Origin of the sequence: Brevundimonas sp. (assembly GCF_035627475.1) — a bacterium.
GTDB lineage: Bacteria > Pseudomonadota > Alphaproteobacteria > Caulobacterales > Caulobacteraceae > Brevundimonas.
Genome location: NZ_DASPLR010000030.1, coordinates 111,715 through 155,358, shown reverse-complemented (window position 1 = coordinate 155,358; position 43,644 = coordinate 111,715). Strand labels below are relative to the sequence as shown.

44 protein-coding genes and 1 tRNA gene (1 of these 45 only partly in view) are annotated in these 43,644 nt (G+C 70.1%); 21 read left to right on the top strand and 24 right to left on the bottom strand.

Going from position 1 to position 43,644, the window contains the following annotated elements; all coding sequences use genetic code 11:
• The 4 genes from VEA62_RS08600 to VEA62_RS08585 all read left to right on the top strand — a co-directional run.
• A partial coding sequence (locus tag VEA62_RS08600; RefSeq protein WP_324820586.1) for an acyl-CoA dehydrogenase family protein occupies positions 1 to 420 on the top strand: 420 nt, incomplete at its 5' end.
• Positions 420 to 2,024 carry an AMP-binding protein gene (locus tag VEA62_RS08595; protein WP_324820584.1) on the top strand — a complete coding sequence of 535 codons (1,605 nt, stop codon included), beginning with the start codon at positions 420 to 422 and terminating at the stop codon, positions 2,022 to 2,024. The genes VEA62_RS08600 and VEA62_RS08595, both read left to right, overlap by 1 nt.
• Positions 2,021 to 2,440, top strand: coding sequence for a thioesterase family protein (locus tag VEA62_RS08590; RefSeq protein WP_324820582.1), 420 nt, complete (start codon positions 2,021 to 2,023; stop codon positions 2,438 to 2,440). The genes VEA62_RS08595 and VEA62_RS08590 overlap by 4 nt, the downstream gene beginning before the upstream one ends.
• Positions 2,437 to 2,826: a RidA family protein gene (locus tag VEA62_RS08585; protein WP_324820580.1), complete on the top strand. Its 390-nt coding sequence runs from the start codon at positions 2,437 to 2,439 to the stop codon at positions 2,824 to 2,826. Before VEA62_RS08590 ends, VEA62_RS08585 begins: the two co-directional genes overlap by 4 nt.
• 3 nt (positions 2,827 to 2,829) lie before the next feature.
• On the opposite strand, the gene VEA62_RS08580 is transcribed toward VEA62_RS08585, so the two are convergent.
• The 5 genes from VEA62_RS08580 to VEA62_RS08560 are packed head-to-tail and all read right to left on the bottom strand — an operon-like array spanning position 2,830 to position 9,002.
• Complete coding sequence (locus VEA62_RS08580; RefSeq protein WP_324820578.1) at positions 2,830 to 3,096, bottom strand: SemiSWEET family sugar transporter; 267 nt, start codon at positions 3,094 to 3,096, stop codon at positions 2,830 to 2,832.
• Positions 3,093 to 3,560: a low affinity iron permease family protein gene (locus tag VEA62_RS08575; protein ID WP_324820576.1), complete on the bottom strand. Its 468-nt coding sequence runs from the start codon at positions 3,558 to 3,560 to the stop codon at positions 3,093 to 3,095. The genes VEA62_RS08580 and VEA62_RS08575 overlap by 4 nt, the downstream gene beginning before the upstream one ends.
• 36 nt (positions 3,561 to 3,596) lie before the next feature.
• Positions 3,597 to 5,081: an amidase gene (locus VEA62_RS08570; RefSeq protein WP_324820574.1), complete on the bottom strand. Its 1,485-nt coding sequence runs from the start codon at positions 5,079 to 5,081 to the stop codon at positions 3,597 to 3,599.
• Between the two features lie 22 nt (positions 5,082 to 5,103).
• Complete coding sequence (locus VEA62_RS08565) at positions 5,104 to 6,729, bottom strand: amidase (RefSeq protein WP_324820572.1); 1,626 nt, start codon at positions 6,727 to 6,729, stop codon at positions 5,104 to 5,106.
• Positions 6,663 to 9,002 carry a S9 family peptidase gene (locus VEA62_RS08560; protein ID WP_324820570.1) on the bottom strand — a complete coding sequence of 780 codons (2,340 nt, stop codon included), beginning with the start codon at positions 9,000 to 9,002 and terminating at the stop codon, positions 6,663 to 6,665. The genes VEA62_RS08565 and VEA62_RS08560 overlap by 67 nt, the downstream gene beginning before the upstream one ends.
• A gap of 478 nt (positions 9,003 to 9,480) precedes the next feature.
• Here VEA62_RS08560 and VEA62_RS08555 point away from each other — a divergent pair, with 478 nt between their 5' ends.
• On the top strand, positions 9,481 to 10,296 hold the full coding sequence (locus VEA62_RS08555; protein ID WP_324820568.1) for a ferredoxin--NADP reductase: 816 nt from the start codon (positions 9,481 to 9,483) through the stop codon (positions 10,294 to 10,296).
• The gene (locus VEA62_RS08550; RefSeq protein WP_324820566.1) at positions 10,268 to 10,633 is read left to right on the top strand and encodes a chorismate mutase; all 366 of its coding nucleotides are present in this window, start codon (positions 10,268 to 10,270) and stop codon (positions 10,631 to 10,633) included. Before VEA62_RS08555 ends, VEA62_RS08550 begins: the two co-directional genes overlap by 29 nt.
• 214 nt (positions 10,634 to 10,847) lie before the next feature.
• Here the strand turns inward: VEA62_RS08550 and VEA62_RS08545 are convergent, their stop codons facing one another.
• Both VEA62_RS08545 and VEA62_RS08540 read right to left on the bottom strand, forming a co-directional pair.
• Complete coding sequence (locus VEA62_RS08545) at positions 10,848 to 11,198, bottom strand: Hpt domain-containing protein (protein ID WP_324820564.1); 351 nt, start codon at positions 11,196 to 11,198, stop codon at positions 10,848 to 10,850.
• Positions 11,198 to 12,649 (bottom strand): amino acid permease, encoded by a 1,452-nt coding sequence (locus VEA62_RS08540; protein WP_324820562.1) that lies wholly within the window; start codon positions 12,647 to 12,649, stop codon positions 11,198 to 11,200. The genes VEA62_RS08545 and VEA62_RS08540 overlap by 1 nt, the downstream gene beginning before the upstream one ends.
• A 202-nt stretch (positions 12,650 to 12,851) precedes the next feature.
• Between VEA62_RS08540 and VEA62_RS08535 the strand changes: the two genes are divergently transcribed.
• Positions 12,852 to 12,927 (top strand) — tRNA-Lys (locus VEA62_RS08535).
• A gap of 15 nt (positions 12,928 to 12,942) precedes the next feature.
• Here the strand turns inward: VEA62_RS08535 and VEA62_RS08530 are convergent.
• Together VEA62_RS08530 and VEA62_RS08525 are read right to left on the bottom strand one after the other, a co-directional pair.
• A complete protein-coding gene (locus tag VEA62_RS08530; RefSeq protein ID WP_324820559.1) occupies positions 12,943 to 14,016 on the bottom strand; it encodes a patatin-like phospholipase family protein in 1,074 nt (357 codons plus the stop codon).
• A gap of 131 nt (positions 14,017 to 14,147) precedes the next feature.
• Positions 14,148 to 14,282 carry a hypothetical protein gene (locus tag VEA62_RS08525; protein WP_324820557.1) on the bottom strand — a complete coding sequence of 45 codons (135 nt, stop codon included), beginning with the start codon at positions 14,280 to 14,282 and terminating at the stop codon, positions 14,148 to 14,150.
• Between the two features lie 229 nt (positions 14,283 to 14,511).
• On the opposite strand from VEA62_RS08525, the gene VEA62_RS08520 reads away from it, so the two are divergent.
• A complete protein-coding gene (locus VEA62_RS08520; RefSeq protein WP_324820555.1) occupies positions 14,512 to 15,417 on the top strand; it encodes a universal stress protein in 906 nt (301 codons plus the stop codon).
• Between the two features lie 26 nt (positions 15,418 to 15,443).
• Here VEA62_RS08520 and VEA62_RS08515 read toward each other — a convergent pair whose 3' ends face one another.
• The 8 genes from VEA62_RS08515 to VEA62_RS08480 form a co-directional block, all read right to left on the bottom strand.
• On the bottom strand, positions 15,444 to 16,658 hold the full coding sequence (locus VEA62_RS08515) for an efflux RND transporter periplasmic adaptor subunit (protein WP_324820554.1): 1,215 nt from the start codon (positions 16,656 to 16,658) through the stop codon (positions 15,444 to 15,446).
• 4 nt (positions 16,659 to 16,662) lie between these two features.
• Positions 16,663 to 17,670 carry an ABC transporter permease gene (locus VEA62_RS08510; protein WP_324820552.1) on the bottom strand — a complete coding sequence of 336 codons (1,008 nt, stop codon included), beginning with the start codon at positions 17,668 to 17,670 and terminating at the stop codon, positions 16,663 to 16,665.
• 63 nt (positions 17,671 to 17,733) lie between these two features.
• A complete protein-coding gene (locus VEA62_RS08505; RefSeq protein ID WP_324820596.1) occupies positions 17,734 to 19,038 on the bottom strand; it encodes an ABC transporter permease in 1,305 nt (434 codons plus the stop codon).
• Between the two features lie 5 nt (positions 19,039 to 19,043).
• On the bottom strand, positions 19,044 to 19,844 hold the full coding sequence (locus tag VEA62_RS08500) for an ABC transporter ATP-binding protein (RefSeq protein WP_324820551.1): 801 nt from the start codon (positions 19,842 to 19,844) through the stop codon (positions 19,044 to 19,046).
• 75 nt (positions 19,845 to 19,919) lie between these two features.
• Entirely contained in the window at positions 19,920 to 20,303 is a 384-nt protein-coding gene (locus VEA62_RS08495) for a DUF302 domain-containing protein (protein ID WP_324820549.1), read from the bottom strand.
• Positions 20,300 to 20,644 (bottom strand): metalloregulator ArsR/SmtB family transcription factor, encoded by a 345-nt coding sequence (locus VEA62_RS08490; protein WP_324820547.1) that lies wholly within the window; start codon positions 20,642 to 20,644, stop codon positions 20,300 to 20,302. The genes VEA62_RS08495 and VEA62_RS08490 overlap by 4 nt, the downstream gene beginning before the upstream one ends.
• Positions 20,641 to 23,871 (bottom strand): efflux RND transporter permease subunit, encoded by a 3,231-nt coding sequence (locus VEA62_RS08485; protein WP_324820545.1) that lies wholly within the window; start codon positions 23,869 to 23,871, stop codon positions 20,641 to 20,643. Before VEA62_RS08485 ends, VEA62_RS08490 begins: the two co-directional genes overlap by 4 nt.
• Positions 23,868 to 24,917 (bottom strand): efflux RND transporter periplasmic adaptor subunit, encoded by a 1,050-nt coding sequence (locus tag VEA62_RS08480; RefSeq protein WP_324820543.1) that lies wholly within the window; start codon positions 24,915 to 24,917, stop codon positions 23,868 to 23,870. The genes VEA62_RS08485 and VEA62_RS08480 overlap by 4 nt, the downstream gene beginning before the upstream one ends.
• Before the next feature lie 169 nt (positions 24,918 to 25,086).
• Between VEA62_RS08480 and VEA62_RS08475 the strand changes: the two genes are divergently transcribed.
• Positions 25,087 to 26,400: an NAD(P)/FAD-dependent oxidoreductase gene (locus tag VEA62_RS08475; RefSeq protein WP_324820541.1), complete on the top strand. Its 1,314-nt coding sequence runs from the start codon at positions 25,087 to 25,089 to the stop codon at positions 26,398 to 26,400.
• Entirely contained in the window at positions 26,397 to 26,600 is a 204-nt protein-coding gene (locus VEA62_RS08470; RefSeq protein ID WP_324820539.1) for a DUF2892 domain-containing protein, read from the top strand. Before VEA62_RS08475 ends, VEA62_RS08470 begins: the two co-directional genes overlap by 4 nt.
• A 19-nt stretch (positions 26,601 to 26,619) precedes the next feature.
• Here VEA62_RS08470 and ppsA read toward each other — a convergent pair whose 3' ends face one another.
• From ppsA to VEA62_RS08455, 3 genes are all read right to left on the bottom strand, one after another.
• Positions 26,620 to 29,088, bottom strand: a complete 2,469-nt coding sequence (ppsA, locus tag VEA62_RS08465) for a phosphoenolpyruvate synthase (protein ID WP_324820537.1) — start codon at positions 29,086 to 29,088, stop codon at positions 26,620 to 26,622.
• Positions 29,089 to 29,163: 75 nt separating this feature from the next.
• Positions 29,164 to 29,820, bottom strand: coding sequence for a phosphoribosyltransferase (locus tag VEA62_RS08460; protein WP_324820535.1), 657 nt, complete (start codon positions 29,818 to 29,820; stop codon positions 29,164 to 29,166).
• Positions 29,821 to 29,834: 14 nt separating this feature from the next.
• The gene (locus VEA62_RS08455) at positions 29,835 to 30,683 is read right to left on the bottom strand and encodes a universal stress protein (protein WP_324820533.1); all 849 of its coding nucleotides are present in this window, start codon (positions 30,681 to 30,683) and stop codon (positions 29,835 to 29,837) included.
• A 320-nt stretch (positions 30,684 to 31,003) separates the two neighbouring features.
• Here VEA62_RS08455 and VEA62_RS08450 point away from each other — a divergent pair, with 320 nt between their 5' ends.
• On the top strand, positions 31,004 to 32,002 hold the full coding sequence (locus tag VEA62_RS08450) for a zinc-dependent alcohol dehydrogenase family protein (RefSeq protein WP_324820531.1): 999 nt from the start codon (positions 31,004 to 31,006) through the stop codon (positions 32,000 to 32,002).
• Between the two features lie 157 nt (positions 32,003 to 32,159).
• Here the strand turns inward: VEA62_RS08450 and VEA62_RS08445 are convergent, their stop codons facing one another.
• Together VEA62_RS08445 and VEA62_RS08440 are read right to left on the bottom strand one after the other, a co-directional pair.
• Positions 32,160 to 32,600: a host attachment protein gene (locus VEA62_RS08445; RefSeq protein WP_324820529.1), complete on the bottom strand. Its 441-nt coding sequence runs from the start codon at positions 32,598 to 32,600 to the stop codon at positions 32,160 to 32,162.
• Between the two features lie 11 nt (positions 32,601 to 32,611).
• Entirely contained in the window at positions 32,612 to 33,076 is a 465-nt protein-coding gene (locus VEA62_RS08440; protein ID WP_324820526.1) for an Hsp20/alpha crystallin family protein, read from the bottom strand.
• Between the two features lie 71 nt (positions 33,077 to 33,147).
• Here VEA62_RS08440 and VEA62_RS08435 point away from each other — a divergent pair, with 71 nt between their 5' ends.
• From VEA62_RS08435 to VEA62_RS08395, 9 genes are all read left to right on the top strand, one after another.
• Positions 33,148 to 33,792 carry a hypothetical protein gene (locus VEA62_RS08435; protein WP_324820524.1) on the top strand — a complete coding sequence of 215 codons (645 nt, stop codon included), beginning with the start codon at positions 33,148 to 33,150 and terminating at the stop codon, positions 33,790 to 33,792.
• Positions 33,793 to 33,871: 79 nt separating this feature from the next.
• Entirely contained in the window at positions 33,872 to 34,363 is a 492-nt protein-coding gene (locus VEA62_RS08430; protein ID WP_324820522.1) for an NUDIX domain-containing protein, read from the top strand.
• Positions 34,364 to 34,441: 78 nt separating this feature from the next.
• Positions 34,442 to 36,937, top strand: a complete 2,496-nt coding sequence (locus VEA62_RS08425; RefSeq protein WP_324820520.1) for a cation-translocating P-type ATPase — start codon at positions 34,442 to 34,444, stop codon at positions 36,935 to 36,937.
• Between the two features lie 86 nt (positions 36,938 to 37,023).
• Positions 37,024 to 37,665: a helix-turn-helix domain-containing protein gene (locus tag VEA62_RS08420; protein WP_324820518.1), complete on the top strand. Its 642-nt coding sequence runs from the start codon at positions 37,024 to 37,026 to the stop codon at positions 37,663 to 37,665.
• Between the two features lie 98 nt (positions 37,666 to 37,763).
• Positions 37,764 to 39,200: a PAS domain S-box protein gene (locus VEA62_RS08415; RefSeq protein WP_324820516.1), complete on the top strand. Its 1,437-nt coding sequence runs from the start codon at positions 37,764 to 37,766 to the stop codon at positions 39,198 to 39,200.
• The gene (gene fixJ, locus VEA62_RS08410; RefSeq protein WP_324820514.1) at positions 39,193 to 39,792 is read left to right on the top strand and encodes a response regulator FixJ; all 600 of its coding nucleotides are present in this window, start codon (positions 39,193 to 39,195) and stop codon (positions 39,790 to 39,792) included. Before VEA62_RS08415 ends, fixJ begins: the two co-directional genes overlap by 8 nt.
• An 83-nt stretch (positions 39,793 to 39,875) precedes the next feature.
• Positions 39,876 to 40,265, top strand: a complete 390-nt coding sequence (locus tag VEA62_RS08405; RefSeq protein WP_324820512.1) for a response regulator — start codon at positions 39,876 to 39,878, stop codon at positions 40,263 to 40,265.
• 63 nt (positions 40,266 to 40,328) lie between these two features.
• The gene (locus tag VEA62_RS08400) at positions 40,329 to 40,892 is read left to right on the top strand and encodes a CC0125/CC1285 family lipoprotein (protein WP_324820510.1); all 564 of its coding nucleotides are present in this window, start codon (positions 40,329 to 40,331) and stop codon (positions 40,890 to 40,892) included.
• A gap of 4 nt (positions 40,893 to 40,896) precedes the next feature.
• Positions 40,897 to 41,664, top strand: coding sequence for a glucose 1-dehydrogenase (locus VEA62_RS08395; RefSeq protein WP_324820509.1), 768 nt, complete (start codon positions 40,897 to 40,899; stop codon positions 41,662 to 41,664).
• Here the strand turns inward: VEA62_RS08395 and VEA62_RS08390 are convergent.
• Positions 41,649 to 42,287 carry an NAD(P)H-dependent oxidoreductase gene (locus tag VEA62_RS08390; RefSeq protein ID WP_324820507.1) on the bottom strand — a complete coding sequence of 213 codons (639 nt, stop codon included), beginning with the start codon at positions 42,285 to 42,287 and terminating at the stop codon, positions 41,649 to 41,651. The genes VEA62_RS08395 and VEA62_RS08390 overlap by 16 nt on opposite strands.
• Positions 42,288 to 42,385: 98 nt before the next feature.
• Between VEA62_RS08390 and VEA62_RS08385 the strand changes: the two genes are divergently transcribed.
• On the top strand, positions 42,386 to 43,018 hold the full coding sequence (locus VEA62_RS08385; RefSeq protein ID WP_324820505.1) for a sensor histidine kinase: 633 nt from the start codon (positions 42,386 to 42,388) through the stop codon (positions 43,016 to 43,018).
• 38 nt (positions 43,019 to 43,056) lie between these two features.
• On the opposite strand, the gene VEA62_RS08380 is transcribed toward VEA62_RS08385, so the two are convergent.
• A protein-coding gene (locus VEA62_RS08380) for an MBL fold metallo-hydrolase (protein WP_324820503.1) crosses the window boundary here: on the bottom strand, positions 43,057 to 43,644 show its 3' end. Its footprint extends 993 nt past the window's final position; the window shows 588 of its 1,581 coding nt (coding positions 994-1,581); its start codon lies off the right edge, out of view — the gene reads right to left on this strand; the stop codon is at positions 43,057 to 43,059.

The following is a 43,644-nucleotide window of genomic DNA, read 5'->3' as shown; positions in this document are numbered from 1 at the left end:
GCCGCCGCCCTCGGCTTCTCCCGCCGCGCCTTCGACGAGGCCGCCGCCCGCGCCACCAGCCGCAACCTGTTCGGCGCCCCGATGAGCGACCTGCAGCTGGTGCAGGCCTCGCTGGCCGAGATGGCCCTGAAGATCGACGCCTCGGCCCTGCTGATCTACCGCGCCGCCTGGCTCAAGGATCGGGGAGCGCCGCGCGTCACCCGCGAGGCCGCCATGGCCAAACTCTACGCCACCGACGAGGCCCAGGCGGTGATCGACGCCGCCGTGCAGATCTTCGGCGGCCTTGGCGTCGTCTCCGGCAATCCGGTCGAGCGGCTCTACCGCGAAATCCGCGCCCTGCGCATCTACGAGGGCGCGTCCGAGGTGCAGAAGATCGTCATCGCCCGCCAGGCGCTGGGCGCGATGCAGGGAGGCCGCTGATGGGAGAGACGGCCCACATTGATCGCTTCGTCCTCGACAACCTGCCGCCGCCGGAGGAGCAGCCGGAATTCCTCTTCAACCGGGCCGAACTCAACTACCCCGACCGTCTCAACGCCGCCGCCGAACTGCTGCGCCGCGCCATCGCCGCCGCCGGCCCCGACGGCCGCGCCCTGATCGACCACGACCTCGAGCTCGGCTGGAGCCGCGTCGACCTCATCTCCAGCCGCATGGCCAAGGTGCTGGTCGAACAGATGGGTCTCGTCCCCGGCAACCGCGTCCTGCTGCACGGCCCCAACAGTTCGTGGACGGTGCTGGCGTGGTTCGCCATCCTCAAGGCCGGCGGCGTGGTCGTCGCCACCATGCCGATGCTCCGCGCCGCCGAACTCGCCACGGTGATCGACAAGGCCCGGATCAGCCACGCCCTCGTCTACGCCTCCCTCGCCGGGGCCGTGGCCGAGGCCCGGACGGCAACCCCGTTCCTGAAGACCGTCATGGATTCCGCGACCCTTCAGGCCAAAGCCCGCTCGCTGCCGCCGGGGGCCGGCTTCGAGCCTGTCGACACGGCCGCCGAGGATCCCGCCCTGATCGCCTTCACCTCGGGCACCACGGGCAAGCCAAAGGGCTGCGTCCACGGTCATCGCGACATCCTCGCCATGGCCGATACCTTCGCCCGGCACACGCTCGACCTGACGCCGCAGGACATCGTGGTCGGCACCCCGCCGGTCGCCTTCACCTTCGGCCTCGGCGGCCTGGTGGTCTTCCCCGCCAGCGCCGGCGCCGCCACCGCCTTCGCGCCCAGGCCCGGCTTCGACGCCCTCGCCGAGACTATCGAGCGCCACAAGGCGACCGCCATCTTCACCGCCCCGACCGGCTACCGCGCCCTGCTCAAGCTGGCGGACCAGCACGACCTGTCGTCCCTGCGCACCTGCGTCTCGGCCGGCGAGGCCCTGCCCGCCGCCACCTCCGACGCCTGGCACGAGGCGACGGGCGTGCGCATCGTCGACGGGATCGGCTCGACCGAGATGATCCACATCTTCATCTCCGCCTCCGGTCCGGACATCCGCCCCGGCTCCACCGGCAAGGTCGTGCCGGGCTATGAGGCGCGCATCATCGACGCCGACGGCAAGCCCCTGCCGCCCGGCGAGACCGGCCGCCTCGCCGTGCGTGGTCCCACCGGCTGTCGCTACCTCGACGACCCGCGCCAGGCCGCCTACGTCCAGGACGGCTGGAACCTGACCGGCGACGTCTACCGACTCGACGAGGACGGCTGGTTCTGGTTCGTCGCCCGGGCCGACGACATGATCATTTCGTCCGGCTACAACATCGGCGCGCCCGAGGTGGAGAACGCCCTGCTGCGCCATCCCGCCGTGGCCGAGGCCGCGGTCATCGGCGCGCCGGACGAGGAGCGCGGCCAGATCGTCAAGGCCTTCGTCGTCCTGAACGCCGGCCACGCAGCGTCCGACGCCCTGCGCTGCGAACTGCAGTCCCATGTGAAGGGCGTCATAGCCCCCTACAAATACCCCCGCGCCCTCGATTTCGTGGACGCCCTGCCCAAGACCCAGACCGGCAAGCTGCAGCGCTTCCGCCTCAAGGCCGGCGCATGAGCCAGGTCTTCACCACCGCCCGCAAGGTCCGCTTCGCCGACTGCGACGCCGCCGGCATCGTCTTCTTCCCGCGCTATTTCGAGATGCTGAACGGTGTCGTCGAGGACTGGTTCGCGGGCCCCCTCGCCGCCTCCTTCCGCGAACTGCACATCGAGCGCGGCGTCAGTGTCCCGACCGCCGCCGTCGAGGCCAGATTCATCGCCCCGTCCCGGCTCGAAGACGACCTGACCTTCTCCCTGACCGTGACCCGGCTCGGCGGCGCCTCCTGCCGCCTGCGCCATGTCATCGACTGCGCCGGCCAGCGCCGCTTCGAGGCGACCCAGACCATCGTCTACGTCGGCCGCTCGCTGAAGCCCGAGCCATGGCCCGACGCCCTGCGCGCCCGCATCGCCCCCTTCGTGGAGACGCAGCCATGAACCGCGTCCTGCTGCCCCAAGGCTGGCCCCGGCCAAAGGGCTATTCCAACGGCGTCGAGGCGACCGGCCGGATGGTCTTCGTCGCCGGCCAGATCGGCTGGGATGTCGAGGGCCGCTTCCCCGACGGATTCGCCGCCCAGTTCCGCCAGACGATCGACAACACTCTCGCCGTCCTCGCCGAAGCCGGCGCGGGGCCGGAGCACATCGTCCGCATGACCTGGTACGTCGTCGACAAGGCCGAATACCTCGGCTGCCTGCGCGACATCGGCGCGGTCTGGCGCGAGCGGATCGGCGCCCACTATCCGGCCATGGCCGTGGTCGAGGTCAGGGGCCTGATCGAGGACGCCGCCCGCCTCGAGATCGAGACCACCGCCGTCGTCGGCTGAGCCTCAGCGGTCGCGGAATTTCCACTTCATCGCCAGCACCCCGCCCGACATCGCCAGGGCGCAGGCATTGGCCACGATGATCGGCCAGGCGTCCGTCATCACCCCATAGCCCGTCCACAGCACGAAACAGGTCACCGTCAGCGAATAGGTCTTCAGCGACACGGCCGAGGCGTCGCGCGTCGTCCAGATCTTGATCATCTGCGGCGCGAAGCTGGTGATCGAGCACAGGGCCGCGGCCGAGCCCACGAGATTGGCGGCCAGATCGCTCAAGCCTTGGCCTTTCCGCGCCGCGTGACCGGGGCCGCGGCCTTCGGGCCTCGGCGGCGCTCTCTCTCGAGATCCTCCTCGCGCGTGGCCACCAGCGGACCACCCCGCTTGCGGATGCGCTCGGCGCGCGCCTCGACCTGGGCGAGGATCAGGTCCAGTTCCTTCTCGCTCAACCGCTCGATGCCGACGAACCGCTCGTCCGCCTTGCTCACCGCGTGCAGCAGTTCGTCCAGCTTGGCCTGGATCGCCGCGCCGTCCCGGTTCTGGGTGTTCTGGATCAGGAACACCATCAGGAAGGTGACGATGGTGGTGCCGGTATTGATCACCAGCTGCCAGTCCCCGCTGAACCGGAAGATCGGTCCGGTCACGGCCCAGACGATCACCACCAGCAGGCAGAGGAGGAAGGTCCAGGGCTTGCCCGCCAGCCGGGCCGTATGGTTGGCGAACCGCAGAAAGAGCTTTTCCATCAGCGACCTAATCCCCACTCCTGCTGAAGGTTGCCGCTAGCGAAGCGGGGCCAGCAGAGGCGCCACCGTCTCGGCGCCGTCGACCGTGGGCGCGAACGCCGGCGGCCGTATCGCATGGGTCAGCTGCTCGAAGGCATAACCCAGCGACAGCACCCTGGCGTCGTCCCACTTGCCGGCGATGAAGCTCATCCCGACCGGCAGGCCTTTGACGAAGCCCATCGGCACGGTCAGGTGGGGATAGCCGGCGATGGCGGGCATGGTCGACACCGCGCCGCCGTAGTGGTCGCCATTGACCACGTCGGTCGTCCAGGCCGGGCCGGTCGTCGGCCCCACGAGCGCGTCGAGATCGTGCTCCCCCATCAGCTTGTCGATGCCCTCGGCCCCGGCCAGCCGCAGCGAGGTGGCCCGCGCTTCGATATACTCGGCCTCGTCCAGCCCGCCCTTGGCCTGCGCCTGCAGGAACAGTTCCTGCCCGAACAGGGCCAGTTCGCGCGGTTCGGCCGCGTTGAAGGCGATCACGTCGGCCAGCGTCCGGGTCCGCACCTGATCCGGCCGCGTCGAGGCCAGATAGGCGTTCAGGTCGTGCTTCAGCTCGTACAGCAGCACGGTCAGCTCGGCCGAGCCCATCACGTCCTCGTCCGGCGCCTCGGTGAGGTCGACCAGCACCGCGCCGGCGTCGCGCAGCACCTGCAGGTTCTGTTCGAACACCGCCAGGGTCTCCGCCGTATAGCCGCCGGCGAAGCGCATCACCCCGATGCGCGCGCCGTTCAGCGAGCGGGCATCCAGCGCCGAGCGATAGTCGACCTTGCGCGCGTCCGCCTCGGCCGTGGCCGGGTCCAGCGGGTCGCTTCCGGCGATGACCGACAGCACGATGGCCGCGTCCTCGACCGTCCGGGTCATCGGCCCGGCCGTGTCCTGCGAATGGCTGATCGGCACGATGTGGGTCCGGCTGACCAGCCCCACGGTCGGCTTGAAGCCGACGATGCCGTTGATCGCCGCCGGGCAGGTGATCGAGCCGTCGGTCTCGGTGCCGATCGCCGCAGGCGCGATGCCCGCCGCCACCGCCGCCCCGCTGCCCGAGGACGAACCGCAGGCGTTGCGGTCCAGCGCGTGCGGATTGCGCGTCAGCCCGCCGACCGCGCTCCAGCCGCTGGTCGAATTCGACGAGCGGATATTGGCCCACTCCGACAGATTGGTCTTGCCGAGGATCACCGCCCCCGCCTCCCGCAGCCTGGCGACCAGCGGCGCGTCCCGCCCCGGCGCGTTGTCGATCAGCGCCATCGACCCGGCAGTCGTCGGCATGTCCTCCGTCTCGATATTGTCCTTGAGCAGGATGGGCATGCCGGCGATGCCGGAGCCCTCTTCCCAGCGCACCACCTGCTGGGGATCGGTCCAGACCAGCACGCTGTTGGTGGACGCCTCCTGCGGTGTCACGTGGCGTGCGCCATAGACCTCCTGGGCGGAGGCTGCTCCGGCGAGCAGCAGCGCGGCCGCCGTCGCGGCGATGATCATCTTGCCCATGTCATTGCTCCCCGTTCGTTGATTACAGATCCGGCGCCCGTCGCGCCCGCGTCCGCTGCTCGAAGGCATAGCCCAGAGACAGCACCTTCGCGTCGTCCCACTTGCCGGCGATGAAGCTGATCCCGACCGGCATGCCGCGGTCGAAGCCCATCGGCACGGTCAGGTGCGGATAGCCCGCCACCGCCGCCAGCCGGCTGGCCGAGCCCTGCGACCGGTCGTCGTCGTCCGGGTCGTTGGTCCAGGCCCGCGAGGTCGTCGGCGCCGTCAGCGCCACCACCCCGTGCTCCGCCATCATCCGGTCGATCCCCTCCGGCCCCGCCGCGCGGAACGAGCGCTCCCGCGCCTCGACATAGGCCGGGTCGGTCAGGCCGCCGGTCGCCTCGGCCCGTTCGAACAGGTCCTGTCCGAACAGCGCCATCTCGCGCGGCTCTGCGGCGTTGAAGGCGATGACGTCGGCCAGCGTCCGGGTCTTCACCTGCGCCGGATCGGTCGAGGCCAGGTACAGGTTCAGATCGTGCTTCAGCTCGGTCAGCAGCACGGTCAGTTCCCACGCGCCGATCGAGCGGAAGTCCGCCGGCGCCTCGGTGATCTCGACCAGCTCCGCCCCGGCGTCGCGCATCGCCCGCAGGTTCGCTTCGAACACCGCCTGGGTCTCGGCCGAATAGTTGGCCACGAGGAAGCGCAGCACCCCGATCCGCGCGCCGTTCAGGCTGTCAGCGTCCAGCTGTTGGGCGAAGTCGATGCGATCCAGGTCGTCGCTCGTCAGATGCTCGTCCGCCTCGGCGGTGGCCGGGTCCAGCGGATCGGTCCCGGCGATCACCGACAACACCTCGGCCGCCGTCCTCACGTCCCTCGTGATCGGCCCGGCCGTATCCTGCGAGTGGCTGATCGGCACGATATGGGTCCGGCTCACCAATCCGACGGTCGGCTTGAACCCCACCACCCCATTGACCGACGCCGGGCAGGTGATCGAGCCGTCGGTTTCGGTGCCGATCGCCACCTCGGCCAGGCCGACCGCGACCGCGACCGCGCTGCCCGCCGAGGAACCGCACGGGGTCCGCTCCGGATCGTACGGATTGCGGGTCTGCCCCCCGACCGCGCTCCAGCCGCTGATCGAGGCCGATGAACGGATGTTGGCCCATTCGGAGAGGTTGGCTTTCCCAAGCAGGATCGCCTGCGTGGCGCGCAAGCGGGCCACCAGGGGCGCATCGCGCCCGGGCGCGTTGTCGGCCAGCGCCAGTGAGCCGGCCGTAGTCGGCATGTCCGCCGTCTCGATATTGTCCTTCAGCAGGACCGTCACGCCGCTGACCTCGGACAGCGGCGCCTCTGGCGTCGCGACCAGCATGCCGCCGGGCATCATTGGCGCCAGAACCTCGGGCCGGTTCCAGCGGATCACGCTCCGCGTAGCCTCGTCGAAGGCTGCATACTGACGCATCACGTTCTCGACCGTGATGGGCGGCCGCAGCGGAATGGTGACCAGTTCCTCCCGGGTGACCTCGACCAGGGACTGCTCCGGTCTGTCGCCCGCGTCCTGGGCCGAGGTCGGGCCGGCCGCGAAAACGGCGAGCGCCGCCCCCGCGATCAGTCCTGCGCGGCGGGCGATCGCGACCCGATGGTCCGGTCGAAGAAGTCGAGATACGTCCGCCATTGCTGGAGTTGCCTTTCATTGCCGCGCACGCCGTGGCGCTGGCCGGGATAGAGCATCATCTCGAACGGCTGGCTGTTCTCCTGCAGCGCGTTGATGACCCGCGTCGAGTTCTCGAAGATCACGTTGTCGTCGGCCATGCCGTGCATCAGCAGCATCCGCCCCGTCATGTTCGGCAGGCGCGGAATGGCGTCCGAGGCGGCGTAGCCTTCCGGGTTCAGCTCCGGCGTCGACATGAACCGCTCGGTGTAGTGGGTGTCGTACAGGCTCCACTCCGTCGGCGGGGCGCCCACGGCCGCGGCGGCCAGGCCCATCTTCGGCTCGGTGATGGCCATCAGGCTCATGAAGCCGCCATAGGACCAGCCCATCATGGCGATGCGGTCGTCGTCGACAAAGGGCAATGATCTCAGATAGTCGGCCGCCAGAACCTGATCCTCGATCTCAGGTTGGCCCATCTTCAGATAGAGGGCCTGCTTGAACGCCGCCGAGCGGTCGCCCTCGCCCCGGTTGTCCAGCCGGAAGACGATGTAGCCCGCTTCAGTCAACAGTTGATTGCTGGGCGATTGCCAGCCCTTCTTGACCCCGCCGCCCGACGGTCCGCCATAGACCTGCATGATCACCGGATAGGTCTTCGAGGGGTCGAAGCCCGGCGGCGTGGTCATCTGCCAGACCAGCATCTCGCCGTGGCTTTCCAGGGTGCCGAAGGTCACCTCGCCGCGCCGCGACGCGTACGGCCAGTAGGGATGATCCTCGTCGAGCCGGTTCTCCTCGATCCAGCGGATGAAGGTCCCGTCGGCCCGGTACAGGCCCGACTGCGGCGGCGTGTTCAGGTCGGAATAGTTGCCGACGAAGGCCGTGCCCGTCCGGTTCATCGACGCCGACCACCAGCCGCCGTCCGGGGTCACCGGCGTGAACTGGCCCCGCTGCCCGTCCAGCGAGGCGCGCCACAGTCGCTGGGTCGTCGGGGTCTCGCCCTGAACGTCGCACATGGCGACCTGGCCGCCCGGCATCGGGCAGGCGCTGTGTCCGCCGGTGACCCCTTCGGGACGCTCGGCATAGGCGAAGGAGGCGGTGAAGAAGACCTCGCCGGTCTGCTGGTTGACCCCGTTCAGCGACTTCACCGCCCACGGGCCCCAGGTGATCGGCCGGATCATCCGGCCGTCGCGGTCGTAGAGGTAGAGGTGTTTCCAGCCGGTCTCTTCCGAGGCCCAGATGAAGCGGCCGTCCTCCAGCGCCTTGAAGTCGCTGTTCAGCGGCACCCAGGCGTCGGAGCGCTGGGTGACGATCACCCGCGACGCCCCCGTGGCGGGGTCGACGCTCAGCAGGTCCAGCGTCTTCTGGTCGCGCGACTGGCGCTGGACGTACAGCGTCTCGCCGTCCGCCGACCAGTTCACCCGCGCCAGATAGATGTCCTTGTTCTCACCCAGATCGACCTTGGTCCGCCGCCCGGTCTGGCGGTCGTGGACGTACAGCTCGACCACCGCATTGGGCCGCCCGGCGCGCGGATAGCGCTGCTCGATCACGGTCGCCCCGCCACCCGTGATGTCCAGCCGCGGGATGACGTCGACGGTCGACTCGTCGGTCCGCTGCAGCGCGATGTAGCGCTCGTTCGGGCTCCACCAGTAGCCGGTGTCGCGGTCCATCTCCTCCTGGGCGATGAACTCCGCCGTCGCCCAGGTGATCAGGCCCTCGCCGTCCGTGGTCACCGGCGTCTCGCGCCCGTTGGCCAGATCATGGACGACCAGGTCCTGGTCGCGCACCCACGAGACGAAATTGCCCTCCGGCGACACCTTGGCGTCGATCTCGTCGGCCTCGGTCTCGGTCAGGCGGCGCACCGACCCGCCCTCGCGTTCCGCCAGGAACACGTCGCCCTCCAGCGGCGCGAGGATGTAGCGGCCCTGTTCGTCCCAGGAATATTCGACCACGCCGCGCTGGCTGATGCGCATCCGCTCGCGCCGGGCCTTCTCCGCCTCCGACAGCTCGCCGGCGTCGGGGACCAGCGCCCGCGCGTCGATCAGTTTGAACGGCTCGCCCTCGCCCGTCGGCGCGGCCCACAGGTCCAGCACGTCGACGTCGTCCTCGCGCGAGCGCAGGAAGGCGACCAGCTCGCCGTCCGGAGACAGGCTGACGCCGCGGGCCACGGGCCCGGACAGGGATGGATTGGCGAACACCCGCTCGGGCGTCAGCACCGCCGGGTCCGGGGCTTGCGCCATCGCTGCGGTGAACGGCGCCTGGGCGGCGAAGAACAGGGTGGAGGCGAGAAGAATGTTGCGCATGGTCGGGACGCTAGAGGCGAATTCCGCCTTCGTCATCCCTCTTTGCTCGACCCGGTCCTCCCGGACCCTGCCAACCCGGCCAAACCCGGTCGAACCCTGTCATCCCGAACCCCTTTTCATCTTGTGCGCGACGTGATCCGCAAAGGGCCCCCGGCGCGTGGACGACGACCGCGCCGACCCGCCGTTTCATGGGCGGCTTGGCCCCCGGCCTGTGCTCCGGGCCGCTTCAGGCCCGCCATACCGTGGGATCGGGGCCTGCGACCGCTTTCGACGCCCCCATGCCCTACAGTATCTCCACGATGGTCTTTGACAGGCTGAACCGCCCGCCGTTCCGCACAGGATCCGCTGCCCCGGGGGTGTCGGGAGTGTCGGGATGACAGGGTTTCGCACATTTCCGGATGGCAGGGTTCCAGCGTCCGCCGCCCGCGCGACACCGCATCCCTTCCCCCTCCGCCCTCCGCCCCCTAATAAGCCCCCGATGACCGACGTCGCCGTCTCCGCCCCGCCCGCCAAAGCCTCGCCCTTCCACGAGCTGGAAGTGCTGTGGGTGCATCACTGGACCGACCAGCTGTTCAGCTTCCGCATCCGCCGCCCCGAGGATTTCCGCTTCCGCTCCGGCGAGTTCGTCATGCTCGGCCTGCCCGGCGAGGACGGCGGCAAGCCCATCCTGCGCGCCTATTCCATCGCCAGCCCCAGCTGGGACGAGGCGCTGGAGTTCCTGTCGATCAAGGTGCCCGATGGCCCCCTGACCTCGCGCCTGCAGAAGATCCGGCCCGGCGACACCGTCCTCATGGGCAAGAAGCCGACCGGCACCCTCGTGCTCGACGCCCTCACCGGCGGCGACCGCCTGTGGCTGATCGGCACCGGCACCGGCCTGGCGCCCTGGCTCAGCGTCGCGCGCGATCCGGAAACCTACAGCCGCTTCGGCCGCGTCATCGTCTGCCACACGGTGCGCAACGTCGCCGACCTCAGCTACCGCGACTTCTTCACCTCCGGCATCCATGACGACCCGCTGATCGGCGACGAGGCCCGGGCCCAGCTGACCTACTATCCGACCGTGACCCGCGAGCCGTTCGAAACGCCCGGCCGCATCACCGACCGCATCCGCTCCGGCGCCCTGTTCGCCGACCTCGGCCTGCCCCCCGGCTTCTCGCCTGAGACCGACCGGGTCATGCTGTGCGGCTCCATGGCCATGATCAAGGAAACGGCCGAACTGCTCGAAAGCTACGGCCTCAAGGAAGGCTCGAACGCCGAACCGGGCGACTATGTGCTGGAGCGCGCCTTTGTCGGTTGATGTGAAGGACGCCCCGACCGTGGTCGCCGTCGACGCCCGCGTCGCCCCCGAAGCCTGCCTGTCGATGGCCGAGGTCCGCCACGGCGTCGACGCCCTCGACCGCGCCCTCGTCGCCCTGCTGGCCGAGCGCCAGCGCTACATGGACGCCGCCGCCCGCATCAAGCCGGATCGCTCCGTGGTCCACGACGACGCCCGCATTGAGGACGTGGTGCGCAAGGTGCTCGCCGCCGCCGCTCCCGCCGGCCTCTCGCCCGCCATCGCCGAGCCGGTCTGGCGCACCCTGATCGACCGCTGCATCGCCCACGAGTTCGAGGCCTGGGACCGCACGCGGGGCTAACCCGATCGGCAGGAATTTATTCCTCGCCAGCCCTTGCGGCGCCCCTTGTCTACGGCCACCTCGGGGGGTGGTCTTTGACATCGTCAGCGCAGCAGGTGCGAGCCCCGCGACAGCCGTTTGGCGCGCTCGAGAACCGGGCCGTCGAAATTGCGCGTGAAATCAATCCCCGTGGCACTGTTGGCGCCCCGAATCGGGGAAACAGCGCCAAACCCGCTCAGCGAAGCGATCGCAGCATCAGCTCGTGGCGGTAGGCCGCCACATCGGCCAGCGCCGCGTCCAGTGCATCCCGCACCCGATCCAGCAGCGGCGGCGCCTCGGCCTTGTCCGCCGCCTCGGCCGCCGCGCAGGCCTCGGCGAGGATCCCGGCGCCGATCCCCGCCGCCGCGCCCCGGATGGTGTGCACCCCGTCGCGCCAGCCGTCCTCGCGCACGTCCAGCAGCGGCGACCACAGCGCCGCCTGCTGCGCGAACAGCCCCAGCACCTCCTCGCTGACGCCGTCGTCCCCGCCGGTCATCCGTTCCAGCACGGCGAAATCGACCACGCCCGACAGGTCCCGGCGGGCCATCAGCCCTCGGCCTCCTCGCCCTTGGCCAGCCGCGAATTCCACGCCGACCAGGCGAAATAGACCACCAGGCCGACGCCGTTCCAGATCAGGAACCACTGCTGGGTCGAGCCCCTCAGGCTGAAGAAGAAGACCACGCAGCCGATGATGGTGATCGCCCCCACCAGCGGCCACAGCGGCGCCTTGAACAGCCGCTTGCGGTTCGGCTCGCGGATGCGCAGCACGATCAGGCAGACCCCGACGGCCCCGAACGCCGCCAGCGTCCCGGCATTGGCCAGCGACGCCAGCTCGTCCAGCCGCATGACGCCGGCCAGGGCCGCCACCACGATGGCGGTGAAGATGGTCACCACCGCCGGCACCCCCCGCACCGAGACCTTGGCCAGCCTGCGCGGCAGAAGGCCGTCCCGGGCCATGCCGAGGAAGATCCGGCTCTGGCCGAACAGGAAGGCCAGCAGCACGGTCGGCAGGGCGACCACGGCCGACACCGCGATCCACTGCGCCGCCGTTCCCTGCCCCATTTCGCGCAGGATAAGGGCCAGCGGCTCCGGGCTCTCGGCGAAGCTGGCCACCGGCCGGGCTCCGATCGCGGCGGCGGCCACGATCAGATACAGGACCGTGCACACCACCATCGAGCCGACGATGCCGATGGCGAGGTCGCGCTCGGGCTTCTTGGTCTCCTCGGCCGCCGTCGAGATGGCGTCGAAGCCGTAGAAGGCGAAGAAGATGATCGCCGCCGCCGCCATCACCCCGGTCTGGACCACGGGCTGGCCGGTGATCTGCTCCATGAACGGCAGGCTCGGCGCGCCGAAGCCGTTGGGCATGAACGGCGTGAAGTTCGCCGCGTCGAAGGCCGGCAGGGCGATGGCCACGAAGGCGATCAGCGCCGCCACCTTGATGACCACCAGTATGGCGTTCAGCGTGGCGCTCTCGCGCGTGCCCAGCAGCAGCAGGCCGGTCACCACGGCGATGATGAACACCGCCGGCAGGTTGATCAGCCCGCCCTCGACATGCGGCCCCGCGGCCAGCATGGCCGGCAGTTCGACGCCCATGCCGGCGAGGAAGCCCGTCGCATAGCCGGCCCACCCCACCGCCACGGCCGACACGACCAGCGAATATTCGAGGATCAGACTCCAGCCGACGATCCAGGCGATCAGCTCGCCGAGCACGGCGTAGGAATAGGTGTAGGCGCTGCCCGCCGTCGGCATCATCGTCGCCAGTTCGGCGTAGGCCAGGGCCGCGCAGGCGCAGACCAGTCCGGCGAGGGCGAAGCTGATCATCACGGCCGGCCCGGCCAGGCCGGCGCCAACACCGATCAGCGTCAGGATGCCGGTGCCGACGATGGCGCCGACACCCAGGGCGACCAGATGCGGCCAGCTCAGCGTCTTCTTCAGGGCCGGCCCGCTGTGCGGCGCCACGAGCGCGTCGATCGAGCGCCGTCGATTCCAGAAGGCCATGAATCTCTCCCCCTCGCCGCGCTTCGGCGGCCGATTCCGGCGCTCAGCCTACGTCGTTCCGCGGCAAACCGGAATGCGCCTGAAATCCCTTGCGCGCCGGGGCAACAGTCTCTATGTCCGCCCCCTCTCGCCGGGGCCGGTCGCCAGACCGCCCGTCGGGACCGGCGCCGGCCCTCTCGGACCGCCGCCCGACGCATGGTCCGGGTGATTAGCTCAGTTGGTAGAGCAGCTGACTCTTAATCAGCGGGTCGTAGGTTCGAACCCTACATCACCCACCATCGTCTCCTCTGGGTTCAGGACCCGTCTCGCCACCCGCGCAGGAAACGCATCAGCGAAGGCGCCGGGCGGCTGGGGAACGCCCACGGGTTGGGGCCGCAGCCCCGCGCCAGGCCGGCGGCGAACATCTCGCGCATATTGGCCGTCTCGAAGCTGACGAGGTTGGCCGGGTCGGCGTCGCCGGGCATCGCGGCTATTCCCAGCGGCAGGTCCGCCCCCGCGCAGAAGGCCGCTGTCGTGCTGACCGCCTGCAGGTAGGAATACCGCAGCATGGTCTCGAAGCTCCGGATCAGGATGGCGGGGATGTTTCCCGGCGTGGCCCGCGGGGCGGCGTCCAGCACCGTGTTCACCAGCAGATGCACGCGCGCGCCGCGCAGCCGCTCTCCGATCCCTGACCAGCGCAACAGCACCTCCGGCAGCACGAACAGCGGCGCCGCCATGCCGCCATCGGCGTGCATCTCCTTGTAGGTCTCCCCATCGGACTCGCAGGTGATCAGCCGCGGCGGGACCATGCCGGGAAGGCTGGCGGAGGCCGCGAGCACGTCGCGGAACAGCGCAAGCGCCCGATCCGGGCGCCCGTTTGAGCCGAGGAGCGCGATCCGCCCCATGTCCCAGATGCACGCCCTCTGCCGGTCAAGGTCGGTGCTCGCCACAAACAGCCGCCGTCCCTGGACGTGCGCGGCGGCGACCGCCTCGAGGAGCTCGGCGTCGATGAAAGGGGTGATCAGTTCGTCCATGGCGCGGGCCCGGAACAGCCCGGCCTCCACGCCCGGCAAGGCCTTGCGGACGTCGAACAGGGCCGCGGCCCGCCCTCCGGTGTAGGCTTCGACGAGGCGATCGTCCCACGCGGATCCGAGGAAGGCGAACGGCGCGATCAGGGCCCCGGTGCTGACTCCGGTGACGAGTTGAAAGCCCGGGCGTCGACCCGTCCGGGTCAGACCCGCCAGGAGGCCTGCGCCGAACGCCCCGCCCGCCGCCCCGCCGGAGATGGCGAGGATGTCGAGTGGATTGCGGGCGTCTCGCGCCCGCAGCGGGCAGATGCGATCCGCCGCGGCGGGCCCCGTCAGGTCGGGCCGGGCGTCCAGCCTCACGCCCGCGAACCCGCAGGGGTCTCCGCTCTCGGCGGGAATCCACCGGCGGCGGGCAGTCCGGTCCCGCGCGCTTCGCTGGCCGGGCCCTGCGCCGCCCGAAGGCGTCGGCGTGGCGGGCTCCCGCTGTGAGCTCACCGCGCTTGCGGGCGTACGGTCTGACCGGCCAGGCGGACATGGCCGGGGATGGAGACGCCTCGAACGGGGATCAGGAACGTCAGAAGGAAGGCGACAACCGTCAGGGCGGCTTCGAGAGTCTCGTCGGACATGGGCGGCTCCTTGCACGCCCAGTATCCTGTCCCCGGCGGGACGGGGCATTGATCGAGGTCAAGCGACCCGCGGCGTCTCCCTCCGCGCGGCCGCGCCGCCCGCCGTTCTCGTGCCGGAGGCCGCGATGCCGGCGGCGGCGCCCCGGAGGGCCCACATCCGCTCCGCCTTGCGCTCGATCAATGTCAGGGGTCGCCGCATATCCCAGACTGGCAGCAGCCGGAGGTCGCCATGGTCAGTCCCATCCGCCAGATCGTCGTCTGTCTCGACGGCTCGCTCCAGGGCCGGGCGCTCGGCCGCCAGGCCGCCGCCCTCGCCCGCCGGCTCGACGCGGGGCTTATCGGCCTTTGGGGTCTGCATCGCCCTTCCCCGTCCGCGCCCGAGACCTTCGCCCGCGGCGCCGGAGCGATCCATGATGTCCTGGAGCATCAGGCGCTGCAGGAGCAGGATCTGCTCTCGGTCGCCCGCAGGGACTTCGACGCGATCGCCGGCCCCTTCGGCCTCAAGGCCGAGTTCCATCCCGCATGGGACGATGATCCCGACGCGGCGGCCTTGGCGGCGGTCGGCGATCTCGTCGTCATCGGCCATCCCCGCCTCCGGAGCCTGCCCGGAGGGCTGACGGCGGAGCGGCTCCTGCTGACGGGTTCCCGACCGGTGCTGCTCCTCCCGGCCGCCTGGACCGGGAACCTGGCCGGCCCGGTCCTGATCGGATGGAACGGCAGCCCCGCGGCGCGCCGGGCGGCGGAGGAGGCTCTGCCGTTGATGGCTGCCGAAGGGCTGGCGACCGTCGTCGTCGTCGATCGGGCGGCGTCGGACGAGGCCACCACCCAATTGACGCAGGCCCTCCGGGCCAGGGGCCTCCGCACCACGGTGAAGGCGGTGGATTCAGGCGGGGCCGGCGTGGCCGAGGCGATCCTCCGGACGGCGGACGAGGTCGGGGCCGGCCTCGTCGTTCTCGGCGGCTACAGCCGCTCGCCCACGGTGGAAAGGTGGTTCGGCGGCGTCACGCGATCCCTGCTGGCCACTGCGCCCCGTCCGCTCCTGCTGTCCCACCTCCCTGAAGAGGCCCGTCGCGCCGCCGCTGGTGACCGCGCGGCGGTCGGGACCGCCGCCCTTCCGGGCGCCTCGTTCAGGTGAGGTAGACCTACCGCCGTACGGCGGGCTCAGCGGTCACCCGGTCGAGGTCGAACGCGCGCGCCATCGGAGATCGTCTGGTTCGGGTGGAGCACCACCTGCTCGCCCGGTTCGAGGCCGGCACGGACCTCGGCCAGGTCGCCGTTGTTCTGTCCGATCTCCACCGGCTGCAGACGAGCCCGGCCTTCCACGACCTTGAACACCGCCCAGTGGCCCTGATCCCGGAAGAGGGCCGCCACCGGTACTCGAACGACGTCCTCCGCGCGCCACACCGTGACGGCGACCTCGACCCGGTAGCCATGCCCCACCGCCCACCATGCGGCGGGCGGGTCCACCGGATCGATGATCACATTGACCCGCTGCTCCTCCACGCCCAGGGCCGAGATCTTCAGGAAGCCGTAGGGTTCGACCTGCCTGACCCGGCCGCGGAGCGCCGGCTCCCCGCCCCAGGCGTCGATCACCGCCGGCGCGCCCACCTGAATCCGGGCGGCGTCGCTCGACAGCAGTTCGGCCACGACCTCGAGATCACTGGCGTCGCCGATCTCCATCACCGGCGCCCCTTGGGCGACGACGCTCTCGCTCTCCTGCAGGACCCGCAGGATACGACCCGCCACCGGAGCCCGGATCACCACCGCGCGGGCCGTCGCGCTCGTGCCCGACGGATCGGTCAGCCGCACCCGGGCGGCCTCGAGAGCCGCCTGCCGGACGTCAACTCCGGCGCGGGCGTTGCTGACGGCGGCGGCGGCGGTGCGGACATCGAGACGGGCCTGGTCCAGAGCGCTCCGCGACGCGATCGACGCGGCGAACAGGGTTTCGGTTCTGCCGGCCGTGGTACGCGCATGGGCGAGGCGGGCTTCCGCCCCATCGAGTTCGGCGCGCGCCAGGGCCAGGGCGGCTTCGGCCGAGCGAACCCCGGCCTGCAGCTCCTGGCGGGATCGTTCGTCCACCAGGGCCGGCGGGCCCGGCTGGATGGTGGCGATCACCGCCCCGGCCTCGACCCGTTCACCGGCCCGGTTGCCGACGCGCAGCAGCCGGCCGGAAACCGGCGCGGAGACCACATAGACGTCTCGCGCCCGCGTACGCGCCTCGTCGCGAACCGCCACCGTGAGCGGTCCGCGGCTGGTCTCGCCATAGTCCGCAAGGATCGGCCGCGGCCGGAAGGCAAAGATCAACAGCGCCGCCAGGGCCACGGCGGCGAAGGTCCAGAACACCGTCCGGAAGTTGAGGCCCAATCTCGTTTTCATGACGCTACTCACCGGTCTTCAAGGCTTCGGCCAGGTCAAGCCGGTCGATCTGCGCACGAACGAGCAGGCTGGCCGCCACCGTGATGGCGAGCACCAGCGCGCCGGCCGTGCCGAAGGTCGAGGGCGAAACGGCGAAGGGCAGCCGGAACAGGTCCGAACTCACGGCGCGCGCGAGATACCAGGCGAGACCGGCGCCGGCCGCCGCGCCCAGCGGGAGCGCGAGGAGGGTCAGCACGGCCACTTCGCCGAGCAGGATGTACGACACCTCGGCGCGCGAAAAGCCGAGCACCCGCAGCGATGCCAATTCGCGCTGCCGCTCGGCGAACGAAATGCGCACCGTATTGTAGACGACGCCGGAGGCGATCAGGCCGGCGAAGAGGAAGAAGGTGAGGATCGACCGGCCCAGGTTTTCGTCGAGCATGGCGGCCAGACGTTTGACCGCCTCGGCCTGCAGGCCGACTCCGGCGACCGACGGCGTCTCCTTGAGACGCGCATAGAGGCCTTCGGTGCGGTCGGAGTCGACTGTCATCCAGGCGCCGGACACCTGCCCCCCCTCGCCCAACGCCCGGTTCAGATCCTCGATCCGCATCCGCGCGCCCGACCCGACGTGGCTGGGGGCCACGGCCGAAACCGGCAGCGCCAGCGTGGGACGGCGCCCTTCCGTAACCAGGGCCTCCACGGTGTCCCCGGCCTCGACCCCGAGCTTGGCGGCCAGATCGCTGGACAGGACCAGGCCGCCCGGATGCGGGAAGACCGGCCGGTTGTTCGTGTCGACCATCCTCGAGAGGGTTCCGTCCAGCGGGGCCCCGGTGATCACCGCCCGCTCCTCGCGCGGTCCGTGGCGCAGCCGGACCGGGACGACGCGGAAAGGCTCGGCCGCCAACACTCCGTCCGCGCGGGCGAGGCTGAACAGCGCAGCCCGCGGACGGGCTTCGACCAGGCTCACCGACACATCGTGCGGATTCGACACGTTGAAGCTGGAGTCAATCATCACCTCGATCCCGTCCATCATCGAAAGGGTTCCGATCAGGAGGGCCCCTGAGGCCGCAATTCCGGCCACCGTCAGGCCCGCCCGTCAGGGCCAGCGGATGATCTGGCGCAGGATCATGCGGGACTGCTGGTCGACAAACCTGAGCCGCGTGATCCACGCGCCCGCGGCGCGAGAATAGTCGGGCGGGGGCGCAGGGGTCATCGCCTCCGCCGGACTCAGGACGGCGGCCCGCCGCACGGCCAGGGCGGCTCCGCCCATCACGGTCGTCATCGCGGCCCCGACGACGATGGCGTAGTCGGATGGATTGGCCTGGAACAGCAGGAAGGGGAAGCGATAGTATTCCATGTAGAGCTGGGCCATCGCCTGGCCGAGCCAGACTCCGGCCGCTCCTCCGATCAGCACGCCCGTCGCCGCGATGGCCGCCACGAGCTTGAGGTAGTGTCCGATGACGTCGCGGTCGCGGTAGCCGAAGGCCTTCAACAGCCCTATGCTGGCGCGCTGGACGGCGATCAGCCTTGAAACCACGACATTGACCAGGAAGGCCGCCACCAGCAGGAAGACCGGCGGCAACACCCGTCCCATGGTCGCCAGCTGGTCGATCTCGCTGGACACGAAGGCGTCCGAAATCTGGTCCGCGCGGCCGTAGGCGCCCGGCGCCCCGTAGGGTTCCAGAAGGCGATCAAGCGCCGCGATCACGGCCGGCTCCGAGGCGTCGCGCGAGAGGCGCACCACGGCCTCGTTGAAGGCGTCTTCCTGGTTGACTGCCTGGGCCAGGGCGCTGCGCCGCATCCAGAGAACGCCGAACAGCCGGTCGTCCGGAACAAACTGCCCTGGACCGATGGCGTAGACATGCTCCGGCGACAGGGCGACGCCGACGAGCTCCAGTCGGCGACGCCCGCCGCGGAGGGTGGCCGGGATCGAATCGCCGATCTGGAGCCTGTGGGCGTCGGCGAAGGCCTGCAGCACCACCGCCTCGTCCCGCCGTCCCGGAGCGGGCAGACGGCCCCGGACGAGGTGGAGCCGGTTGACCGCGGGCTCTCCCACGTCCGGCAACGACAGTATCTCGCCGGTGGCGGGCGCGCTCATCCCCTCCATGGCGAACAGCACCGGAACCCGGATGCGCGTCGCCGCGGCCTGGACTCCATCGATCGCCCGGATGTCGTCGACGAGGCGGGAGGGCGCACGCACCGTGGGCGCCCAGAGGTCCGCGAACAGGTAGCGCTCGTAATAGGCGCGGCGGGTTTCCTGCAGCGAACTCAGCATCCCTGCAGCAAGGAGGTGAACCGCGACGCCCCCCGCGACGACGAAGGCGATGGCGAGGGCCTGGGCCTTCATGCGCCAGAGATCCCGCACGAGCTTGCGGTCCAGCGCGCCCATCCAGGAAGGCATCCGGCTCACCAGGAGATTTCCCGAGGTTGCCGCCTGTCCACGTTCTCGCGCACTTCGCGCACCCGACGGTCGGCGAACAGCACGACGCGGTCGGCGATGGCGGCGATGGCCGCGTTATGGGTGATCAACAAGGTGGTGGCGCCCAGTGTGTCGTTGACGGTCTTCAGCGCCTCGAGCACGCGCACTCCGGTGGCTGAATCCAGGGCGCCGGTCGGCTCGTCGCAGAGCAGGACCGAGGGTTGCTTGGCCACGGCCCGCGCGATCGCCACCCGCTGCTGCTCGCCGCCGGACAGCTGGGCCGGAAAGTGATCCATGCGGTTCTCCAGGCCAACCATGGCGAGCGCCTCTTCCGGACTGAGCGGCGCCTGTGCGATCTCCGTGACGAGCGCCACGTTCTCGCGCGCGGTCAGGCTGGGCATCAGATTGTAGAACTGGAAGACGAAGCCGACGTGGCGGCGGCGGTATTCGGTCAACTGCCTCTGATCCGCCCGGCTGATGTCCTCTCCCCGGAACAGGACCTCGCCGCTTGTCGGCGTATCCAGCCCGCCAAGGATGTTGAGAAACGTCGACTTTCCGCTGCCGGAGGCGCCCAGCACGACCACCATCTCGCCCTCGGGCAGGTCGAGGTCCACGCCGCGCAGAGCCTGCACAGCCGCAGGACCGGACCCGTAGGCCTTGGTCACGGCCCGGGCGCGAAAGCACAAGCTGGTCGGCGCGGCCGACGGGCGCCCTGCAGCGGTCGTCAGGCCCGCCGCGCGACTTTGGCGTTTTTCGTCCCGCAAGGGCATGGGTCGGCGGTGATCCATCTGGGCCAGATCACACGGTGGCAGATCACGGAGCGCCGCCCCGTGATCTGGATCAAGGATGAGACGCCGCTGGTCTCAGACCTCGTCGACAGCCCCCCGCAGATGCTCGCCTACAGCGTGGGCGTGGCGCAGCAATTCCGGATTGTCGATGGCCGACATCGAGGCGGCCGGGTCTATCGCGAAGACCTCAACGCCGTCCTCCGTCTGCTGGACCACGACATTGCAGGGCAGCATGACGCCGACGTGCGGCTCCATCTGCAGGGCTTGGTGAGCCATGACCGGATTGCAGGCTCCAAGGATCCGGTAAGGACGGAAGTCGACATCGATCTTGGCCTTCAGCGTGGCCTTGACGTCGATCTCGGTGAGAACGCCAAAGCCGTGCTTCTGCAAGGCGGCGCGGGTGCGGTCGACGACGGCTTCGAAGTCGCCCTGGACGGTGCGGGCGTGGAAATAGGTCATGGGTTCGGCTCCCTGGGCTTGCCGCAGTAGATGTCGCAGAGCAGGGCGATGACCCGGGCGGCGGCCGGATCGGCGATGCCGTAATAGATGGTCTGGGCCTCGCGGCGCGGTGCGATGACCCCGGCGTCGCGCAGGCGCGCCAGATGCTGGGAGCAGGCCGATTGCGACAGGCCGACATAGCCGGCGAGTTCCCCCACCGCGCAGTCGCCTTCGCTGAGCCGGCACATCAGCATCAGCCGTTGCTCGTTGGCGAACAGCTGCATCAGCCGGGCGGCGGGCGCGGCGCTGGCCTCGAGTTCGGCCAGGGCGGCGGCGTTCGGCCTGGGGAGGGCTTCGGTCATGGCGTCTCTTGCACGGGCCCGGCCGCGGCCAGGGGACGGCCGTCGTCCTTCAACGCGATATAGATAGCCGGGATCACCAGCACCGTCAGAATTGTCGAGGAGATCAGCCCGAACAGCAGCGAGATCGCCAGGCCCTGGAAGATCGGGTCGAACAGGATCACCGCCGCCCCGATCATGGCCGCCAGCGCCGTCAGCAGGATCGGCTTGAAGCGGATCGCGCCAGCCTCCAGCAGAACCTCCCGCAGGGGCCGTCCCGGGGTTCGCGCATGTCGGATGAAGTCGACCAGCAGGATCGAATTCCGGACGATGATCCCCGCCAGGGCGATGAAGCCGATCATCGAGGTGGCGGTGAACGGGGCGCGGAACAGCATGTGGCCGATGACGATGCCGATCAGGGTCAGGGGGATGGGCGTCAGGATCACCAGCGGGATGCGGAAGTCCCTGAACTGGGCGACGACCAGCACATAGATGCCGAGCAAGGCCACGCCGAAGGCGGCGCCCATGTCGCGGAACGTCACCCAGGTGATCTCCCACTCGCCGTCCCACAGCACCGTGGGAACGGTCTCGTCCGTCGGTTGGCCGTTGAGGCGAATCTCGGGGCGCGGCAGGCGTTTCCAGTCGTGTTCCTTGGTAGCCGCGTCGATCGCGAGGATGCCATAGATCGGCGCCTCGAACTGGCCGGCCAGTTCGGCGGTGACCATCTCGGCGGCGCGGCCGTCGCGGCGATAGACGGGCCAGCCCGCCAACTCGCGGCGGGGCTCGACGACCTCGCCCAGCTCGACCAGCCGGCGACCGCCATCGATGGTCGTCACCGCCACCGGCATGACCGCCATCTGTTCGGTCCAGGTGCGGGCCGATTGAGGCAGGCGCACGGCGATCTCTATCGGGGTTCTCTCGTCGTCCCGGGCGGCGTAGCCGAGGACCTGCCCGCCCATGACGGCGGCGATGGAGTCCTGCACCTCGCGCTCGGACAGGCCGAACCGCTCGATCTTCTCGCGATCGGGGATCAGCCGCAGCACCGGGCGGCGGACGCCATAGCTGTTGTCCACGTCCACCACCGAGGGCTCGGCCCGGAACAGGGTCTCCAGCTCCGCGGCGACGGCGCGGCGGGTGGTGGCGTCGGGGCCGTAGACCTCGGCCAGCAGGGTGGCCAGCACCGGCGGCCCGGGCGGCGCCTCGACCACCTTGAGCGAGGCGCCCGCCGGCAGCGGCAGGTCGCCGAGTCGGCGGCGCAGATCGAGCGCGATGTCGTGGCTGCTGCGGTCCCGATGCGCCTTGTGCGCCAGTCTGACCGCCAGGTCGCCCTGCTCGGCGCCCGCACGGAGGAAGTAGTGGCGCACCAGGCCGTTGAAGTTGAACGGGGTCGCGGTCCCGGCGTAGCTCTCCAGCGACTCCACCTCGGCCAGGGATCCGGCCACCGCGGCCGCGCCGGCCAGGGTGCGTTCGGTGGTTTCGAGGCTGGTTCCCTCGGGCATGTCCAGCACCACCTGCAGCTCGGACTTGTTGTCGAAGGGCAGCAGCTTCACCGGCACGGCCCTGAAGCCGAACATCGACATGGCCAGCAGGGTGGCGAGGCCGACCGCGATCAGGAAGGTCCAGGCGCTGCGCCGCGAGCGGATCACCGGCGTCGCGAACCTGCGGTAGAGGCGGCCCAGCCAGACCTCGCCGTGCTCGTGACCGTGTCCGGCGGCCAGCGTTCTCCGGGCGAAGCGGATCATCAACCACGGCGCGATGACCACGGCGACGAAGAAGGAGAACACCATGGCCGCCGAAGCGTTGACCGGGATCGGCGCCATATAGGGGCCCATCAGACCCGAGACGAACAACATGGGCAGCAGGGCGGCGACCACGGTCAGGGTGGCGACAACGGTCGGATTGCCGACCTCGGCCACCGCCTCGACGGTGGCCTGGGCTCTGCTGCGGCCGTCGTCCATGGCCCAGTGCCGCGCGATGTTCTCGATCATCACGATGGCGTCGTCGACGAGGATGCCGATCGAGAAGATCAAGGCGAAAAGGCTCACCCGGTTGATCGTGTAGCCCATGAGGTTGGAGGCGAAGAGGGTCAGCAGGATCGTCGTCGGAATGACCACGGCCGTCACGCCCGCCTCGCGCCAGCCGATGGCGAAGCCGATCAGGATGACGATGGAGAGGGTGGCCAGGCCGAGGTGCATGAGCAGTTCGTTGGCCTTTTCGTTGGCCGTCTCGCCATAGTCACGGGTGACCACGACCTCGAGCCCTTCAGGGATCAGCGTGCCTTTCAGCGCCTCCACCCGCTGCATCACGGCATGAGAGACGACCACGGCGTTCGCGCCCTGGCGCTTGGCCACGGCCAGGCTGACGGCCGGCGTGCGGCTCCAGCCGTCCTCGGCGCGGGCGTAGTGGGCGACCCGGGCCTGGTCCTCGCGCGGTCCCTGGACGACGTTGGCCACGTCGCGAAGGTAGACCGGCTCGCCGGCGATCGAACGGACCGTCAGCAGGGAGGCGTCGTCCGGCGTCGCCAGCCGTTCGCCGGAGCGCAGGGTCAGGGCCCCGCCCTGCTCGCGAACGGACCCTGCCGGAAAGCTGCGGTTGGCCTGCGCGACGGTCTCGAGGATGGACGACAGGGCCACGCCCCGCCCGGCCATGCGGGCCGGATCGGGTTCGACCCGGATCTCGGAGGGGCGGCCGCCGACGATGAAGGTCAGGCCGACATCCTCGACCTTGCCGATCTCGGTTCTGAGGCGGGCGGCGACGTCGTAGAGGGCCTGGTCGTTCCAGCGCGCGGCCGCGCCGGCGCGAGGCGTCAGGGTCAGGACCACGGCGGGCACGTCATTGATGCCCCGGGTGACGATCTGCGGCTCTGACACCCCGGTGGGAATGGAGGCGTAGTTGGCGCGGACCTTCTCGTGGACCCGCACGGCGGCGTCGTCAGGGTCGGAGCCGACTTCAAACCGGGCGGTGACCATCACCTGGTCGTCCTGCACCTGGGTGTAGACGTGCTCGACGCCGTCGATGCTGCGCACGATGGCCTCCAGCGGCTTGGCCGCGAGTTCGGTGGCGTCGGCGGCGCTCAGGCCGGGCGCGGCGACCATGATGTCGACCATGGGCACGCTGATCTGCGGCTCCTCCTCACGGGGGATCGACAGCACGGCCATCAGGCCGACGGCGATCGCCGCCAGCAGCATCAGGGGGGTCAGGGGCGAGTTGAGGGTGGCGCGGGTCAGCCGCCCGGAAAGGCCAAGGTTCATCGGGCGCCCTCCGGCGCGCGGGCGCTGGCAGGGGCGAGGACGACGTCACCCGCCTTCAGGCCCGACAGCACCTCCACCCGGTCGCCCGCCACGGGCCCGCCCAGCTGGACCGGCGCCTCGCTGACCCTGCCGGCGCGGTCGACGGTGCGCACGAAGTCTATGCCGAACCGGGTGACGACGAAGCGGCGCGGCAAGACCAGGGCGCGACGTTGGCCGACGGGAACCTGAACGACCACGCGCTGCCCGACACGGTCGCTGGCCAGACCGTCGACGGCGACGTCGGCGGTGGTCCGCCCGGCGGTGGAGGCCGGATAGACCTGGGCGATCGCACCCCCGGTCACGCCGGGCAGGTCCTCGCCGGACAGGACGACGGTCTGGCCGACCCTCAGGTTCCGACCCTGGGCCTCGGGCAGTTCGAGCCGCAGGACCAGCGGTCCGGCGGTGATGGTGGCGACGGATTGTCCGGCGCTGACCACCGAGCCCGCCGGCACGTCCGCGGTGAGCACCCGGCCGGAGGTCGGGGCGAGTATCCGGCCCTGGGCCCCCGTCTCGGCGCTGGCCGAGCGCTGGGCGCGGGCGGCCCGGACCTGGGCGTCGGCGGCCCGGGACGCGGCGAGGGCCTGGTCGAGCCGGGCCTGGGCGTAGATGCCCTTGTCGAACAGGGTCCGGATTCGTGAGAGGTCGGCCCGGGCGCGCGCGGCCTCGGCTTCTGCGGCCGCGACCTGGGCGCCGTAGGCTGCGGTCTCGAGACCCACCCGGTTGTCAGTGACGACGCCGATGACCTGACCCTGCCGGACCATGTCCCCCTCGCGCACGTTCAACTGCGTCAGGGTGCCCGGAATGCGGGCCCGCGCCTCGCCGACGTCGCGGGAGGCGACGACGGCCGACGCCGGCTTGACGGCGTCGATGACGACCTCGGTCACGACCATACGCTCGCCCGTCGCGGGCGCTGTCGCGACGACCTCGGGCTCGCCGCCGCAGGCCGACAGGCCGCCGGCCAGCAGTGCGGCGGCGAAGACGGCGAACAGGGCCGTGGATTTCGTCATCGGACAGTCCTTATATGAGCTTGCGCTAATATTAGGCGATGCTAATATGTTTGCAAGCCTTGGAACTGTCCGCCGGACGGCGATCGCAAACCTTGACGCGGATCAAGGCGCGGCCAGTCGGACGGTGCACGATCAGGCGTCAAAGACCGGCTCGAGAAGGAGAGCGCGCATGGACCGGCCCACCATCGTCATACTCGGCGCAGGCCTCGGCGGCGCCATCGCCGCCTACGAAATTCGCGATACCGTAGGCGACCGTGCCCGGATCGTCGTGGTGTCGAAGGGCGACACCTTCCACTTCACCCCCTCCAACCCCTGGGTGGCGGTTCACTGGCGCAAGCGCGAGGCCATCGAGGTCAGCCTGCCCGAGGTCATGAAGCGCAAGGGCGTCGAGTTCATCAATGTCGGGGCCAGCCGCATCCGGCCCGCCGAAAAGGGGATCGACCTCGCCGATGGTCGGGCCCTGCACTACGACTATCTGGTCATCGCCACCGGCCCGGAACTGGCCTTCGACGAGATTCCCGGCCTCGGTCCGGACGGCCACACGGTCTCGGTCTGCCACGTGGATCACGCCGTGCATGCGGCCGACGCCTTCGACGCCTTCGTGAAGAACCCGGGTCCGATCGTGGTCGGCGCGGTGCAGGGCGCGTCCTGCTTCGGTCCCGCCTACGAATTCGCCATGATCCTCGACACCGAGCTCCGCCGCCGCAGGCTGCGTGACAAGGTGCCGATGACCTTCGTCACCTCCGAGCCCTACATCGGCCACCTCGGCCTCGACGGCGTCGGCGACACCAAGGGACTGCTGGAGAGCGAGATGCGCCAGCGCCACATCAAATGGATCACCAATGCGAAGGTGAAGAGCGTCGACGCCGGGATGATGCACATCGAGGAGGTCGGCGAGGACGGCGCGGTCAAGGCGAACCACGACCTGCCCTTCGCCTACTCCATGATGCTGCCGGCCTTCCGCGGGGTCGAGGCCGTGCGCGGGATCGAGGGACTGACCAATCCGCGCGGCTTTATCCTGGTCGACAAGCACCAGCGCAACCCGACCTGGCCCGACATCTTCGCGCTCGGCGTCTGCATCGCCATCCCGCCGACCGGTCCCACGCCCGTGCCCGTGGGCGTGCCCAAGACCGGCTTCATGATCGAGAGCATGGTCTCGGCCATCGCGGCCAATCTGAAGCAGATCCTCGACGGCAAGGAGCCGACTTTCGAGGCCAGCTGGAACGCCATCTGCCTGGCCGATTTCGGCGACGGCGGCGTGGCCTTCATGGCCCAGCCGCAGATCCCGCCGCGCAACATCAACTGGTCGGCCAGCGGCCGCTGGGTCCACACGGCCAAGGTCGCCTTCGAGGGCTATTTCCTGCACAAGGTCCGCAAGGGTCAGGCCGAGCCCCTCTACGAAAAGCTGGCCCTCGATCTGATCGGCGCCCACAAGCTGCGCCGCACCGCCCAGTCCGCCCCTGTCCAGGAGACCACGCCGTGAGCCTCGACCGCGCCGTCATGATGTTCGCCGGATTCATGGTCCTGGTCAGCCTTGCGCTGACCCATTGGGTTCATCCGGCCTGGGTCTGGCTGACGGTGTTCGTCGGCCTGAATCTGCTGCAGGCGTCGATCACCGGCTTCTGCCCCGCCGCCATGCTGTTCCGCCGGCTGGGCGTGCGTCCCGGGACCGCCTTCCGGTAGGTGAGCCGCCCCACGTTCATCAGGAGGGTGTTGCCGCACCCTCCGCCCGGGCCACCGCCTCGACTGTCCGGGGATAGCTCCCGGCATTGACGCTGATCGAGTCTATTCCCGCGTGCACGAGGGCGGCCGCGACCTCCGGATAGGTGGCCGGCGCCTCTCCGCAGATGCCGACGGGTCGGCCATTGCGTCTGGCCCCCGTCACCGCCTGCCGAAGCATCTCGAGAACCCCCGGATCGCGTTCGTCGAAGTCGAAGGCCACCTCCGCCGAATCCCGGTCGACGCCCAGGATGAGCTGGGTGAGGTCGTTGGAGCCGATGGAGAAACCATCGAACAGCCGCGCGAAGGCGTCGATCTGGATCACATTGTTGGGGATCTCACACATCATATAGACCTCGACGCCGACCGGGCCCTGACGCAGGCCGTGCGCCGCCAGCGCCTCCAGGACCCGACGCCCCTCCTCCACCCGTCGGCAGAACGGCGCCATCAGCCGGACATTCGTCAGACCCATGACGTCGCGCACCCGGGCCAACGCCTCGCACTCCAGCGCGAAGCCGTCTGCGTAGAGCGGATGGGCGTAGCGGGCGGCGCCCCTGAACCCCAGCATGGGATTCTCCTCGACCGGTTCGAAATCCGAACCGCCGATGAGCGAGGCGTACTCATTGGTCTTGAAATCGGAGAGTCGCACGATGACCGGTCGCGGATAGAAGGCGGCGGCGATGGAGCCGACGCCTTCCGCCAGTTGACGGACGAAGCGGCCCCTTGGCTCCTCGCCCTGGGCCCATCGGGCGATGGCGCGGCGTGCCCGCGCGGATCCGACCCGATCCGGATGGGCCGCGGCCATGGGATGGATCCCGATCAGCTCGCCGATGATGAACTCCATGCGCGCGAGACCGACGCCCGCCGCCGGCAAGGCCGCGGCCTGGAAGGCCATATCCGGCTGCGCCAGATTGAGCATGATCGCCGTCCGGGTGGCCGGCAGATCGGCAAGCCGCAACCGCTGCACGGCGTAGGGCAGCCGACCGGCGTAGACCGCGCCCTCCTCTCCCTTGGCGCAACTCACGGTGACCGCCTGCCCGGCCGGCAGACGGGTGGTCGCATCGCCGGCGCCGACCACGGCGGGAATGCCCAGCTCCCGGGCGACGATGGCGGCATGACAGGTCCGTCCCCCCTGGTCCGTGACGATGGCGGCGGCCGTTCTCATCGCGGGCAGCCAATCCGGACTGGTGGTTGCGGCGACGAGCACCTCGCCCGGTCGAAAGGCGGCCAGATCGGCCGCCGTGGCGACGGTTCTCACGGCTCCGGACGCCACACCCTGGCCGACGGCCTTGCCGGAGGCGAGGATCTGCGCGTCGCCCGGATCGAGCGTCCTGACCTCGTAGACCCCCGCTTCGCGGCGCGAGGCAACCGTCTCGGGCCGCGCCTGCAGGACATACAGGCGGCCGTCGGCGCCGTCCCGCGCCCATTCGATGTCCATCGGCGTCCATTGGCCCGCCCGGGTCGAATAGTGATCCTCGATGGCGATGGCGGCCCCGGCCAGCTCCAGCACCTCCGCGTCGCTGATACAGAACCGCTCCCGGTCCCGCCTCGGGACAGAGCGTTCCTGAAGATCGCCCGGGCCGGATGCGGTCGCGGGCCGGATCAGGCGTGTTTCCTTGCTGCCGAGCGATCTTTTCAGCACCGCCCTGTAACCGGCGCGCCAGGTCGGCTTGTGGACATAGAATTCGTCCGGCCCGACGCGTCCCTGGACGATGCCTTCGCCCAGCCCGTAGGCGCCGGTGATGAACACCACGTCCGGAAAGGCGGTCTCGGTGTCTATGGTGAAGGCGACCCCGCTGGCGCCCCGGTCGGCGTCGACCATCTCCATGACCGCCACCGACAGCGCCACCTTCAGGTGGTCGAATCCGTTCCGGGCGCGATAGACGATGGCCCGGTCAGTGAACAGCGAAGCGAAGCACCGCCGGCACGCCTCCACCACCGCGGCCTCTCCGGAGACATGCAGGAAGCTGTCGTGCTGTCCGGCGAAGCTGGCCTGAGGCAGGTCCTCGGCCGTGGCGGAGCTGCGCACGGCGACCCTCTGACGGGCCGTTCCAGCGCCCAGACGGCGGTAGGCCTTTCCGATCGCGCTCGCCAGCCGGGGATCGTCTGTCGCCTGATAGACGATGGCCCGCGCCTCGGCGCCCTTGGCCGCGACCTGGCTCACGTCGTCGATGTCGAGATCCGCGAACAGGCGCGCCAGTCTGCTCCAGGCCCCCGCCGAGGTCAGGGCGTCCCGGTACGCCGCCGCCGTCACCGCGAAGCCGTCCGGGGTGGTTACAGCCCCGCCCCGCAACAAGCGTCTCAGCTCGCCCAGGGAGGCAGTCTTGCCGCCGACAGCGGCGATGTCGCCCAGACCGACCGCGTCGAGCCCGAGCACATAGTCATCGCCGGCGTGCGTCCGGGCGGGGTTTTCAGGAAGGCCCGGCGGGGTCATGTCGCCTCCGTTGATCATCCATCGACGATGGTTCGGGGCGGAGGGCGCCGCCTTGACCCCGGTCAAGGCTCGCCGGAATCGCCCCGGCTCCGGTCAGGCGCGGGAGGCGTCGAGGCAGGCGATCACCTCGGCGTCGTCCACCTGATGGAAATCCCCATAGGCGTCGCCGACGGACCGGAAGGGCTCCGGCTCCAGCAGGCAGACCATGTCGTCCACCTCGTGACGGAGAGTCGCCGCGAGCGCCCGGGGCGCCACAGGGACCGCCAGCACGATGCGGCGTGCGCCCTGGGCGCGAAGTCCCCCGATGGCGGCCCGCGCCGTGGCGCCCGTAGCCAGACCGTCGTCCACCAGCACCGCGACGCGCCCCTCCGGATCGAGGCGCTCGTGATCCCTGAAATACAGGCGCCGGCGCCGCTCGATTTCAGCAAGCGCCGAGACGCGTTCGCCCTCGAGATAGCTCGCCGTCGCCCCCGTCATCCTCGCGACGTCCTCGTTGATGATCGTCCGCGGATGACGCCCGTCGATCACGGCCGCGAGCGCGACCTCCGGGTTTCGGGGTGCGCCAATCCTGCGCACCAGCGCCAGGTCCAGCGGGGCGCCCAGGGCGCGCGCCACCTCGAGGGCGACGGGCGCCCCGCCCCGGGGGATGGCATAGACGACGAGGTCGCCGTGGACGCGCTCCGCCAGGGCCTCGCCGAGGCGACGCCCCGCTTCGGCGCGATCGGAAAATCTTGTGAGAACGGCCAGCATGATCACCTCCTGGCTCAGTGGGACACGAGCATCGGGACGGGCGGATCGCCAACCAGGCTGCGGCTGACGCCGCCCAGCACCGTCTCTCGAAGGCGCGAGTGGCCGAACAGTCCCATCACCACGAGATCCGCCCGCAAGGTCTCCACCTGGGTGCGGAGGACATCCGCGGCGCTCGCATCCGCCTCCCGAACGACCACGACCTGGGCGGTGCAGCCATGCTCCTCGAAGTAGCGCTGAAGCTGGCTTTCGGGCCCGTCCGTTCCGGCAGGCGAGACGATGACCACGAAGACGGCCTCCGCCCCCTGCAGGAACGGCCATGCGTCCCGCACGGCGCGCGCCGCCTCCCGGCTTCCATTCCAGGCGACGACGATCCGGCGTCCGGGGACCGGGTCACGGGCGCTCTCCGGCAGAATGAGGGCCGGGCCGCCGGTCGCCAGCGCGAGGTCGGCCGCGGCGGAGCCGGTGGGCCCCACGGTCGGCAGGCGGCCGGACGGCAATACGGCCAGATCCGACCGGCGAGCGAGTTCCAGGACTCCCGCTCCGTCGTCGGAGGGGAGGACCAGCCAATTCGATCGGCAACCGGCCAAAGCTGCCGCCGCCTCGAACGCCAGTCGCGCCTCTTCACCCTGCTCATCCGTCCGGCGCTCATGGGCGGCGATTACTTCTGGCGGTATGGCCGGCGGAATGACCGGAGGCATGCCCCAGTAGACGGGCTCGTCCCAGGCCGAGACGGGGAGCGGCGGTCGAGGAAACACCCCGGTGAGGCAGGCGTCGAACCGCTCCGCCAGCGCCGCCCCGATCCGGGCGCGCTGGATGGCGGCGGGGCTCCCGTCAACCAGGGTCATGATGCTGCTATAGGTCATGGGTGGGCGTCCTTCTTCCAGGCCGTGCCGGGGATCGGAGGCGCGCCTGCAACGGTTCGCTGTCGCGATGCCTTTCGGGCGCGGGCTCAAGGGCGGCGACGGGGTCGCTGGCTGGGAAGGATGCCGCCAGTGCTGAATCGAGCGCCCGTTCGGTCTCGCCGGCGGCAGGTGTGGTCTCTGGAGACTGGCGCGGCATGGCGTCCTCCTTCGCAAGGCCATGAAGAACCCGGCCGCGGCGGCCCGCCTTGATCCGGATCAAGGCGAGGGCGTTGCAGAACGGCAGGTTCGAATAACGTCGAGGAGGTCGAACAATGCGGTGCATGGCGCTTCGGGACTCGCGCGGACTTCTCGTGGCCGAAACGCGTCCGGATCCGGAACCCGGCCCCGGCCAGGTTCGTCTGAGAGTTTCGGCCTGCGGCGTCTGCCGCACCGATCTGCATGTGGTGGACGGCGACCTCGCCGGTCATCGGCCGGCGATCGTCCCGGGCCACGAGATCGTGGGCGTGGTCGAGGCGATCGGCCCCGGCGTGAGCGGACGCCGGATCGGCGAACGTCTCGGCGCCGCCTGGCTGGCCTGGACCTGCGGCGAGTGCCGCTATTGCCGGGAAGGCCGGGAGAACCTGTGCGATCGCGCCGAATTCCACGGCTGGACGCGCGACGGCGGCTACGCCGACGTGGTTGTGGCGGACGATCGCTATTGCTTCTCCCTCCCGGCCACCCTCCCCGACGCGGAATGCGCGCCCTTGCTCTGCGCCGGCCTGATAGGCTTTCGAGCCTGGCGGATGGCCTGCGCGGGCCGCACGGTTGAAACGCTTGGCCTGTACGGTTTCGGCGCGGCCGCCCATCTGCTCGCCCAACTGGCCGTGTGGCATGGTCAGCAGGTCTATGCCTTCGTGCGGCAAGGGGGCGACGACGCCGCGGCGCTCGCCCTGGAGCTGGGTTGCGCCTGGGCCGGACCGTCGGGTCAGGCTCCGCCGGCCCCCCTCGACGCCGCCATCCTGTTCGCTCCGGTGGGCGAACTCGTCCCCGAAGCGCTCCGGGCCGTGCGCAAGGGCGGGGCCGTGATCTGTGGCGGCATCCACATGAGCGACATCCCCGCCATGCCCTACGAATGGCTGTGGGGCGAACGGGTCCTGGCGTCGGTGGCGAACCTGACCCGGCAGGACGCCTTGGACTATTTTCCGCTCGCCGAACGGGCCGGGGTGCGGCCCCGCGTGACCCTCTATCCGCAGGACCGCGCCAATGAGGCGCTCGACGATCTGCGGGCCGGGCGCTTCACCGGCGCGGCCGTGCTGCTGCCCGACACGCCCCGCGGCTGACGGGCCTCCGCATGGAGAGCGACGGCGGCCCCGATGCCTTGGGACCGCCCCCTGCCTCGGCGCTCGCTCCCGGACGCGAAGATTATCTCCGCCGACCATCGGAGCATGAGCCGCCGGCTCCCTGGGGCCATGACCACGACCAGAGGCGCCCGGACTCCTAGGCGCGCAGGCGGAGTTCGCGCAGGCTTGTGCGAAGCGACTCCGGATCCTGGGACACCCGGTCATGCGCCTCGGCGTGCGTCACCGTCACGCCCGCGTGCGCCATTGCCCGCCTCAGTTGGCCGAGGGCGCGCGGCGCCGCCATCAGAACCAGATCCCGATAGTCGCCCCGGCGCATCACCTGGGCCGCGCGGACGCCCACGAGATCGACGAAGTCAGCCTCGCGACGATCCTTCGGCGCCTCGCCGGTGGTGTGGGAGGCGGGACCGAGGCGGTCGTGAACCCGCCCGCTGAAGCCGGACGCGGTCGGTCGATGAAGCGACAGGTCGCCTAGCTGGGCCGTGATGTCGATCAAGGCTCCCCCGCGACGCCGCTCCTCGAACAACCGGGCCCGCCGCCCATCGGCGACCACGACCAGACTCGATCCCGTGAGGTCCATGGCGATCTCCTTCAGGCGCTCTTGACGGGAATGGCCCGCTTGCGGGCTGCGGCGCCGGCGTCCAGCGGCGCCGTAATGGTCAGCACGCCCTGCTTGAGCGACGCCTTGATCGCGTCGCTCTTCACGCCTGCCGGGAGGCGCACCGACCGCGAGAAGGCCCCATAGCGGCGCTCGACCATCCGGAACCCCTTGTCCTGGCTCTCGGCGGAAGATTTCTTTTCCCCGCTGACGGTCAGGACATCGTCCTCCAGGTCGATGTGCACGTCGCTTTCGGTCAGGCCGGGCAGTTCGACTGTCAATTCGACGCCTGCCTCTGTCTCTCTCATGTCCATGCGAGGCGAGAGACCGAACCTGTCGGACAGGTCGAAGCCGCTGAAGTCGGCGAGTACGCGGTCGAACTCGCGCTGTAGCGGGGCGAAGAAGGGAGCGACCCCGCGGGCCGGCGACGAGGCGGCTGGGGCGGATTGAGCGCTCATGGAAAGCTCCTGCGAATGGTGCGCGCCCGATTGGCGCCGGGCCAGAAATGCAGGGCGGCGCGATCCCCGCCTTGATCGACGTCAAGGCGGGCGTTCCGAAGGAGACGATGGTCGGGCGTCAGGAGGCGACGATGACGACGCACGCTTTGCCGCGGTGGTCCGACGGGATGTTGCGGGAGCTTGGCGGCCGGCCCCGGCCCCTCGTTCTGGCGGCGCTGGCCTTTGTGCTGGTAGGCGCGGTCGTGCTTGCGGCGCCGGATCCGGCCGGGGTCGTGCTCGGTGGAACGTCGGGGTGGATCCTGTGGTTCGCCGGCATGACCGTCCTGGCCTTCTGGCTGCTCCTGTTGCTGGGCGGCCAGCCACTCAAGGGCCTGCTGGTGGCCGGATCGGTCGCCGCGGCCTCGGGCGCCTTCCTCTTCTACAATCCCCGGACCGGAGCGGCGGCGGTAGGCATTCTGCTGATTTCGACGCTGGTGCTGGACGGCGGTCTGCAGCTGGCGCTGGCCCTGAAGCTCCGGCCGGCGGGCGTCTGGCGCTGGCTGTTCGCCCCGGCCCTGGCTTCGGGGATCGCGGCGATGCTCATGTCAGGCGGAATGCTCTCCGGGTCCGCCGCGGCCCTGGGTCCGCTGGTGGGGGCCGCCATGATCAGCAGCGGCCTCGCGCTGGCGCTCCTCGGCGGGAAAGATCTGTCGCAGGCCGCCGGCCGCTCCCGATGACGGGCCCGGAACCCGGCACGGACCGGCTTGCCCGGAATCAAATCCCGTCGCCCTCTATCGGCTCACACAGGGGGCATCGATGCCGATCGCGAGCGCAGGTCTTCTCGTCTATCGAGATGGGGCGGCAGGCGCCGAGGTCCTGCTGGCGCACCCCGGCGGACCGTGGTGGCGCGGCCGGGACACGGCGGCCTGGTCGATCCCGAAGGGTCTGCCCGACGCCGGGGAAACGCTCGAGGCTGCGGCGCTTCGAGAGTTTCGCGAGGAGACCGGACTGGAGCCCCCGCGCCCGCAGCTGGCCCTTCGGCCCGTCCGCACCCGCTCCGGCAAGGTCATCCACTGCTGGCTGGGCGAGGCGGATCTCGACCTGAGGGGCTTTCGCAGCTCTCCCTTCGAAATGGAGTGGCCACCCCGCTCAGGGCGGCGCATCCTCATGCCGGAAATCGACGCCCTGGGTTACTTTGGCGAGGCGGAGGCCCTGACGCGCATTCACCTCGGTCAGAGGCCCGTCCTGCGGGAGGCCTTCGATCGACTGTCCTCCCGGTCCGTCCCGCCGGCCGCCGGGTCGCCTTGACCCGCATCAAGGCGGAGACCGGGCGATCGGCGGACTGAAGACGATCGCCGCCCCAGGCGCGGTGCAGGCGGAGCGGCCATGAGTCCGGACACATCCTTCCACGGTCTCCAGGCGGCCGAGGCGGCGCGCCGGCTCGAGGAGGACGGACCCAATCTGCTGTCGGCGGACCGGACCCGGCCGATGGCCGCCATCGTCCTGTCGGCCCTGCGCGAACCCATGTTCCTGCTGCTCGCCGCGGCCTCCGCGCTCTATCTGGCGCTGGGCGACCGGGCGGAGGGCGTGCTCCTGGCCGCCGCCGGGCTTGTCACCATCGCCCTCGTGGCGGCGCAGGAAGTGCGGAGCGAAACCGCGCTCAGGGCTCTGCGGCGTCTCTCGGATCCCACGGTTCGCGTGGTCCGCGACGGTCGTGCCCAGGCGATCCCGGCCCGCGACCTGGTGCGCGGGGACGTGGTCCTTCTCGCCGAGGGTCAGCGGGTCCCTGCCGACGGCGTCCTGATCGGGCCGGAGATCCTGCAGATCGACGAGTCGGCCCTGACCGGAGAATCCGTTCCCGTGATCCGGAGCGGCGCGCGGGCCCGGTCGGACGACGCCCTGTCCGACCAGATCTTCGCCGGAACCCTCACGGTCGCGGGCCAGGGGGTCTTTCGCGTCAGCGCGACGGGAGCCGCCACCGCGCTGGGGCGGATCGGGGCCTCCCTGTCGGCGATCGGCCGGGACCGCACGCCGCTGCAGAAGTCGACCGGCCGCATCGTCGTCTGGATCGGCGCCCTGGCGCTGGTATTCGCTGTCGTCGTCGCCCTGGCCTACGGCGCGCTGCGGGGCCTGTGGATCGAAGGCGCCCTCGCCGGCATCACCATCGCCATCGCCCTGATTCCGGAAGAGTTCCCGGTGGTCCTCTCGGTGTTCCTCGCCCTCGGCGCCTGGCGGCTGGCGAGGCGACGGGTGCTGGTTCGGCGCGCCGCCGCCATCGAGGCGCTGGGCGGGGCCACCCTGCTCTGCGTCGACAAGACCGGCACCCTGACCGAAAACCGGATGGCTGTGGTCGCCCTCTGGTCGCCGGAGGCGGAGGGTCGGCCCGACGAGGACGATCTGGCCCCGGCCCTGCGGAGAGTGCTGGAGGTGGCGGTTCGCGCCAGCAGCCCCCAGCCGACCGACCCCATGGACGCGGCCCTGGTCGCGCTCGCGCCGCCCGCGACGGATCGGCCCGAGCAGGTGTGGCCGCTGGCGCCGCACCGGCTGGCCGTGGTCCAGACCTGGCGGATGGACGGCGCGAGGCTCACGGCCGCCAAGGGCTCGCCCGAAGCGGTGTTCGCCCTGTGCCGGATGAGCCCGGCCGGGATCGCCGCCGCCCGGCAGGCGCTGGAACGCCTCGCTTCAGACGGCCTGAGGGTGCTGGCGGTCGCCGAGGCGATCCACGACGCGCCGTCGCCCTCCCCGGAGGCGCTCGCCTTCAGCTTCACGGGACTCGTGGGATTTCTCGATCCTGTCGCCGCCGACGTGCCCGCGGCGCTGCAGACGGCCCGGACCGCGGGCATCGCCGTGGCCATGATCACCGGCGACTATCCGGCGACGGCGCTGAAGATCGCGGCCGATGCGGGCATCGACGTGGCGGACGGAATGATGACCGGGGCGGAGATCGCGGCCCTGGACGACCGCGCCCTCGCCGCCCGGGTGCGCACGGTGCGGGTCTTCGCCCGCGTTCAGCCGGGCCAGAAGCTCGCCCTGGTGCGCGCGTTCCAGGCCAATGGGGCGGTCGTCGCCATGACGGGGGACGGGGTAAACGACGCGCCGGCGCTGGAGGCCGCCGACATCGGCGTGGCAATGGGCGGGCGCGGTACGGACGTCGCCCGCGAGGCGGCCGACCTCGTGCTGCTCGACGACCGGTTCGGCTCCATCCTCGGCGCGGTGAGGCTGGGCCGGCGCATCTTCACCAACCTGCGCCGGGCGCTGGTGTATGTCACCGCCATCCATGTGCCGATCGCCGGCCTGGCCCTGCTGCCGATCCTTCTCGGCGCGCCGCCCTTTCTCTTCCCGATCCATGTCGTCCTGCTCGAGCTGGTTATCGACCCGGTCTGCTCCCTCGTCTTCGAGGCCGAGCCGAGCGAGCGGGACGCCATGCGACGGCCGCCCCGGCCGCGACACTCCGGGCTGTTCGGCCCACGTGAAATGCTGGCCGGCCTGGCGCAGGGGACGGTCATCCTCGCAGCCGTCCTCGCCCTCTACCTCGTTCTCCTGCCCGTGGCGGGAGAGGCCGCCGCGCGCGCCTCCGGCTATGTCGCCCTCGCTGTCGGCAACCTGGCCCTGGCAATGGCGATCGGCGCCTCCGCGGGGGTCGGGCTGTTCGATCCGCGGCGGCGCCTGTTCTGGACCATCGCCGCGGGGCTGGGCGTGGTTCTCCTCACAAGCCTCTACGTTCCACAGGCGGCCGCGGTGTTCCGCTTCGGCGCGCCGGACCTGCCGCTGCTGGCGCTGGCCATGGCGACCGGCCTCCTCGCAGGGGGGTGGAGCGGTGCGGTTCGAGCCCTGGTGCGAGGGTTCGGCCGGGGCGCCCGCGACCTACGTATCGACCCTTAGGGGCAGACGCTTACGGACCGCTCCCGAATAACCAGCATCCATCCGGTCGCCTATCCCTTCTCGTCACCAGACGAGGAGTTCCCGACATGACGCACACCCTGCTCAATGAGACCTTGGCCAGCGCCCATGCCGGCGCGGACGAGTGGGCTGGCGCCGCGCGCCTGACGTTCCGCCAGGGCGAAGAGATCTACGCCCAGGACGAGGATGCTGACCTGATCTACCGCCTCGTGCGCGGGGCCGTCCGCACCAGCCATCTGCTTTCGGACGGGCGCCGCCAGATCGGCGATTTCTACTATGAGGGCGACGTACTCGGCGTCGAGATCGGCGACACTCACCGGTTCTCGGCCGAAGCCCTTTCCGACTGCGAAGTTCTGGCCGTCCGCCGCTCCGGCTCCGCCGCCTACGACGCCGGCCGCCTCGACCGCATGATCTGGCAGGCCACCGCGGTCGAACTCGCCCGCGCCCAGTCCCACATGCTGCTGCTCGGGCGGGCCACCGCCTGCGAGAAGGTAGCGCGCTTCCTCCTCGACATCGCCGACCGCTTCCGGAGTGAACTCGTCGCCCTGCCGATGAGCCGCCAGGACATGGCCGACTATCTGGGGCTCACCATCGAGACGATCTCCCGCATGCTGGGTAGACTCCAGGCGGAGGGTCTCGTGGAATTCGTCGGCGCGCGGAAGTACCGCATCCGGCGCTTCGGCGCCCTCTCGGAGATGGCCGCCGCCTGATCCCGCGCGGGACGCGCTCGATCATGATAGGCTGGGTCGATGGCCGTCGCGATTCACGGTCGCCTTCCGAGGAGCCGGTGCAGGTTCGGTCCGCAATCATGCCCTCTCCGGATCGCCGGGCCGGCTATCTTGCCGCCGTCGGCGGTGCGGTTGTCGCGGCCGGAATCCGGATCGGTCTGAGTTCCAGCTTCGGCGACCGGACCTTCCTCATCCTCTATGTGCCGGTCGTTCTCGTCGCCGCCGCGCTCGGCGGGCTGGGCCCGGCCCTGGCGGCCACCGTATTCTGTCTTGGAGCCGCCGCGGCCATTCTCCAGAGCGCCCTCTGGACAAACCCCGCCAATCTCATCGATGCGTTCGGGTTCGCCCTCCTGGGACCCGCCATCGCCGTGACCGGCGAGCGCCTCTGGCGCCGGAGCCAGGAAGTCGCGAGTCGCCAGGCCCATCTGCAGTCGATTCTGGATACGGTTCCGGAGGCCATGATCGTCATCGATGCCGCGGGCATCATGCAGTCGTTCAGCGTCGCCGCCGAGCGGCTGTTCGGCTGGACGCCGCAAGAGGCGATCGGACGCAACGTCAGCATACTGATGCCCGAGCCCTACAGATCGGCGCACGACGGCTACATGGAACGCTATCTCGAGACCGGTGAACGGCGGATCATCGGCATCGGGCGCATCGTGGTTGGTCAGCGCAAGGATGGCTCGACATTTCCGATGGAACTGGCCGTCGGCGAGGCGGGCTCCGGCGCAAGCCGATACTTCACCGGCTTCGTCCGCGACCTGACCGAGCGCCGCGCCCAGGAGCGGCGGATGCAAGAGCTTCAGTCGGAACTCGTGCATGTCTCACGTCTGACCGCGATGGGAGAGATGGCCTCCTCGCTCGCCCATGAACTGAACCAGCCGCTTTCGGCGATCGCCAGTTACATGAAGGGATCGGTGACCCTGCTGGAGGCCGAGCGGCCCGACCTGTCCAGATTGAAGTCCGCTCTCGGCCAGGCCGGCGACCAGGCCATGAGGGCGGGCGACATCATCAAGCGCCTCAGGGAGTTCATCGCCCAGGGCGAGACCGAACATACCCTCGAGGATCCGGCGAGGCTGCTGGAAGAGGCCTGCGCCCTCGCACTGGTGGGGGTCAAGGACCAGGACATGAGGGTGGACCTGCGCCTGGACAGGGATATCGGCCGGGTGATCGTGGACAAGGTCCAGATTCAGCAGGTGGCCCTGAACCTGATCCGCAACGCCGTTGACGCCATGTCCGACGCGCCCCGCCGCCAGCTGGAAATTCGGCTTCGGGCCGATGACGCCGGATCCATCCGGGTCAGCGTCGCCGACACCGGACCCGGCGTGGGCCCGGCGGTTCGCGAGCGTCTCTTCCAGCCGTTCTTCACGACCAAGACGGCGGGCATGGGTGTCGGTCTGTCAATCTGTCGCACCATCATAGAGGCCCATGGTGGACGCATCTGGGCCGAGGATAATATAGGCGGCGGCGCGGTATTCACCTTCACCCTGCCCCGCGCCGAGGAGGACGGACGTGTCTGACCGGGTCCATGTCATCGACGACGACGAGGGTCTGCGCGACGCACTCGCCTTTCTGCTCGACGTGAACGGCGTGGAGGCCTGCTTCTATCCGTCCGCGAACGAATTTCTCGACGCACTGCCGGTCGCCGACGGCTGTATCCTGACCGACATTCGCATGCCGGGGCTGACCGGGCTGGAGCTGGTGCGCGAGCTCAAGCACCGCGGCGCGACATTCCCCGTCATCGTGATGACCGGCCATGGCGACGTTCCGCTGGCGGTGGAAGCCATGAAGGCGGGCGTCGTGGACTTCATCGAAAAGCCTTTCGACGATGCGCATCTGATCAGTGCGATCCGCACCGCCCTGACGAACCTTCGGAGCGTCGAGGAGCCCGACGTGGCCCGCAGGGCCGCAGAGGAGCGCCTCTCGCAGTTATCGCCGCGCGAACGGGATGTCCTCGTCGGCGTCGTCGAGGGCAAGCTCAACAAGCAGATCGCATTCGAACTGGAGATCAGTCCAAGGACGGTCGAAATCTATCGGGCGAACCTGATGAGCAAGACCAGGGCCCGCAACGTCGCCGAACTGATGCGGATCGCCCTCGCCGCCGGCCTCTGACTTGCCCCAGATCAAGGCGACGAACTCCTCGGGCGCCATGGTTAGGCGTCGGCTGTCTGCCGATCTCTTGAGCGGAGCCCCTCGTGTTGCCCCCCAATCCTGCAGGCTCGCCGGCGCTGCTGGTGGTCGATGACGACCCTGACGTACTGAAGGCCCTGTCCTTCATGATCGAGGCCCGCGGTTTTCTCGTCGAACGTTGCACGACCGCGCGGGAGGCCATTGTGCTCGCCGACGCGGGGCGCACCTTCGCCTGTCTGGTCATCGACCAGAAGCTGCCTGATCTCAACGGCGTCGATCTGCTTGCCGAACTGCGGAGTCGCGGGCTCGACGCTCCGGCCATCCTCATCACGACCGCGCCGTCGGCCGTGCTCAGACGTCGGGCCGCCGCGGCGGGCGCCCCGATCGTGGAAAAGCCGCTGCTCGATGAAACATTGTTCAACCAGATTCATTGCCTGCTGCACGGGGCCGATTGACATCGGTCAAGGCGGCGCAGGCGGGGCCGGCCGATACGGAGGGCCGAACCGGAGAACACCTTCATGTCCGCCACCGTCCGAACCGCTCCCTTCCTCGCCAGCCTGATGGCGGTCGCCATCCTCGGCGGCTGCGCCACGCCCACGCCCTATCATGCGGCGTCCCTGACGGACCCCGCCCACGCGGACGGCTATCGCGAACTGCAGGTCGAGCCGGAGCGCTGGCGCGTCGTGTTCGCGGGCAACAGCCTGACCTCCCGCGAGACGGTCGAGACCTACCTGCTGTACCGCGCCGCCGAACTCACCCTGCAGAACGGCTACGACTGGTTCCAGGCGGTGGAGCGCGACACCGAGGAACACGTCACCCTGGTGGTGCGCGAGCCGATCGGCGCCTGGGGTCCCGGCTGGGAGCCCCACTGGCGCTACGCCTATGGCGTCCGGGCGGGGTGGCAGTCGTGGGATCGCCACGGCCGCGGACCGGCCTTCGACGTCTCGCGCGTCACCGCCTACGAGGCCGTCGCCGAGGTCGTGATGCACCGCGGCGCCAAGCCGGCCGACGACGCCCGCGCCTTCGACGCCAGGGCGGTCAAGGCGTCGCTTGAGAATCGGATCATCCGTCCGGAGGACTGAAGCCATGAACCGTCTGTCCAACAAGGTCGCCGTGATCACCGGCGCCGCCGTCGGCCTCGGTCGCGCCACCGCCATCCGCATGGCCGAGGAAGGCGCATCCGTCGCGCTGCTGGACGTGCGCGACGCCGAGGGGCTCGAGCTCATCGAAATGCTCAGGGAACGGAACCTGCCCGTCGCCTACTGGCGCTGCGACGTTTCCAGCGAACGGGAGGTGCAGGCGGTGATCGCCGAGGTCATCGAGCATTTCGGGCGCATCGACATCCTGGTGAACAACGCCGGGGTGGCCGGGGTCAGCAAGCCCACCCACGAGATCACCGAGGCCGAGTGGGACCGGGTGCAGGGGATCAACGTCAAGGGCGTCTTCTTCTGCACCAAACACGTCATCCCGCACCTGAAGCGCGCCGGCGGCGGGTCGATCATCAACCTGTCGTCGATCTATGGACTGGTCGGCGGCCCCGATGTGCCCCCCTATCATGCCTCAAAGGGCGCGGTTCGCCTGATGACCAAGACCGACTCCCTGCTCTACGCGGCTGACAGGATCCGCGTGAATTCGATCCACCCCGGCTTCATCTGGACGCCCATGGTGGAGGGCCATCTGTCGGCGCAGGGCGATCTGGAGGAAGGCCGCAAGGCGACGGCCGCGCTGCACCCGCTGGGCCACATGGGCGAGGCCGACGATATCGCCTGGGGCGCCGTCTACCTGGCGTCGGACGAGGCGAAATTCGTCACCGGCTCCGAGCTCGTCATCGACGGCGGCTACACCGCCCGCTGATCAGGCTCGGGGCGGTAGGCGGCGACGATCCGGCGGGCGCGCTCGGCGACCTCCCGCTGGTGACGCTCGACCACATCCTTGCGCATCCCGCCGACGACGCCGCCGACGTTGTGGTGGCCGATGATCTCCAGCCCCGTCATCGCCGCGAAATGGGCGTCGAAATGCTGCTGCATGGACTCCCAGGCGCCGGAGCGCTCGACCCAGTCCTGGGGCGCGCCCGACGAGGTGAAGGTGATCATCTTGCGGCCGCCCAGCATCGGCTGGTTGCCGCCTTGCCGCCGGGCCGTGTAGCCGAAGTCCATCCCGAAGACCCGGTCGACGTAGCCCTTCATCATCGCCGGCGTGGCGTTGAACCACAGCGGATAGAAGAAGGCGAAGATGTCGGCGCCGGCGATCGCCTCGCGTTCCCGGGCCACGTCCGGCCCGACCGCCGCGCCCAGGTGATCCGGCATCTCGCCGGCCCGCAGCCTCGGATCGAACCGGAGCCGGTAAAGGTCGCGCTCCACGACGTCGGCGCCGGCGGCCCGCGCCGCCCCGGCGAAGGCGGTGGCCATGGCGACGGTGAAACTGCGCCGCCGCGGGTGGGCGACGAGAACGGCGATGCGGGGGGCTGAAGACTGCATGGTTCAATCGTCCCGGGTCACACCGCCCTATACCTTGATCTGGCTCAAGGCTCCCGGAATTTTCCCGGCCTAGCCTTGCCGGACTTCAGGAGAAGGCCATGACGCAAAATGACCTCAGCCCTCCACGCGCCGACGCCGCAGATGTGGTGCGCGCCGCGCATCACCAGATCGGCAACAGCCTGCAGTCCGTCGCGAGTCTCCTGAGGCTGGAGAGCCGGACCGCTCCGCCCGACGCGGCGACGGTGCTCAGCGAGGCCGGCCGCAGGGTCAGGGCGATCATGCACCTTCACCAGCGGCTGCAGGAGGGCGGCGGCGACCTTGTCAGGCTCGACGACCTGCTCGGCGACATTTGCCGCGATGTGGCCGAGCTGGACGCCGTCGACCGCAACGCCGAGATCCGGGTCGACATCGAGCCGCTCTACGCCGCCCCCGGCGCCGCCTCCGCCCTGGCGATGATCACCGCGGAGTGGGTCGGCAATGCGCTCGAGCATGGCCTGGCGAAGCGAGCGGGCGTGATTGAGGTGAAACTGGAACTGGCAGACGGCGGCGCCCGACTGACGGTCGCGGACACGGGCGTGGGAAGCTCGGGCGGCGATTGGCTTCCGGGTTTCGGCACGTCGCTCGTATCCCGCCTCGCCCAGCAACTCGGAGGCCGCATATCCCGATCGATCGATCAGGGGGGCTCACGCTTCGAGCTCACATTCCCCGGCGCCGGGAGCGCCCCCGCCTGAGCCTTGGGCTGCCTGTATCCCCTGCCCGGCCTGATCGCTCATCGGTCCATCCGCAGCGCCTCGCCGAGCCTTTCGATCAACCGGACCCGTTCCGCATCGCTGGACAGCGCCTGCAGTCTCTCGTTCAGGGCGACCAGCAGGGCGGCGCGGTCATTGTGCCAGTCGGGCCGGGTCGCCTGCCCCGGCGCCAGCCGCGCGCCGGCCCTGGGGAGCGGCTCCGCCGCCGTCCGGGTGAGGCGGTAGGTCTGGTCCAGCGTCGCCGTGAGCGGTCGATAGCCGGCGGCGGCCAGCCGGCCCGACAGGGTTGCGAGCGCCGTCGGTTCACCGTGATCGAGCAGCACGCTGCCGCCGACGGGGCTGCGCGCCGACAGCCAATCGACCAGGTCCGTCGCGTCGCCATGCCCCGAGTAGCAGTCCAGATTGCGGATGCGCGCCCCGACCCGGATATCCTCGCCCTGGATGCGGACGGCCGAACGCCCCTCCACCAGCAGGCGGCCGAGCGTGCCGGCCGCCTGGAACCCGGTCATCAGCACCGTCACCTCCTTGCGCCACAGCAGGCGCTTTAGGTGACGGCGGATGCGTCCGGCGTCGCACATGCCGCTGCCGGCCAGGATGACGTGCCATCC

Excerpts from the sequence above, each read along its gene's own strand:
- VEA62_RS08485 (WP_324820545.1), bottom strand. The coding sequence starts at position 23,871 with ATGAACCTTGGCCTTTCCGGGCGGCTGACCCGCGCCACCCTCAACTCG.
- VEA62_RS08395 (WP_324820509.1), top strand. The coding sequence starts at position 40,897 with ATGAACCGTCTGTCCAACAAGGTCGCCGTGATCACCGGCGCCGCCGTC.
- VEA62_RS08540 (WP_324820562.1), bottom strand. The coding sequence starts at position 12,649 with ATGGCCTTCTGGAATCGACGGCGCTCGATCGACGCGCTCGTGGCGCCG.
- VEA62_RS08550 (WP_324820566.1), top strand. The coding sequence starts at position 10,268 with ATGTGCTGGAGCGCGCCTTTGTCGGTTGATGTGAAGGACGCCCCGACC.
- VEA62_RS08555 (WP_324820568.1), top strand. The coding sequence starts at position 9,481 with ATGACCGACGTCGCCGTCTCCGCCCCGCCCGCCAAAGCCTCGCCCTTC.
- VEA62_RS08570 (WP_324820574.1), bottom strand. The coding sequence starts at position 5,081 with ATGGGCAAGATGATCATCGCCGCGACGGCGGCCGCGCTGCTGCTCGCC.
- VEA62_RS08505 (WP_324820596.1), bottom strand. The coding sequence starts at position 19,038 with ATGCCTTCCTGGATGGGCGCGCTGGACCGCAAGCTCGTGCGGGATCTC.
- VEA62_RS08480 (WP_324820543.1), bottom strand. The coding sequence starts at position 24,917 with ATGACGAAATCCACGGCCCTGTTCGCCGTCTTCGCCGCCGCACTGCTG.
- VEA62_RS08520 (WP_324820555.1), top strand. The coding sequence starts at position 14,512 with ATGGTCAGTCCCATCCGCCAGATCGTCGTCTGTCTCGACGGCTCGCTC.
- VEA62_RS08590 (WP_324820582.1), top strand. The coding sequence starts at position 2,021 with ATGAGCCAGGTCTTCACCACCGCCCGCAAGGTCCGCTTCGCCGACTGC.
- VEA62_RS08385 (WP_324820505.1), top strand. The coding sequence starts at position 42,386 with ATGACGCAAAATGACCTCAGCCCTCCACGCGCCGACGCCGCAGATGTG.
- VEA62_RS08445 (WP_324820529.1), bottom strand. The coding sequence starts at position 32,600 with ATGGACCTCACGGGATCGAGTCTGGTCGTGGTCGCCGATGGGCGGCGG.
- VEA62_RS08560 (WP_324820570.1), bottom strand. The coding sequence starts at position 9,002 with ATGCGCAACATTCTTCTCGCCTCCACCCTGTTCTTCGCCGCCCAGGCG.
- VEA62_RS08415 (WP_324820516.1), top strand. The coding sequence starts at position 37,764 with ATGCCCTCTCCGGATCGCCGGGCCGGCTATCTTGCCGCCGTCGGCGGT.
- VEA62_RS08430 (WP_324820522.1), top strand. The coding sequence starts at position 33,872 with ATGCCGATCGCGAGCGCAGGTCTTCTCGTCTATCGAGATGGGGCGGCA.
- VEA62_RS08575 (WP_324820576.1), bottom strand. The coding sequence starts at position 3,560 with ATGGAAAAGCTCTTTCTGCGGTTCGCCAACCATACGGCCCGGCTGGCG.
- VEA62_RS08390 (WP_324820507.1), bottom strand. The coding sequence starts at position 42,287 with ATGCAGTCTTCAGCCCCCCGCATCGCCGTTCTCGTCGCCCACCCGCGG.
- VEA62_RS08440 (WP_324820526.1), bottom strand. The coding sequence starts at position 33,076 with ATGAGCGCTCAATCCGCCCCAGCCGCCTCGTCGCCGGCCCGCGGGGTC.
- VEA62_RS08460 (WP_324820535.1), bottom strand. The coding sequence starts at position 29,820 with ATGCTGGCCGTTCTCACAAGATTTTCCGATCGCGCCGAAGCGGGGCGT.
- VEA62_RS08545 (WP_324820564.1), bottom strand. The coding sequence starts at position 11,198 with ATGGCCCGCCGGGACCTGTCGGGCGTGGTCGATTTCGCCGTGCTGGAA.
- VEA62_RS08595 (WP_324820584.1), top strand. The coding sequence starts at position 420 with ATGGGAGAGACGGCCCACATTGATCGCTTCGTCCTCGACAACCTGCCG.
- ppsA (WP_324820537.1), bottom strand. The coding sequence starts at position 29,088 with ATGATCAACGGAGGCGACATGACCCCGCCGGGCCTTCCTGAAAACCCC.
- VEA62_RS08510 (WP_324820552.1), bottom strand. The coding sequence starts at position 17,670 with ATGATGGACGGGATCGAGGTGATGATTGACTCCAGCTTCAACGTGTCG.
- VEA62_RS08515 (WP_324820554.1), bottom strand. The coding sequence starts at position 16,658 with ATGAAAACGAGATTGGGCCTCAACTTCCGGACGGTGTTCTGGACCTTC.
- VEA62_RS08420 (WP_324820518.1), top strand. The coding sequence starts at position 37,024 with ATGACGCACACCCTGCTCAATGAGACCTTGGCCAGCGCCCATGCCGGC.
- VEA62_RS08565 (WP_324820572.1), bottom strand. The coding sequence starts at position 6,729 with ATGGCGGACGTATCTCGACTTCTTCGACCGGACCATCGGGTCGCGATC.
- VEA62_RS08525 (WP_324820557.1), bottom strand. The coding sequence starts at position 14,282 with ATGTCCGACGAGACTCTCGAAGCCGCCCTGACGGTTGTCGCCTTCCTT.
- VEA62_RS08500 (WP_324820551.1), bottom strand. The coding sequence starts at position 19,844 with ATGGATCACCGCCGACCCATGCCCTTGCGGGACGAAAAACGCCAAAGT.
- VEA62_RS08585 (WP_324820580.1), top strand. The coding sequence starts at position 2,437 with ATGAACCGCGTCCTGCTGCCCCAAGGCTGGCCCCGGCCAAAGGGCTAT.
- VEA62_RS08475 (WP_324820541.1), top strand. The coding sequence starts at position 25,087 with ATGGACCGGCCCACCATCGTCATACTCGGCGCAGGCCTCGGCGGCGCC.
- VEA62_RS08490 (WP_324820547.1), bottom strand. The coding sequence starts at position 20,644 with ATGACCGAAGCCCTCCCCAGGCCGAACGCCGCCGCCCTGGCCGAACTC.
- VEA62_RS08425 (WP_324820520.1), top strand. The coding sequence starts at position 34,442 with ATGAGTCCGGACACATCCTTCCACGGTCTCCAGGCGGCCGAGGCGGCG.
- VEA62_RS08455 (WP_324820533.1), bottom strand. The coding sequence starts at position 30,683 with ATGACCTATAGCAGCATCATGACCCTGGTTGACGGGAGCCCCGCCGCC.
- VEA62_RS08450 (WP_324820531.1), top strand. The coding sequence starts at position 31,004 with ATGGCGCTTCGGGACTCGCGCGGACTTCTCGTGGCCGAAACGCGTCCG.
- VEA62_RS08495 (WP_324820549.1), bottom strand. The coding sequence starts at position 20,303 with ATGACCTATTTCCACGCCCGCACCGTCCAGGGCGACTTCGAAGCCGTC.
- VEA62_RS08400 (WP_324820510.1), top strand. The coding sequence starts at position 40,329 with ATGTCCGCCACCGTCCGAACCGCTCCCTTCCTCGCCAGCCTGATGGCG.